The 56,581-nt window shown below is 61.7% G+C and carries 51 protein-coding genes and 1 pseudogene (1 of these 52 cut by a window edge); 30 read left to right on the top strand and 22 right to left on the bottom strand.

Annotated features, from left to right (window positions below; all coding sequences use genetic code 11):
* Together dnaA and rarD are read left to right on the top strand one after the other, a co-directional pair.
* Entirely contained in the window at positions 1-1,413 is a 1,413-nt protein-coding gene (gene dnaA / locus K3724_RS00005) for a chromosomal replication initiator protein DnaA (RefSeq protein WP_259988941.1), read from the top strand.
* A 194-nt stretch (positions 1,414-1,607) separates the two neighbouring features.
* The gene (rarD, locus tag K3724_RS00010) at positions 1,608-2,510 is read left to right on the top strand and encodes an EamA family transporter RarD (RefSeq protein ID WP_259988943.1); all 903 of its coding nucleotides are present in this window, start codon (positions 1,608-1,610) and stop codon (positions 2,508-2,510) included.
* Between the two features lie 5 nt (positions 2,511-2,515).
* Here rarD and K3724_RS00015 read toward each other — a convergent pair whose 3' ends face one another.
* Both K3724_RS00015 and rbfA read right to left on the bottom strand, forming a co-directional pair.
* The gene (locus K3724_RS00015) at positions 2,516-3,265 is read right to left on the bottom strand and encodes a phosphodiester glycosidase family protein (protein ID WP_259988946.1); all 750 of its coding nucleotides are present in this window, start codon (positions 3,263-3,265) and stop codon (positions 2,516-2,518) included.
* The gene (gene rbfA / locus K3724_RS00020) at positions 3,262-3,657 is read right to left on the bottom strand and encodes a 30S ribosome-binding factor RbfA (RefSeq protein WP_259988948.1); all 396 of its coding nucleotides are present in this window, start codon (positions 3,655-3,657) and stop codon (positions 3,262-3,264) included. The genes K3724_RS00015 and rbfA overlap by 4 nt, the downstream gene beginning before the upstream one ends.
* 95 nt (positions 3,658-3,752) lie before the next feature.
* Here rbfA and dapB point away from each other — a divergent pair, with 95 nt between their 5' ends.
* Positions 3,753-4,562 carry a 4-hydroxy-tetrahydrodipicolinate reductase gene (dapB, locus tag K3724_RS00025; RefSeq protein WP_259988950.1) on the top strand — a complete coding sequence of 270 codons (810 nt, stop codon included), beginning with the start codon at positions 3,753-3,755 and terminating at the stop codon, positions 4,560-4,562.
* 169 nt (positions 4,563-4,731) lie between these two features.
* Here the strand turns inward: dapB and K3724_RS00030 are convergent, their stop codons facing one another.
* Positions 4,732-4,923: a DUF1674 domain-containing protein gene (locus K3724_RS00030; protein ID WP_259988952.1), complete on the bottom strand. Its 192-nt coding sequence runs from the start codon at positions 4,921-4,923 to the stop codon at positions 4,732-4,734.
* A 77-nt stretch (positions 4,924-5,000) separates the two neighbouring features.
* Between K3724_RS00030 and K3724_RS00035 the strand changes: the two genes are divergently transcribed.
* From K3724_RS00035 to K3724_RS00080, 10 genes are all read left to right on the top strand, one after another.
* Positions 5,001-6,263 (top strand): RsmB/NOP family class I SAM-dependent RNA methyltransferase, encoded by a 1,263-nt coding sequence (locus K3724_RS00035; protein WP_259988954.1) that lies wholly within the window; start codon positions 5,001-5,003, stop codon positions 6,261-6,263.
* 100 nt (positions 6,264-6,363) lie between these two features.
* Positions 6,364-8,106 carry a heparinase II/III family protein gene (locus K3724_RS00040; protein ID WP_259988956.1) on the top strand — a complete coding sequence of 581 codons (1,743 nt, stop codon included), beginning with the start codon at positions 6,364-6,366 and terminating at the stop codon, positions 8,104-8,106.
* Between the two features lie 24 nt (positions 8,107-8,130).
* On the top strand, positions 8,131-9,720 hold the full coding sequence (gene purH / locus K3724_RS00045) for a bifunctional phosphoribosylaminoimidazolecarboxamide formyltransferase/IMP cyclohydrolase (RefSeq protein ID WP_259988959.1): 1,590 nt from the start codon (positions 8,131-8,133) through the stop codon (positions 9,718-9,720).
* Positions 9,721-9,738: 18 nt separating this feature from the next.
* The gene (lspA, locus tag K3724_RS00050) at positions 9,739-10,221 is read left to right on the top strand and encodes a signal peptidase II (RefSeq protein WP_259988961.1); all 483 of its coding nucleotides are present in this window, start codon (positions 9,739-9,741) and stop codon (positions 10,219-10,221) included.
* Between the two features lie 55 nt (positions 10,222-10,276).
* Entirely contained in the window at positions 10,277-10,798 is a 522-nt protein-coding gene (locus K3724_RS00055; protein ID WP_129369217.1) for a DUF3035 domain-containing protein, read from the top strand.
* Between the two features lie 165 nt (positions 10,799-10,963).
* A complete protein-coding gene (locus K3724_RS00060; RefSeq protein WP_259988963.1) occupies positions 10,964-12,307 on the top strand; it encodes a pitrilysin family protein in 1,344 nt (447 codons plus the stop codon).
* A complete protein-coding gene (locus tag K3724_RS00065; RefSeq protein WP_259988965.1) occupies positions 12,304-13,623 on the top strand; it encodes a pitrilysin family protein in 1,320 nt (439 codons plus the stop codon). Before K3724_RS00060 ends, K3724_RS00065 begins: the two co-directional genes overlap by 4 nt.
* A 245-nt stretch (positions 13,624-13,868) precedes the next feature.
* The gene (gene pnp / locus K3724_RS00070; RefSeq protein WP_259988967.1) at positions 13,869-16,013 is read left to right on the top strand and encodes a polyribonucleotide nucleotidyltransferase; all 2,145 of its coding nucleotides are present in this window, start codon (positions 13,869-13,871) and stop codon (positions 16,011-16,013) included.
* Between the two features lie 100 nt (positions 16,014-16,113).
* The gene (locus K3724_RS00075; protein WP_259988969.1) at positions 16,114-16,974 is read left to right on the top strand and encodes a glycosyltransferase family 2 protein; all 861 of its coding nucleotides are present in this window, start codon (positions 16,114-16,116) and stop codon (positions 16,972-16,974) included.
* A gap of 42 nt (positions 16,975-17,016) precedes the next feature.
* Positions 17,017-18,183, top strand: a complete 1,167-nt coding sequence (locus K3724_RS00080; protein WP_259988971.1) for a rhamnan synthesis F family protein — start codon at positions 17,017-17,019, stop codon at positions 18,181-18,183.
* Between the two features lie 64 nt (positions 18,184-18,247).
* Here K3724_RS00080 and K3724_RS00085 read toward each other — a convergent pair whose 3' ends face one another.
* Positions 18,248-18,901 carry a peroxiredoxin gene (locus K3724_RS00085; protein WP_134830944.1) on the bottom strand — a complete coding sequence of 218 codons (654 nt, stop codon included), beginning with the start codon at positions 18,899-18,901 and terminating at the stop codon, positions 18,248-18,250.
* A gap of 277 nt (positions 18,902-19,178) precedes the next feature.
* Here K3724_RS00085 and K3724_RS00090 point away from each other — a divergent pair, with 277 nt between their 5' ends.
* Positions 19,179-20,618 carry an aldehyde dehydrogenase family protein gene (locus tag K3724_RS00090; protein ID WP_259988975.1) on the top strand — a complete coding sequence of 480 codons (1,440 nt, stop codon included), beginning with the start codon at positions 19,179-19,181 and terminating at the stop codon, positions 20,616-20,618.
* Between the two features lie 178 nt (positions 20,619-20,796).
* Here the strand turns inward: K3724_RS00090 and K3724_RS00095 are convergent, their stop codons facing one another.
* Positions 20,797-21,093, bottom strand: a complete 297-nt coding sequence (locus K3724_RS00095) for an AzlD family protein (protein ID WP_259988977.1) — start codon at positions 21,091-21,093, stop codon at positions 20,797-20,799.
* Entirely contained in the window at positions 21,083-21,796 is a 714-nt protein-coding gene (locus tag K3724_RS00100; protein ID WP_259988979.1) for an AzlC family ABC transporter permease, read from the bottom strand. Before K3724_RS00100 ends, K3724_RS00095 begins: the two co-directional genes overlap by 11 nt.
* A 113-nt stretch (positions 21,797-21,909) precedes the next feature.
* On the opposite strand from K3724_RS00100, the gene K3724_RS00105 reads away from it, so the two are divergent.
* Positions 21,910-22,458 (top strand): helix-turn-helix domain-containing protein, encoded by a 549-nt coding sequence (locus tag K3724_RS00105; protein WP_164982656.1) that lies wholly within the window; start codon positions 21,910-21,912, stop codon positions 22,456-22,458.
* Between the two features lie 8 nt (positions 22,459-22,466).
* Here the strand turns inward: K3724_RS00105 and K3724_RS00110 are convergent, their stop codons facing one another.
* Positions 22,467-23,120 carry an RluA family pseudouridine synthase gene (locus K3724_RS00110; protein ID WP_259988982.1) on the bottom strand — a complete coding sequence of 218 codons (654 nt, stop codon included), beginning with the start codon at positions 23,118-23,120 and terminating at the stop codon, positions 22,467-22,469.
* Between the two features lie 164 nt (positions 23,121-23,284).
* Between K3724_RS00110 and truB the strand changes: the two genes are divergently transcribed.
* The gene (truB, locus tag K3724_RS00115) at positions 23,285-24,196 is read left to right on the top strand and encodes a tRNA pseudouridine(55) synthase TruB (protein ID WP_134830941.1); all 912 of its coding nucleotides are present in this window, start codon (positions 23,285-23,287) and stop codon (positions 24,194-24,196) included.
* Positions 24,197-24,288: 92 nt separating this feature from the next.
* A pseudogene (locus K3724_RS00120) lies at positions 24,289-25,063 on the top strand (IS5 family transposase).
* 9 nt (positions 25,064-25,072) lie between these two features.
* Here K3724_RS00120 and K3724_RS00125 read toward each other — a convergent pair.
* The 3 genes from K3724_RS00125 to mutL are packed head-to-tail and all read right to left on the bottom strand — an operon-like array spanning position 25,073 to position 29,729.
* Positions 25,073-26,383 carry an adenylate/guanylate cyclase domain-containing protein gene (locus tag K3724_RS00125; protein ID WP_259988985.1) on the bottom strand — a complete coding sequence of 437 codons (1,311 nt, stop codon included), beginning with the start codon at positions 26,381-26,383 and terminating at the stop codon, positions 25,073-25,075.
* Positions 26,384-27,766 (bottom strand): DNA recombination protein RmuC, encoded by a 1,383-nt coding sequence (rmuC, locus tag K3724_RS00130; protein ID WP_259988987.1) that lies wholly within the window; start codon positions 27,764-27,766, stop codon positions 26,384-26,386.
* A gap of 31 nt (positions 27,767-27,797) precedes the next feature.
* Positions 27,798-29,729, bottom strand: a complete 1,932-nt coding sequence (mutL, locus tag K3724_RS00135; protein ID WP_259988989.1) for a DNA mismatch repair endonuclease MutL — start codon at positions 29,727-29,729, stop codon at positions 27,798-27,800.
* Between the two features lie 246 nt (positions 29,730-29,975).
* Between mutL and deoC the strand changes: the two genes are divergently transcribed.
* Positions 29,976-30,965, top strand: a complete 990-nt coding sequence (deoC, locus tag K3724_RS00140) for a deoxyribose-phosphate aldolase (protein WP_259988992.1) — start codon at positions 29,976-29,978, stop codon at positions 30,963-30,965.
* 11 nt (positions 30,966-30,976) lie between these two features.
* Positions 30,977-33,313: an aldehyde dehydrogenase family protein gene (locus tag K3724_RS00145; RefSeq protein ID WP_259988994.1), complete on the top strand. Its 2,337-nt coding sequence runs from the start codon at positions 30,977-30,979 to the stop codon at positions 33,311-33,313.
* Positions 33,314-33,486: 173 nt separating this feature from the next.
* Here the strand turns inward: K3724_RS00145 and rpsO are convergent, their stop codons facing one another.
* From rpsO to K3724_RS00160, 3 genes are all read right to left on the bottom strand, one after another.
* Complete coding sequence (gene rpsO / locus K3724_RS00150; RefSeq protein ID WP_129369234.1) at positions 33,487-33,756, bottom strand: 30S ribosomal protein S15; 270 nt, start codon at positions 33,754-33,756, stop codon at positions 33,487-33,489.
* 161 nt (positions 33,757-33,917) lie between these two features.
* The gene (locus K3724_RS00155) at positions 33,918-34,901 is read right to left on the bottom strand and encodes a calcium-binding protein (RefSeq protein ID WP_259988997.1); all 984 of its coding nucleotides are present in this window, start codon (positions 34,899-34,901) and stop codon (positions 33,918-33,920) included.
* Between the two features lie 107 nt (positions 34,902-35,008).
* Positions 35,009-35,521: a DUF1643 domain-containing protein gene (locus K3724_RS00160; protein WP_259992719.1), complete on the bottom strand. Its 513-nt coding sequence runs from the start codon at positions 35,519-35,521 to the stop codon at positions 35,009-35,011.
* Positions 35,522-36,220: 699 nt separating this feature from the next.
* Between K3724_RS00160 and K3724_RS00170 the strand changes: the two genes are divergently transcribed.
* Positions 36,221-36,544, top strand: coding sequence for a DUF3775 domain-containing protein (locus K3724_RS00170; protein WP_027257190.1), 324 nt, complete (start codon positions 36,221-36,223; stop codon positions 36,542-36,544).
* A gap of 67 nt (positions 36,545-36,611) precedes the next feature.
* Here the strand turns inward: K3724_RS00170 and K3724_RS00175 are convergent, their stop codons facing one another.
* The 4 genes from K3724_RS00175 to K3724_RS00190 all read right to left on the bottom strand — a co-directional run bounded on the left by K3724_RS00175 (position 36,612) and on the right by K3724_RS00190 (position 40,252).
* The gene (locus K3724_RS00175) at positions 36,612-37,754 is read right to left on the bottom strand and encodes a saccharopine dehydrogenase family protein (RefSeq protein ID WP_259989001.1); all 1,143 of its coding nucleotides are present in this window, start codon (positions 37,752-37,754) and stop codon (positions 36,612-36,614) included.
* 145 nt (positions 37,755-37,899) lie between these two features.
* Entirely contained in the window at positions 37,900-38,952 is a 1,053-nt protein-coding gene (locus K3724_RS00180; RefSeq protein ID WP_259989003.1) for a saccharopine dehydrogenase, read from the bottom strand.
* 11 nt (positions 38,953-38,963) lie between these two features.
* Positions 38,964-39,578 carry a glutathione S-transferase family protein gene (locus tag K3724_RS00185; RefSeq protein ID WP_259989005.1) on the bottom strand — a complete coding sequence of 205 codons (615 nt, stop codon included), beginning with the start codon at positions 39,576-39,578 and terminating at the stop codon, positions 38,964-38,966.
* Positions 39,579-39,601: 23 nt separating this feature from the next.
* Positions 39,602-40,252 (bottom strand): histidine phosphatase family protein, encoded by a 651-nt coding sequence (locus tag K3724_RS00190; protein WP_259989007.1) that lies wholly within the window; start codon positions 40,250-40,252, stop codon positions 39,602-39,604.
* Positions 40,253-40,396: 144 nt separating this feature from the next.
* Here K3724_RS00190 and K3724_RS00195 point away from each other — a divergent pair, with 144 nt between their 5' ends.
* Positions 40,397-41,596 carry a hydantoinase/carbamoylase family amidase gene (locus tag K3724_RS00195; RefSeq protein WP_259989009.1) on the top strand — a complete coding sequence of 400 codons (1,200 nt, stop codon included), beginning with the start codon at positions 40,397-40,399 and terminating at the stop codon, positions 41,594-41,596.
* 86 nt (positions 41,597-41,682) lie between these two features.
* Here the strand turns inward: K3724_RS00195 and K3724_RS00200 are convergent, their stop codons facing one another.
* The 3 genes from K3724_RS00200 to K3724_RS00210 all read right to left on the bottom strand — a co-directional run bounded on the left by K3724_RS00200 (position 41,683) and on the right by K3724_RS00210 (position 44,732).
* Positions 41,683-41,910, bottom strand: coding sequence for a WGR domain-containing protein (locus tag K3724_RS00200; RefSeq protein ID WP_129369241.1), 228 nt, complete (start codon positions 41,908-41,910; stop codon positions 41,683-41,685).
* A 219-nt stretch (positions 41,911-42,129) separates the two neighbouring features.
* Positions 42,130-42,834, bottom strand: a complete 705-nt coding sequence (locus K3724_RS00205) for a response regulator transcription factor (RefSeq protein ID WP_259989011.1) — start codon at positions 42,832-42,834, stop codon at positions 42,130-42,132.
* Positions 42,831-44,732 carry a PAS-domain containing protein gene (locus tag K3724_RS00210; RefSeq protein ID WP_259989013.1) on the bottom strand — a complete coding sequence of 634 codons (1,902 nt, stop codon included), beginning with the start codon at positions 44,730-44,732 and terminating at the stop codon, positions 42,831-42,833. The genes K3724_RS00205 and K3724_RS00210 overlap by 4 nt, the downstream gene beginning before the upstream one ends.
* A gap of 447 nt (positions 44,733-45,179) precedes the next feature.
* On the opposite strand from K3724_RS00210, the gene K3724_RS00215 reads away from it, so the two are divergent.
* A complete protein-coding gene (locus K3724_RS00215) occupies positions 45,180-47,144 on the top strand; it encodes an AMP-binding protein (protein WP_259992720.1) in 1,965 nt (654 codons plus the stop codon).
* Positions 47,145-47,197: 53 nt separating this feature from the next.
* Here K3724_RS00215 and K3724_RS00220 read toward each other — a convergent pair whose 3' ends face one another.
* Positions 47,198-47,383: a hypothetical protein gene (locus K3724_RS00220; protein WP_027257200.1), complete on the bottom strand. Its 186-nt coding sequence runs from the start codon at positions 47,381-47,383 to the stop codon at positions 47,198-47,200.
* Between the two features lie 88 nt (positions 47,384-47,471).
* Here K3724_RS00220 and K3724_RS00225 point away from each other — a divergent pair, with 88 nt between their 5' ends.
* Both K3724_RS00225 and K3724_RS00230 read left to right on the top strand, forming a co-directional pair.
* Complete coding sequence (locus K3724_RS00225; protein WP_259989016.1) at positions 47,472-48,290, top strand: ABC transporter ATP-binding protein; 819 nt, start codon at positions 47,472-47,474, stop codon at positions 48,288-48,290.
* A gap of 102 nt (positions 48,291-48,392) precedes the next feature.
* Positions 48,393-49,379, top strand: a complete 987-nt coding sequence (locus K3724_RS00230) for a branched-chain amino acid ABC transporter permease (protein WP_027257202.1) — start codon at positions 48,393-48,395, stop codon at positions 49,377-49,379.
* A 27-nt stretch (positions 49,380-49,406) separates the two neighbouring features.
* Here the strand turns inward: K3724_RS00230 and K3724_RS00235 are convergent, their stop codons facing one another.
* Complete coding sequence (locus tag K3724_RS00235; protein WP_237455200.1) at positions 49,407-49,751, bottom strand: SHOCT domain-containing protein; 345 nt, start codon at positions 49,749-49,751, stop codon at positions 49,407-49,409.
* Positions 49,752-49,853: 102 nt separating this feature from the next.
* Here K3724_RS00235 and K3724_RS00240 point away from each other — a divergent pair, with 102 nt between their 5' ends.
* The 6 genes from K3724_RS00240 to K3724_RS00265 form a co-directional block, all read left to right on the top strand.
* Positions 49,854-50,117, top strand: coding sequence for a hypothetical protein (locus tag K3724_RS00240; RefSeq protein WP_129369245.1), 264 nt, complete (start codon positions 49,854-49,856; stop codon positions 50,115-50,117).
* A 74-nt stretch (positions 50,118-50,191) separates the two neighbouring features.
* Positions 50,192-51,268: a branched-chain amino acid ABC transporter permease gene (locus K3724_RS00245; RefSeq protein WP_129369246.1), complete on the top strand. Its 1,077-nt coding sequence runs from the start codon at positions 50,192-50,194 to the stop codon at positions 51,266-51,268.
* Between the two features lie 93 nt (positions 51,269-51,361).
* Positions 51,362-52,645: an ABC transporter substrate-binding protein gene (locus tag K3724_RS00250; protein WP_259989021.1), complete on the top strand. Its 1,284-nt coding sequence runs from the start codon at positions 51,362-51,364 to the stop codon at positions 52,643-52,645.
* Positions 52,646-52,762: 117 nt separating this feature from the next.
* The gene (locus tag K3724_RS00255) at positions 52,763-53,611 is read left to right on the top strand and encodes an ABC transporter ATP-binding protein (RefSeq protein WP_259989023.1); all 849 of its coding nucleotides are present in this window, start codon (positions 52,763-52,765) and stop codon (positions 53,609-53,611) included.
* 17 nt (positions 53,612-53,628) lie between these two features.
* Positions 53,629-54,846, top strand: coding sequence for a phenylacetate--CoA ligase family protein (locus K3724_RS00260; RefSeq protein WP_259989025.1), 1,218 nt, complete (start codon positions 53,629-53,631; stop codon positions 54,844-54,846).
* Positions 54,847-55,008: 162 nt separating this feature from the next.
* Positions 55,009-56,581, top strand: the 5' portion of a protein-coding gene (locus tag K3724_RS00265) for an iron ABC transporter permease (protein WP_259989027.1). Its footprint extends 107 nt past the window's final position; only the first 1,573 of its 1,680 coding nucleotides appear in the window; it begins with the start codon at positions 55,009-55,011; the stop codon falls past the right edge of the window.

The following is a 56,581-nucleotide window of genomic DNA, read 5'->3' on the forward strand; positions in this document are numbered from 1 at the left end:
ATGACAGAAGAAAAATGGGGACAGCTCAGAAACCGGCTGTTGAAGACGGTCGGCCAGAACAATTTCACAACTTGGATTGAGCCATTGGAGTTTGACACCGTGGACGGCGGCGTTGCCGTCTTCAAGGTGCCGACGAATTTCATGGGGAACTACGTCAGCCAGAACTTTGCGGATCTGATTCTGCATGAGCTGGCCATGTCCGGTGAGCCGGTCCAGCGCCTGGCCTTCCGGGTTGCTGCCAACAGCCCGGCACGTCCTGCAGACACCGCCGGAGCGGCTGATGCCTATGGCGGCGCACAGGGCGACGTGGCGGTGATGACAGCACCCGCTGCTGTTCCGACATCGGCAGGTGGCAAGGACACGCTTGAAGCGCTGCAGGCGGCTCCGCTGGACCCGCGCTTTACCTTCGACAGCTTTGTCGTGGGCAAGCCGAACGAACTGGCTCATGCTGCCGCGCGCCGCGTTGGCGAAGGCGGCCCGGTCACCTTCAACCCGCTGGTGCTTTATGGCGGAGTCGGTCTGGGTAAGACCCACCTGATGCACGCCATCGCCTGGGAGCTGAAGGAAAAGAACCCGTCGCTCAACGTGCTGTATCTGTCGGCGGAACAGTTCATGTACCGCTTTGTGCAAGCGCTGCGCGAGCGCAAGATGATGGACTTTAAACACTTGTTCCGCTCGGTTGACGTGCTGATGGTGGATGACGTGCAGTTCATCGCCGGCAAGGATTCCACCCAGGAGGAATTCTTCCACACCTTTAACGCGCTGGTGGATCAGAATAAGCAAATCATCATCTCTGCCGACCGCGCCCCGGGCGAGATCAAGGATCTGGAAGACCGGGTGAAATCCCGCCTGCAGTGCGGCCTGGTGGTGGATTTGCACCCGACCGACTATGAGCTGCGCCTGGGCATCTTGCAGACCAAGGTGGAGCACCAGCGCAAAACCTATCCGGACCTGAGCATCGCCGCTGGCGTGCTGGAATTCCTGGCACACCGCATCTCGACCAATGTGCGCGTGCTCGAAGGCGCTCTCACCCGCCTGTTCGCCTTTGCCTCGCTGGTAGGCCGCGAGATCGACATGGATCTGACCCAGGACTGCCTGGCCGACGTGCTGCGGGCCTCCGAGCGAAAGATCACTGTCGAAGAGATCCAGCGCAAGGTGTCCGAGTACTATAATATCCGCATGTCCGACATCATCGGCCCCAAGCGCCTGCGTTCTTACGCCCGCCCGCGTCAGGTGGCGATGTACCTGTGCAAGCAGCTGACCAGCCGCAGCTTGCCGGAAATCGGCCGTCGCTTTGGCGGACGCGACCACACCACTGTCATGCATGGTGTGAAGCGCATCGAGGAGCTGAAGACCACTGACGGCCAGATCGCAGAAGATGTGGAGATGCTGCGCCGGTCGCTTGAAGCCTGACGGGCGGTTTTAGCCCAAACTGCTTACCCCAATTTGCACTGCGGCCCCGGTTTCCGGGGCCGTTTTGTTGCGTAATGAGTCCGGAACGGCATGCCGGCAGACCCATAAATGCAGCGAATACCCGTTATCACGGAAAACAAAGTTTCAACCCGGTCAAAACCAGCCATAACAGTGTTCTGGACAGGAACTTCCGCATGACACAGCCGGCCTTCGAAATCACAGACACGCCCCGCGGGCTGGCTTTTGCAATTGCGGCCTACCTGATGTGGGGGTTTTTGCCGCATTACATGAAAGCGCTGTCGCATATTCCCGCAGCTGAGGTTGTTACCCACCGGGTGATCTGGTCAGTGCCCGTCGCAGGGGCGCTTCTGCTCATCCTGCGGCGGACAAGGGATCTGCAGGCGGCGCTGAAAAACCCCCGGATGCTGGGCATGACCTGTATCACTGCGGCGCTGATTTCGGTGAATTGGGGGATCTATGTGTGGTCGATTGCCTCTGGCCGGGCGTTGGACGCGGCATTGGGCTACTATATCAATCCGTTGTTCAGCATTGCCCTGGGCGCCTTTCTGCTGCGTGAGCCGCTCACCAAGGCTCAAATGGCCGCTGTTGCTTTGGCCGCTGCTGCAGTGGTGGTTCTGACGGTCGAAGCCGGCAGCGTGCCTTGGGTCTCGGTTGGGCTGACGCTGACTTGGGGGTTTTATGCGTTTTTCAAAAAATCGCTGCCGATCGGCCCCAATCAGGGTTTTCTGCTGGAGGTACTGATCCTGCTGTTCCCGGCGCTGGGCTATTTTGCCTATCTCGCGGCGACCGGCAGCAGCAGCTTTGGCACCTCTTTCAGCGACACCTCGCTGCTTCTGGGGTGCGGTGTTGTCACCGCGGTGCCGTTGATCATCTATGCCAACGGGGCCAAGCTGGTGCGGCTGTCGACCATGGGAATCCTGCAATACATCGCACCGACTATGATCATGCTGGCTGCGGTACTGCTGTTTGGCGAGGAATTCGGACGTGCCAGGATGATCGCCTTCCCGATGATCTGGGCGGCTTTGGTTATCTACTCGATTCCGATGGTGCGGCAGATGCGAAAACGCCCGGGTTAAGAGGGCTATTCGCCGGCAGCTGCGTCCTCGACCACGCCCACAACAGGCCCCATCATGAAGCCCGCATCGCTGCGGCCCAGCTCAGGCGCGTGCAGGCGCGAGATATTGCCGTCGAAATACAGCGCGTTTGGCAGCTTCAGGTAATCCCGGAACAGGCTTCCGAACTGGTGAAACGTCACCGCATTGCGCGAGATGGCAAAGACGACGCTGCGGCCATCGGCTGAGGTGCCGACCCCGTTCCTCACATAATAACTGTCCGAATCCGGTAGGAAGCGCGGATGCAGCTCTCCATCGATCACCAGCATCGGCCCGGATTGGGTGGCATAGGCGCAGGCGGGGGCGGCTTTGCCGAAAGCAAATGTTTCGAAAACATCAGCCCGGCCCTCGCGGATGCAGAAGACGCCATTGGGAAGCAGGCCGAAGTTGCCAGGGCCTGCATTGGTTACCAGCCGCATTTCCTCGGCGCCGTCTTCGACATAAAGACCCACGGGCGAGCGGTCGCGGTGATACATCCCGGCATTGGTGGCAAATACCAGCGCTTTGCCGTCTTCCGCCAGCGCCGTGTCCAGCGTGGAAAAATGCCCGTAGACTTGCCCGTCGCCATCGCGCAGGAACAGCCGCAGCTGCTCCCGTGATGCATCCACCTCGCAGATCGAATACCGGTTGCCTTCATAGGCCGCATCGCTGCATTCCACCGCGCCTGCGGCCGGGGCGGCCCAGAGCGCGGCCAGCAGCAAGGCGGCCTTGCGGATCACTCTTCCGTGTCGCGGCGCACCGCGTCCTGGGACAGCATCCGGCGGGTATCGTCCATCTGATCAAAGGTCTCATCCAGCCGGAAGCGCAGATCCGGGGCGAACTTCAACCCCAGCTTCTTGCCGACCGCGCGGCGCAGCTCACCCTTGTTCCGGGCGAGGAGCTTCAGCACGTCCTCCTGTCCCTTGCCGCCCAAAGGCAGCACAAAGGCAGTGGCGATTTTCAGATCCGGCGAGGTGCGCACCTCGCCTACGGTGATCGACATGCGGTTCAGGTCCGGGTCATGCACATCCCCGCGCGCCAGCACCTCAGAGAGAGATCGGCGGATCAGTTCGCCGACGCGAAGCTGGCGCTGGGAAGGGCCGGGGCCATCTTGGAATTTGTTCTTTGCCATATTTCCGATCTATGCCGGTTTGCGGGCTTTGCCAAGCGCTGCCCGGCAATGTAGGAAAAATCCAGCTTGAACCAGATTGAAAAAGGAATGGGCCAATGACCCGCAAACCAGGGATCGTGATTACCGGCGCATCAGGCCGCATGGGGCAGATGCTGATCAAGACGGTGCTGGAAAGCGATAAGGCCAGGCTGACCGGCGCGGTGGAGCGTGAAGGGCATGCCTGGGTTGGCCGCGATGCGGGCGAAGCAATGGGCGGGGCGCCCGTTGGTGTCACCGTCACGTCGGATGCGCTGGAGGCTTTTTCCAAAGCGCAGGCGGTGATTGATTTCACATCGCCGGAAGCGACGTTGAACTTTTCCAAGCTGGCAGCCCAAGCGCGCGCGGTGCATGTGATCGGCACCACCGGCATGACGAATGCGCAGATCGCCCAATTGGAGCCGGCCTCCCGGCACGCAGTGATCGTGCGCGCCGGCAACATGAGCCTTGGTGTGAATCTGCTGGTACAGCTGACCAAAAAGGTCGCCGCGGCGCTGGACGAGGATTTCGACATCGAAGTGATCGAGGCGCATCACCACCACAAGGTCGATGCTCCGTCTGGCACTGCATTGATGCTGGGCGAAGCCGCAGCCGAAGGCCGCGGCGTTCATCTGTCAGATGTGCGCGATTCCGGACGTGATGGCATCACCGGCGCCCGCAAGCGCGGCGACATCGGTTTCACCGCCATCCGCGGCGGTGACATCGTGGGCGAGCATGACGTGCTGTTTGCCGCCGCTGGCGAACGCATCGTGCTGCGCCATATGGCGACCGACCGCGCCATCTTTGCCCGCGGCGCGCTGAAGGCTGCGCTTTGGGGCCAGGACAAGGCGGCGGGACAATATGACATGGTGGATGTGCTGGGGCTCTGAGGTCTGAAATGCGGCCCCGAGTGGCCGCTCCTCGCCTCTCGGCGGCAAAGCCGCCTGCCGGCAGCGGGATGTGAGTATTTTTGAAAAGATGAAGGTCATTCACCTTTGGGAAAATACTCTGGGGGTGAGCAGGCAGCGCCTGCGAGGGGGCAAAGCCCCCGGCCGCGGCTCAAAAATCGACGGCGATGCCTTTTTTCTCCCAATCGCCATAGCGGGCTGGATCGGGTCCATCGCGTCCGCCCAGCTCCTTGGGGCGCGGCTCCTGCAGCGCAGCGGCCTTGCGGCGCTCTTCGGCTTCGGCCAATGCGCGCAGGGCGGCGGGAGGCAGGCCATTTGTACCAAGTGGAGTATCGTCGCTCATCGCGGGTTCCTTTATGCTTGGCCCATGATATACGCCCCTGTCCCGCGCAAACAAGCCGCGCCCTGAGGAGTTGCCAGATGTCAGACGCCAATCACGCCCGCCGCACCGCGGTACACCTGTTGGATCAGGTTATGGGAGAGGGGCGGCTGCTGGCGGAATGCTATGCCGCAGGTGCCCTGGAGAAGCTGGCGCCGGAAGACCGGGCACGGGCGCAGCGGCTGGCTGGGGAAACCCTGCGCAACCTGGAACGCGCTGACCGGGTGCTGAAGAAACATCTGAAGAAAACACCGCCAATAACTGTGCTGAATGTGTTGCGGCTGGGAACGGTGGAACTGTGTTCGGGCGGCGCGGCGCACGGTGTCGTGAATGCTATGGTGGCCATTGTCTCCAAGCACCGCCGCCACGGGCAGCTCAAGGGGCTGGTCAATGCGGTCTTGCGCAAGGTGGCAGAGGACGGCCCGGGGGAATGGGCCAAGCTGCGTGTGCCGCGCCTGCCGAACTGGTTGCGCAAACCATTGGTGCAGGCCTGGGGAGCGGAGGCGATGCTGGGCATGGAGGCCGCGCATTACGCCGGTGCCGCGCTGGATGTGACGGCTAAACCCAATTCGGACTTGAGCGCTTTGAACGGGGAAATCTTGCCCACCGGTTCTGTGCGGATCGCAAATGCCGGGCAGGTATCGGCGCTTTCGGGATATGAGACCGGCGACTGGTGGATCCAGGATGCTGCCGCCGCGTTGCCCGCCCGCATTCTGAATGTTCGCCCAGGTGAGAATGTGCTGGAACTTTGTGCAGCGCCGGGCGGTAAAACCATGCAGATGGCGGCCGCGGGTGCCAAGGTGACCGCAGTGGATGTCTCCCAAAACCGGATGTCCAGGCTCCAGGAAAACCTGACCCGCACTGGACTGCAAGCGGAGCTGGTTGTGGGCGATGCACTGGAACAGCAGGGCCAGTTCGATGCCGTGCTGCTGGATGCCCCCTGTTCGGCCACCGGCACAATCCGCCGCCACCCGGACTTGCCGCAGGCCAAAGATGGCAGTGACTTTGGCGCCCTGATCGAACTGCAGGCGCAGATGCTGGCCCACGCCTGGACCCTGGTGAAACCTGGCGGGCGGCTGATGTTCTGCACTTGCTCCCTGCTGCCGGATGAGGGCGAATGCCAGGTGGAGGAAGCGCTGGACATGTTCCCGGAGATGTCAGTCGACCGCGAAGGATTGCAGGTGCCCGGCGTGGTTCCGGACTGGATCAGCGAAGAGGGCGGCTTGCGCTTGCGCCCCGACTACTGGCCGGAACGCGGCGGTATGGACGGGTTCTACATGGCCCTTTTGCGCAAATCCGCGTGACCCTGGGGCGTCCCCGGTATTCGCCGGTGACTTGATCCGCCCCTCGCGTTATGCTCGCGCCAAAACGCCCTGGCAAAATCCGGCGTGAGGCAAAAAGAGCATGTCCACTTTTGACAGAATGGCCGGCCGCGGCACCCGGCTGCTGAACAGCTATTACGCTTGGCGGGCGCGCAGCCAGCCGGCTGCTACCGGCTTTGTCTCGCAGCCCGAGCCGCGCACCATCGGCAGCTTTGCCCGTGGCCGTCAGCTGGTGGCTGGCAACCTGCTGTTTGCCGGGTACCTGGTCGAATCGCCTGACACCGGATTGTGGGAGGTCGCCGCGCCGGATGCGGCTTTCGATGCGGAGCGGCACGGTTTTTCCTGGCTCGATGACCTGGCAGCGGTCGGGGATTTCAAGGCCCGCGCCAAAGCGCAGAAATGGGTCTGGGGCTGGATCCAACAGCACGGACGCAGCGGCGGGCTGGCCTGGCTGCCCGATCTGACCGGGCGGCGGGTGATCCGCTGGATCAACCACGCGCTGTTCCTGCTCAGCGGCAAGGAAAAAGACGAGACCGAAGCCTTTTATCATTCACTGGCACAGCAGACCTGGTTCCTGGCACAGCGCTGGCAGGGGGCCGCGCCGGGCCTGCCCCGGTTCGAGGCATTATGCGGCTTGATCTATGCCGGTCTTGCCCTGCAGGGGCGCGAAGAGCTGGCGGACCCGGCGGTCCGCGCGCTGGCCGCAGAATGCGAGGCGCAGATTGATGACCAGGGCGGGCTGCCAACCCGCAACCCTGAGGAACTGCTGGAGGTTTTCACCCTGCTGACCTGGGCTGCGGCTGCCCTGCATGAAGCCGGGCGCGCAGTGCCGCCTGCGCATATCAATGCGATCGAGCGGATCGCCCCCACTTTGCGCACCCTGCGCCACAGCGATGGCGGGCTGGCACGGTTTCATGGCGGCGGCCGCGGATTGGAGGGGCGGCTGGACCATGCCCTCGCGGCCAGCCATGTGGCTGAGCGCCATGCGGATGGGCTGGCAATGGGGTTTGCCCGGCTGTCTGCGCGGCGGACCTCGGTACTTGTCGATGCCTCGGCGCCGCCCAAGGGCAAGGCGTCGAACTATGGCCACGCCTCGACCCTGGCGTTTGAGCTGACATCAGGGCGGCGGCCTCTGATTGTGAATTGCGGATCGGGCGAAACTTTTGGCGTCGAATGGCGCCGGGCCGGGCGCGCCACGCCTTCGCATTCCACGCTGTGTATTGAGGGGCACTCCAGCGCCCGGCTGGCCGCGCCGCATAAAACCACCGGCCATGAGGAATTGATCGAAGCGCCTGATGAGGTGCCGCTGGAGGTCAGAGACCTGGCTGATGGCTGCCGTTTTCAGGGCGGGCACAATGGCTATACTTCTCATTTCGGGCTGACCCATGCGCGCACCCTGGATTTGGCGTTTGACGGGCGGGCCCTGAGCGGCGAAGACATGCTGGTGGCGCTGGACGATGCTGCCAAGCGTCAGTTCACCAAGGTGCGGGATTCCAACGCTGAGGGCGGCATCGGCTTTGACCTCCGCCTGCATCTGCACCCTGAGGTGGACGCGGCCCTTGACTTGGGCGGCACCGCGGTATCCATGGCGCTCAAGAGCGGGGAAATCTGGGTGTTCCGCCATGACGGAACCTGCCGGCTGCGGCTGGAGCCGAGCGTTTTCCTGGAAAAGACCCGCTTGAAGCCGCGTGCGGCAAAGCAGATCGTTTTATCCGGACGCGCGATGGGTTATGCGACGCGCATCCGGTGGACGCTCAGCAAAGCGCAGGAGACTGCCATTGCCGTGCGAGACCTGAACCGGGACGAACCCGAGACGTTTGACTGAGCCTTTGAAAAGGACCGCCCTGCCATGACCGACCTTCACCCCGTACGCCGTGCGCTGCTTTCCGTATCCGACAAGACCGGCCTGATCGAGCTGGGCAAGGCGCTGTCTGCGCGCGGTGTTGAGCTGCTGTCGACCGGCGGCTCTGCCAAGGCGCTGCGTGAAGCCGGCCTAACGGTCAAGGATGTCTCGGAAGTGACCGGTTTTCCGGAGATGATGGACGGACGGGTGAAGACCCTGCATCCGATGGTGCATGGCGGCCTGCTGGCGCTGCGCGACAATGATACCCATGTTGCCGCAATGAACGAACATGGCATAGGCGCCATCGACCTGCTGGTGGTGAACCTCTACCCGTTTGAAGCGGCGCTGGCGCGCGGTGCCGGTTATGACGAGATGATTGAGAACATCGACATCGGCGGCCCGGCAATGATCCGTGCGGCCTCCAAGAACCACCTGTTCGTGAACGTTGTGACCGACGTTCAGGACTATGAGGCACTGCTGGCAGAGCTGGACGCCAACGATGGCCAGACCTCCTACGCCTTCCGCCAGCGCCTGTCGCAGACTGCCTATGCCCGCACGGCTGCCTATGACGCGGCTGTGTCGAATTGGATGGCCACGGCAATCGAAGAAAAGACCCCGCGCCGCCGCGCCTTTGCCGGCGAGCTGAAGCAGACCTTGCGTTACGGTGAAAACAGCCACCAGGAAGCGGCCTTCTATACCGATGGTTCCAACCGTCCCGGCGTGGCCACCGCCGTGCAGCTGCAGGGTAAGGAACTGAGCTACAACAACATCAACGATACTGACGCAGCCTATGAGCTGGTGGCGGAGTTCGACCCCGCCGACAGCGCCGCCGTCGCGATCATCAAACACGCCAACCCCTGCGGCGTGGCCAAGGGCGCGACCCTGGCCGAGGCCTATCAAAAGGCTTTCGACTGTGACCGCACCTCCGCATTCGGCGGCATCGTCGCGCTGAACCAGCCGCTGGACGCCGAAACCGCCGCCAAGATCACCGAGATTTTCACCGAAGTGGTGATTGCGCCCGGTGCTTCGGAGGAGGCTAAGGCGGTCTTTGCCGCCAAAAAGAACCTGCGCTTGCTGTTGACGGATGGTCTGCCCGAGCCGCGCAAAGCCATCACCGCCTACAAACAGGTGGCCGGCGGTATGCTGGTACAGGACAAGGACGTGGGCTACGTCGGCATGGAGGACTTGAAGGTGGTGACCGAAAAGGCTCCGTCTGATGCCCAGATGCAGGACATGCTGTTTGCCTGGAAAGTTGCCAAACACGTCAAATCCAACGCCATCGTCTATGTGAAGGACAGCGCCACCGTTGGCGTCGGCGCCGGCCAGATGAGCCGCTTGGACAGCGCCAATGTGGCCGCCGCCAAGGCAGGCCGTATGGCCGCCGAACTGGGCCTGGAAGAAAGCCTCGCCAAGGGCTGCGCAGTCGCTTCGGATGCGTTCTTTCCCTTCGCGGACGGGTTGCTGGAAGCTGCAGCTGCAGGCGGGGCCTGCGTCATTCAGCCGGGCGGCTCGATGCGTGACGACGAGGTGATCAAGGCGGCCAACGAGGCGGGCCTGGCCATGGTCTTCACCGGCATGCGCCACTTCCGCCACTAAGCAGGCAGAGCTAAGACAATGGCAGCACGTTGGATGATCTGGGGCGCCGGCCTTTCGTTTCTGGCGGATCAGGCAAGTAAATACCTGGTAATCCACTGGATGGGGCTGGACCAGCGCCACCGGATCGACGTGCTGCCGCCGTTTATTAACTTCCGCTACGGAGAGAACACCGGCATCAACTTCGGCCTGTTCGGCGGCGGAGATGAGGCGTCACGCTGGATTCTGATCGGAATGTCACTGGCGATCTGCCTGGCCCTTGTGATCTGGATCGCCCGCGCGCAAAAGGCGTCGCGGGGCATGCAGCTCTCGGCCGGGCTGGTGATCGGCGGCGCGCTGGGCAATGTCGCAGACCGGCTGCTGTACGGATACGTGCTGGATTTCCTGAACACATCGTGCTGCGGCATCCAGAACCCGTTTGTGTTCAATGTCGCCGATATCTTCATCTTTGCAGGCGCAGCAGGGCTGATCTACTTTGATGGGCGGCGCAAAAAGCCTGCGTAGACCTCGCAGGGCAATTGCGCTAGAAGCGCTGAGAAACAGGCAGGAGTTTGGGGTAATGCGGATCCCGTTCGGAGTGATTGTTCTGGCAGGCGCGCTGGCGGTGGCCGGCTGCGGGCAAAAGGGGCTGCGCCTCATCCAGAAGCCCGGCACCGGTCCGGATGAATTCCTGGTTCTGCCCTCCAAGCCGCTAAGCACGCCGGAAAGCTACAGCAGCCTGCCGGCCCCGACGCCGGGCGGCGCCAATCTAACGGATCCCAATCCGCAGGCAGAAGCAGTTGCTGCCCTGGGCGGCAAACCTGGCGCATTGGTTCCTGGCAGCGGCATTCCGTCCAGCGATGCGGCCCTTGTGACAGCATCCAGCCGCTATGGTGTGGAACCGGGCGTGCGCGAAACGGTCGCCGAAGAGGACGCCAAGTTCCGCCACCGCAATCGCCGTGTGGGTAGGATCAAACTGTTGCCGGTGGATCGCTACGAGCAGCTTTACAAAAAGCAGACGCTGGACCCGCATGCCGCCAACGAACAATTCCGCCGTGCCGGGGCTGCTACCCCATCCGCACCGCCGGTTGACGGTTTCTGATCCTCACTTTTCTGCCAGCCAGTCTTGTAAGACGCCAGCAGCAGCGTAGGTTGACAGCAGTCTTTCTGCTGGCAATGGGTGGCGAATTGTGGCTGCATTAAATAAACGAGCAGTAACCGCACTGTGCCAGGCAAGGGCAAATGTGCAGAAATTGGAGGATGCCAGATGATCCAAAGGATCACATTGGCCGCCGCAGCGCTGACTGCTGCCCTGACTGGCCCGCTATGGGCAGAAGATGAGGCGGTGACCGCGTTCACCCTGGACAACGGCATGGAAGTGGTGGTGCTTGAGGACCATCGCGCGCCGGTGGTGCAGCAGATGGTCTGGTACCGGGCCGGCTCCGCGGATGAGCCGCCGGGCCAGTCCGGGGTTGCCCACTTCCTGGAGCATTTGCTGTTCAAGGGCACCGACAAGCTTGCCCCGGGTGAGCTGTCGGCCACCGTGCGCGCCAATGGCGGCCAGGACAACGCCTTTACCAGCTATGATTACACCGCCTATTTCCAGCGCGTCGCCGCCGACAGGCTGGAGCTGATGATGCAGATGGAAAGCGACCGGATGACCAATCTGCGGCTCGGCGAAGAAGATATCGCCACCGAGCGTGAGGTCATCCTGGAAGAGCGCAACCAGCGCACCGACAATGACCCGGTGGCCCTGTTTCGCGAACAGCTGCAGGCGGTGCAATATCTGAATCACCGTTACGGCCAGCCGGTGATCGGCTGGCGCCACGAGATGGAAAGCCTGGATATGGAGGACGCGCTGTCCTTTTACCGCACCTATTATGCGCCCAATAACGCCATCTTGGTGGTCTCCGGCGATGTGAAGCCGCAAGATGTTAAGGCGCTGGCTGAGCAGTATTATGGCGCGATCCCAGCCAACCCTGACTTGCCGGAACGCTTCCGCAGCCAGGAGCCGCCGCAGACGGCAGCCCGTCGCATCACCTTTCAGGATCCGCGGGTTGCCCAGCCCTATGTGCAACGCTCCTATCTGGCGCCTGAACGCGACAGCGGCGCCCAGCAAAAAGCTGCAGCACTTTACCTGCTGGCCGAACTCTTGGGCGGCGGCAGCACTTCTTACCTGGCCAATGCGCTGCAGTTCGACCAGCAGGTCGCCGTCTATTCCGGTGCCTTTTATTCGGGCAGCTCGCTGGATGATACGTCCTTCACCTTTCTTGTGGTTCCGGCTGAGGGTGTCAGCATGGATCAGGCCGAGCAGGCGCTGGATGCCACTATCGCCCGCTTTCTGGAAGCAGGAGTGGACGAAGCCCAGCTGGAGCGCATCAAGCTGCAGCTGCGCGCCGCTGAAATCTATGACCGCGACAACGTGAACGGAATTGCCAACCGCTATGGCCAGGCGCTCAGCATCGGGCTGACAGTGCAGGATGTGCAGGATTGGCCGAAGATCCTGCAATCGGTCACGGCGGATGAGATCATCGCCGCCGCCAATGAGGTTCTGCGGCCTGAAACGTCAGTCACCGGTTGGATGACGCGCGGCCAGGAGGTGACACAATGACCTTGCTGAAATTTATCGCTGCGTCTTTGCTGGCCTGCTGCTTGGCACTGCCTGCTATGGCCGGGATCAAGATCGAAGAAGTCACCTCACCCGGCGGTATCACCGCCTGGCTGGTCGAGGACCACGCGATTCCCTTCTCCGCTCTTGAGCTGCGCTTTCGCGGCGGCACCTCATTGGATGCCCCCGGCAAACGCGGGGCGGTGCACCTGATGACTGGACTGCTGGAGGAAGGCTCCGGTGATCTGCGGGCGCAGGATTATGCCCGCGCACTGGAATCTTTGGCGGCTGAGTTTTCCTATGATGCTGACAAGGATTCAGTGTCCATTTCCGCCCGCTTCCTGACCGAAAACCGCAAGGATGCAGTGGCCCTTTTGCGCCAGACCCTGTTTGAGCCGCGGATTGACCAGGATGCACTGGACCGGGTCCGGGCCCAGGTGCTGGCGGGTTTGCGGTCTGATGCCAAGAACCCGAACACAATCGCAGGCGAGGCCTTCTCCCGGATGGCTTTTGGCGACCACCCTTATGCCAGTGACGGCAAGGGAACTCAGGAGACCGTTTCCGCGCTTGGCCGGCAGGATATTTTTGATGCCTATGAGGCGGTTTTTGCCCGTGACAGACTGTACGTCAGTGCGGTGGGCGATATCACCGCCGAGGAGCTTGGTGTGCTCCTGGATGAGCTGCTGAGCGCCTTGCCGGCAGAGGGCGACCCGATTCCGGGCCCGGCTGAGGTCACTATCGCGGGCGGTGTCACTGTTGTGGATTTCGACACCCCGCAATCTGTGGCGCTGTTCGGCCAAAAGGGGATCAAGCGCGAGGATCCGGATTTCTTCACTGCCTATGTGATGAACCAGATCCTGGGCGGCGGCTCCTTTGAAACCCGGCTGATGACCGAGGTGCGGGAAAAGCGCGGGCTGACCTATGGGGTTTACTCCTATCTGGTGCCGCGTGATCTGGCGGCGGTCTATATGGGATCGGTGGCCTCGGCTAACGGCAAGATGGCCGAAGCGGTCGAGGTGATCCGCAATGAATGGCGCCGCATGGCCGAACAAGGCGTGACGGAGAAAGAGCTGAAGGATGCGCAGACCTATCTGACTGGCGCTTATCCGCTGCGCTTTGACGGCAATGGCCGTATTGCCTCAATCCTCGCGGGTATGCAGATGGACCATTTGCCGATCAGCTATGTGGAAACCCGCAACGACCGTATCAACGCGGTCACGCTGGAGGATGTGAACCGCTTTGCCGCGGATTTCATGGATCCAGACGGTTTGCATTTCGCCATTGCCGGACGCCCCGAGGGGCTGGAAACCACCAACTGACAGCTTTCAGGCGGGGCCGCGACGCCCCGCCAAGGAACCCGCACAGCACACTGCTGCCCAGGGTGGCTGACGCTTGCCGCTTTCCCTTTCAATTTACCCCAAACTCATGTATGCGCGGGCTTGTCTGAGACGATGTGCCAGGCCCCGGCACGCGAAAGCAAGATAGAGGGGGCCGGCGGCAATGGGGCCGCCACGCAAACGGGAGACCCGGAGGGCCGGGAGTGCTCCCAATTAGGATACGCTAGATGTTTAACGTTTCGAAAAAATCGATGCAGTGGGGCGAAGAGACGCTTACACTGGAAACCGGCAAGGTTGCCCGCCAGGCTGATGGCTCTGTGATTGCCACGCTGGGCGAAACCTCGGTCATGGCCAACGTGACCTTTGCCCGTCAGCAGAAGCCCGGCCAGGACTTCTTCCCGCTGACCGTGCATTACCAGGAAAAATACTATGCTGCGGGCAAAGTGCCCGGCGGCTTCTTCAAGCGCGAAGCGCGCCCGACCGAAAAAGAAACCCTGACCGCGCGTCTGATCGACCGTCCGATCCGCCCGCTGTTTGTCCCCGGCTTCAAGAACGAAGTGCTGGTGATGTGCACCGTGCTGTCGCACGACCTGGTCAACGACCCGGACATGGTTGCAATGATCGCCGCCTCCGCTGCGCTGACCCTTTCGGGCGCGCCGTTCATGGGCCCGATTGCCTGTGCCCGTGTTGGTTTCGAGGGTGGCGAATACATCCTGAACCCGACCGTTGACGACATGCAGGACCTGCGCCTGAACCCGGAACAGCGTCTGGACCTGGTTGTCGCCGGCACCAAAGACGCCGTGATGATGGTGGAATCGGAAGCTTACGAGCTGTCCGAAGCAGAAATGCTGGGTGCGGTGAAATTTGCCCACGAGCAGATCCAGCCGGTTATCGACCTGATCATCTCGCTGGCCGAAGAAGCCGCGAAAGAGCCGTTCGACTTCCAGGCGCCGGATTACTCCGAGCTGTACGAAGCTGTCAAAGCGGCTGGCGAAACCGAGATGCGCGCCGCCTTTGCGATCAGCGACAAGCAGGAGCGCACCGCCGCTGTTGCCGCCGCCCGTGAAACCATTAAGGGTGCTCTGTCCGAAGAGCAGCTGGGCGATGCAAACCTGGGTTCCGCGCTGAAAAAACTGGAAGCCGGCATTCTGCGCGGCGATGTTGTCAAAACCGGCAAGCGGATCGACGGACGTAAAACCGACGAGATCCGCGCGATTGAGTCCGAAACCGGCCTGCTGCCGCGGACCCATGGTTCGGCGCTGTTCACCCGTGGTGAAACCCAGGGTCTGGTTGTGACCACGCTGGGCACCGGCGACGACGAGCAGTTCATCGACGCGCTGCACGGCAACTTCAAGTCCAACTTCCTGCTGCATTACAACTTTCCGCCCTACTCGGTGGGTGAAGTTGGCCGTGTTGGCGGCCCCGGCCGCCGCGAAATCGGCCACGGCAAGCTGGCTTGGCGTGCGCTGCAGGCGGTTCTGCCCGCGGCAACCGACTTCCCCTACACCATCCGCCTGGTCTCCGAGATCACCGAATCGAACGGTTCGTCCTCGATGGCTTCTGTCTGCGGCGGCTCGCTGTCGATGATGGACGCAGGTGTGCCGCTGAAGGCACCGGTTGCCGGTGTTGCGATGGGCCTGATCCTGGAAGACGACGGTTCTTACGCGATCCTGTCGGACATCCTGGGTGACGAAGACCATCTGGGCGACATGGACTTCAAAGTGGCAGGCACCGAAAACGGCATCACCTCGCTGCAGATGGACATCAAGGTCGCAGGCATCACGCCCGAGATCATGGAGAAAGCCCTGGCCCAGGCCAAAGACGGCCGTATCCACATTCTGGGTGAGATGGCAAAAGCCCTGACCGAAGCGTCCGACTTCTCAGTCCACGCTCCGCGCATCGAGACCATGCAGATCCCGACCGACAAGATCCGTGAAGTGATCGGTTCCGGCGGCAAGGTGATCCGCGAGATCGTCGAAGTGTCCGGCGCCAAAGTCGACATCAACGACGATGGCATCATCAAGATCGCCAGCCCGAACGGCGAAGCCATCAAAAAGGCCTATGACATGATCTATTCGATCGTGGCAGAGCCGGAAGAAGGCCAAGTCTACACTGGTAAGGTTGTGAAGATCGTCGACTTCGGCGCCTTCGTGAACTTCTTCGGCAAGCGCGACGGCCTGGTGCATGTTTCCCAGATCGAAAACCGCCGCCTGAACCATCCTTCGGACGTTCTGAAGGAAGGCCAGGAAGTGAAGGTCAAGCTGCTGGGCTTTGATGATCGCGGCAAGGTCCGCCTATCGATGAAAATCGTCGATCAGGAAACCGGCGAAGAAATCGCGCCGGAAGCGAAAGAAAAAGCAGAGCAGGACTGATCCCCGTCTGACTGCACATAAACAACCCGGGGCGCGCGATCCGTGCCCCGGGTTTTCCATTTCCGCCGGGACGCTTATGGAACAGTCTTTGCCGCCCCGTGTGACCATCATTACGGTCACCTACAACTCCTCAGCCGTAGCTGAGAACCTGTTGCGCTCCATTCCAGCTTCGGTGCCTTGCATTCTGGTCGATAACGCCTCCCGGGATGCAGTAGACACCCGGGCGCTGGCCGCAGCGCATGGTGCCCGGTTCATTGAAAATCCGGAAAACACCGGCTTTGGTCCGGCCTGCAATCAGGGGGCTGCACAGGCAGGCACTGAGTTTCTGTTCTTTGTGAACCCCGATGCCGAACTGTTCGAGGACACGCTGGAGCGTCTATTAGAAGCCGCCGATGCACACCCCGAAGCATCCGCTTTCAACACCCGCATTGTCAAAGGCGACGGTTCGCTGTTCTTCAAGCGCCGCAGCAAGCTGATTGCGAAATCGCTGTGGTTGGGGCGGGATGCCGCGAAGCAGGACGGCGAGGTGCCGGTGCTTTCGGGCGGTGCCCTGCTGGTGCGGAAATCCGCTTTTGACCAGGTCGGTGGCTTTGACCCCAAAATATTCCTGTTCCACGAAGACGACGACCTCAGCCTGCGGCTGAAGGCGGAATGCGGGCCGCTGCGTTATGTTTACGCAGCGCAGGTCCGGCATCTGCTGGGCCATTCCACCGAGCGCTCCGCTAAAACCGCGGCATTGAAAGCCTGGTACATGGGCCAGTCGCGCGTCTATGGCGCCCGCAAGCACGGCTTGCCTTTTGGGTTTCTGCGGGCCTTGGGGGAGGCGTCGCTGCAATTGATCTCACCGCTGAACCTGTTGTCGGCGCGTAAACGGTCCAAGAACTGGTATTACTTCCGTGCGGTTCTTAGCAGTGCTGTCCAGCAATCCGCAGACCTCCCTCCGCCATGGCAGCAAGACTGACCGGGCTGGCCTTCCAACAGTTTAAAGTTACAGGTGTCCCGCATGAGACGGTCCCCGTTTTGGAAAATCACCCGCGAGCTGAAACGCCCGTTTCAGCAGATCACTCAGCTGCCCAGCCGCCTCGGCTCGCTGCTGCTGGGGCGCTGGTATTACGACGCGTTCCTGGCCCGCAATATCCGCTGCACCGAAGGCGCCATTCCGGCCGGTCCGCAGCCTGCGGTCTACTTGATTTTCCCCAGTCAGGGACTGCAAGCCTCGCATTTCATCGCTCTGCGGTACCTGATCGCCAGCGGCTACGCTCCGGTTGTGGTCTCCAACATCCCGCTTAGCGAGGAAGACCGGCAACGGCTGAGCGACGTCTGCTGGCTGTGCATAGAACGCCCGAATTTCGGATATGACTTTGGCGGTTACCGCGACGGGTTGCTGGCGGCACGCGCGCGGCTGGAACAGATTGACCGGCTGGTGCTGCTGAATGATTCCTCCTGGTTTCCGCTGCCAGGGGCAGGCGACTGGCTGACGGAAGCACAGGCGCTGGATGCGGATTTTGCGGCTGCCGCCTGCAACTACGGTCACCCGCGGGTGGATGCAGAAAATTTCCGCAGCATCAATTGGGGGTATTCCACCGCCAGCCGCAATTTCCAGTACTGCTCTTATGCGCTGATGCTGTCAGGGCGGTTGATGGAGGATCCGGGCTTCCTCAGGTTCTGGAGGCGCTTCCCGCTGACCAACAACAAGAAATTCATCGTCCGCCGCGGTGAAACCGGTCTTACCCAATGGGTTCTGGCACATGGGTTTTCGCATGGGGCCGTGCTGAAGACTGCAGATCTGGATCAGCGGCTGGCGCAGCTGCCACAGGAGGAGATCCGGTGTATCGCCAAGGAAACCGTCATCTTTGGCCGCCCCAGCCTGGCGGCGCTGAAGGCAAGGTTGCTGTCAGACGGCGCCCAGGCAGAGGATTACCTGGCTTTCATCCTGACAGCGGTCGCAACCCAGGGCGTCAGTTACACAATGCCAGCTTATCTGCATGCCGAGGCAGGGTTCACCTTCCTCAAGAAGTCGCCGTGCTGGTTGACCCGGGACGGGTCGGACATAACCCTGCGATTTGCTGCCGGACTGAAGGGCGAGGCCGGCCAAGCCATAGCGGCAGAGGCGCGGCAATTGCGTCAAAGCCGGGCACCGGATTTTCCACCGGCACCGGACGGGCATTAGTAAGTAAAGACAAAAAACAAGCCGCCCGAAAGCGGCTTGTAATCACTGCGATGGAAAGCGCCGGTTACTCAGGTGCTTTGGTCTTGCGCAGGTAGGGGAAGATGGTCTCGAATTCGCCGAACTTCGCCTTGGCGTCTTCGTTCGACACCGTCGGCGGAATGATCACATCCTCGCCGGGCATCCAGTTCGCAGGGGTGGCAACGCCCTTGCCCAGCGACATCTGCAAACCGTCCAGCGCCCGCAGGATCTCGGCAAAGTTGCGGCCCACTGTCATCGGATAGGTCATCGACAGTTTCAGCTGCTTGTCCGGGCCGATGATGAAAACCGACCGCACAGTGGCGCTGTCCGCCGGGGTGCGGCCATCGGGCAAATACGCCTCGGCGGGCAGCATGTCGAAAGCTTTGGAAACTGCCAAACCGTCGTCAGCGATGATCGGGAAGCCCGGCGCGGCCTTGCCGTATTCCTCGATGTCCTTTTTCCATTTCTTATGGTCCTCAACCCCGTCAACCGAAACGCCAAGGACCTTGGTGTTGCGCTTGCTCCATTCCTCGCTCAGCTGCGCCACGGCGGAAAATTCGGTGGTGCAGACCGGGGTGAAATCCTTGGGGTGCGAGAACAGAATCGCCCAGCTGTCGCCGATCCAATCATGGAAGGTGATGGTGCCCTGATCCGTTTCCGCAGTAAAATCCGGGACCGTGTCGTTAATGCGCAAACCCATGGCGGTATCTCCTTGTCAGATGTGTTTTGAGTCGTCTTGATTGCAACCTAAGTAGTCTAGCGCAACGATACAGCCCCCGTGCCGGGAAACCACGATAAATTGCTGCAAGCAGTCATGGCGAAAGATTGCAACCGGTCCAAACGGCCATTGACAGAGCCTGCAATAATTTGATCAAATTATGCGGCAAAGACCCTTGCCCCCTGTGAGGTGCAGTGACAGAGTGACCGCAAAACCGGCAAGCCGATACCGGAAATACGTCTGAATTGGGAGTTCCCAGATGATCGAGAAACGCGAATTTTACATCAACGGCCAGTGGGTCGCCCCCTCTGCCGCTAATGACTTCGAAGTGATTGACCCCTCGACCGAGGAACCCTGCGCGGTGATCTCGCTGGGGTCCGAGGCTGACACCAACGCCGCCGTTGCCGCGGCCAAGGCAGCGCTGCCGGGCTGGATGGCGACCCCGGTGGCAGAGCGCATTGCGCTGGTGGAAAAGCTGGTCGATGTCTATGAAGCCCGCGCCGAGGACCTGGCCCAGGCGATGTCTTTGGAAATGGGCGCGCCGATCGACATGTCGCGCAGCTCGCAAGTCGGTGCCGGCAGCTGGCACCTGCGCAACTTCATCGCTGCGGCCAAAGAGTTCGACTTTGACGCGCCGCTGAACGACCGCAGCCCCAACGATCGCATCATCCACGAGGCAGTGGGTGTGTGCGCGCTGATCACGCCGTGGAACTGGCCGATGAACCAGGTGACGCTCAAGGTCGGCGCAGCAGCGGTTGCCGGCTGCACCATGGTGCTGAAGCCCTCGGAACAAAGCCCGCTGAATGCGATGATCTTTGCCGAATTGATGGATGAGGCCGGCTTCCCTGCGGGTGTGTTCAACCTGGTGAACGGCGACGGCATGGGCGTTGGTTCGCAGCTGACCACCCATCCGGATGTGGATATGATTTCCTTCACTGGCTCCACCCGAGCGGGTATTGCAATTACTCAGGCTGCGGCGCCGACCCTGAAAAAGGTGGATCTGGAGCTGGGCGGCAAAGGCGCCAATGTGATCTTTGAGGATGCAGATGAGAAGGCCGTGAAGCGCGGTGTGCTGCACATGATGCAAAACACCGGTCAAAGCTGCAACGCGCCCAGCCGGATGCTGGTGCAGAACAGCATCTACGACCGCGTGGTTGCCGAAGCCGCAGAAGTGGCAGCCAAGATCGAGGTCGGCCCGGCCAGCCAGGAAGGCCGTCACATCGGCCCTGTGGTGAACGAGATGCAGTGGACCAAGATCCAGGATCTGATCCAGCAGGGCATCGATGAAGGCGCCAAGCTGATTGCCGGCGGCACCGGGCGCCCGGACGGTTTGAATAAGGGCTACTATGTAAAGCCCACGGTCTTTGCCGATGTGAACAACCAGATGACCATTGCGCGCGAAGAGATCTTTGGCCCGGTTCTGTCGATCATTCCCTTCGAGAATGAGGAAGATGCGATCGGGATCGCCAACGACACGCCTTATGGGTTGACCAATTATGTGCAGACTCAGGACGGGGCCCGCGCCAACCGCATGGCTCGCGCGCTGCGCTCTGGCATGGTCGAGATGAACGGCAAGTCGCGCTCGGCCGGTTCGCCCTTCGGCGGCATGAAGCAGTCCGGTAAAGGCCGTGAAGGCGGTAAATGGGGCATTGAGGACTTCCTGGAAGTGAAGGCCGTCGGCGGCTGGGCGGCTGAATAAGTCTGCAACCTACGAAGTCATGGAAAGCCGCCCGCCCGGGCGGCTTTCCTTTTTGCGGCGTTGTTTTTGGAGCACTGGCAGTGCTCCCGCGTCTTCAATCCCCCCGGCTGCGCCGGGCGGTCCTCAGCCTTGGGCGTGGCCCGTGCTGCGCACGGGCAGGGGGCCTGCGCGGGGTTGGTCAGAAATAGGCTCTAAGCAGGCAGATTGCAGCTATTCCGGCAGCCATGGTCAGGGGCAGGCTGCGGGTGGCAAGAGCCACTGCCAGGGCCACCGTTCCGGCTGCCCATTCCTGCGGGCCGCCCTGCATCAAGAGGTAGGTGACCAGCGACAGGATCAGGCAGCCCGGCAGCGCCTGCAGACCGCGCGCCCAAGGGCCGTGATCCGGCAGCCGTTGGCCTAGGAGATAACCGGACAGCCGTACCGCAAAAGTAGCCGCTGCCAGCCCGAAAATCAGGATCCATGTTTCAGTCATCATTCAGCACTCCGGCAAGGACCGCTCCGCCCAGACCACCCAGGATCAGTGTCCAGGTAGGGTCCAGCGGCGTTAACAGGCCGGTCAGCAAAACGATGGCCGCAGAACCGGCCCAGGGCAAAACCATGGTTGAGCCGCTCCACAGCGACCGGAGAATGGCGATGAAAGCTGCGGTGAAGGCAAAATCCATACCCAGGGCCTTGGGTTCTGGCACAGTGCCGGCAAAACCCGCGCCTGCCACTGTGGACAGCACCCAGACTGCAATCAGCCCGATGCCGCCGCCAACCAAGTACCAGTAACCAGCTTGATGGCCGCGCGCGCGCATCGCGTGCATCAGGGCCCAATTCTCGTCGGTGGCCAGATGCACCCCTAGCAGCACTTGCCACCAGGGCCGTCCGGAATACTCATCCCGCAGCGAGGCGGTGATCAGAAGCAGCCGCAGGTTCAGTGCCAGCCCGGCCAGAATGGCGGCACCCGCGCCGGTGCCGGCAACCAGCCGCTCCACTGCGATGATCTGTGAAGATCCGGCAAAGACGATGGTGCCCATTACTCCGGTCTGCAGCCCGTCCATGCTTGCCTGTGCTGCGAGCAGGCCGAATGCCAGCCCATAGACAGCAACGCCGGCAGCCAATGGCAGGATATCCCGCAGTCCGGAGGACAGTTGGCTGAAGGCGGGGGACCGGGCGGAGATGTTCTGGATTGCCATTGAGGGCAGTTCCTCTGGAAACGGGGCATGATTTCGCTTAAACCGAACGCGGGTTTTGTATACCGAACGACACGGTCGTTCGTCAAGTCGAACAAAAGGGTGAAATACCGAACATGTCAGCGCCCCATCAAATGATTGCTGCCGCCATCCAACGCGAGCGCAGCCGCGCGGGAATGTCGCTGTCGGGGCTGGCCGCACAGGCTGGAATTGCAAAATCAACCCTTTCGCAGCTGGAAGCCGGAAACGGGAATCCCAGTGTCGAGACGCTTTGGGCACTGGCCGCAGCGCTGGACGTACCGCTGAGTTTGCTGTTTGAAACAGAGGCACCCGCGACCAAGCTGATCCGCGCAAGCGAAGGTGAAGTGCTGGAGTCGGAGCAGTCAGACTTCGCTGCCGTATTATTGTCCCGCAGCCCACCGAATGTGCGCCGGGATGTCTACCGCGTGGTGATGCAGCCGGGAGAGATCCGCCGCGCCGCGCCGCACCCGCGCGGCACAGTAGAGCATATGCTGGTCTGTTCCGGGCAGATGCGGGCAGGGCTGGAAGGGCAGGAGGAGCTGCTGTGGCCGGGCGATTACTACAGCTTTCCCGGCGATCACCCGCATAGCTATGAGGCGACGCGGTCCGGCACATTGTTCCTGATGGTGATGGAGGCGCCCTGACCGGGGCCTCAGAACTCCGGCGTCACCCGGAATTTCAGCGACTCGCCGCTGTCCGGGTGTTTGATCCGCAGCTCCTGGGAATGCAGCATGAGCCTGGGATACTCCATTGCTGCACCGCTGGCATAAAGCGGGTCGCCCAGGATCGGGTGGCCCAGCGACAGCATATGCACCCGCAGCTGATGCGTGCGCCCGGTCTTCGGTGTCAGCCGCACCCGCGTCGCACCGTCCTCGTATTTCATGACCCGCCAGCCGGTGACGGCAGGCTTGCCGCTCTCATTGCAGACCATCTGCTTGGGCCGGTTCGGCCAATCCACAATCAGCGGCAGATCCACCGTGCCGCTGCGCGGCTCCAGCCTGCCAGCCACCCGCGCCACATAGGCCTTTTTCGCCGTGCGCTTTTCAAACTGCATTGACAGATGCCGCTGCGCATGCGGGGTGAGGCCGAACACCATCACACCTGACGTATCCCGGTCCAGCCGATGAACCAGCAGCGCCTCGGGGAATACGGCCTGAATGCGGGTGATCAGGCAATCGGCCAGATGCGCGCCACGGCCAGGTACCGACAACAGCCCGGCAGGCTTGTTTACTGCCAGCAGCTCGGCGTCGTGGTGCAGGATCTCCAGCGGGTTCTGCGGCGGGGTGTATTCGCTTGAAACGGCCATGACCGCCTGCCTAGCGCCACTGGCTGGCAGGGGCAAGCACTGGCCTGTACCGGTCCCCATCGGGCTTCTTTCCAGGCTTTCCTTCGGGACCGGGCATTTGCTAAATTGACACTGTCCCGGCGATCCGGTAACTGGCGCGCCTCACATACACATGGGGACTAGGCATGGCACGCAAACGCAAAGGGCGCGATATTTCCGGCTGGCTGGTGGTGGACAAGCCCGCGGGGCTGACCAGCACGGCAGTTGTGAACAAGGTGCGCTGGGCGCTGGATGCCAAGAAGGCAGGCCATGCGGGCACCCTGGACCCCGAGGCAACCGGTGTTCTGGCCGTGGCGCTGGGCGAGGCAACCAAGACTGTGCCCTATATAACCGACGCGTTGAAGGCCTATACCTTCACTGTGCGGCTGGGTTCTGCAACCAATACCGACGATGCCGAGGGCGAGGTGATTGCCGAAAGCGCCGAGCGCCCCACAGACGAACAGATCAAGGATGCACTGCTGCCGTTCCTGGGCGAGATCATGCAGGTGCCACCCAAGTTCTCTGCGGTGAAGATTGACGGCCAGCGTGCCTATAAACTGGCGCGTGACGGCGAAGAGGTAGAGCTTTCTGCCCGCCCGCTGTGGGTCGAAGAGCTGATCCTGCTGGACCGTCCCGACGAAGACCACGTGGTGCTGGAGATGACCTGCGGCAAAGGCGGATATGTGCGTTCTATCGCCCGCGATCTGGGCGCGGCGCTGGGCTGCCATGGCCATGTGAAACAGCTTCGGCGGACCTGGTCCGGTCCGTTTGATGCCGAAGACGGCGTCTCGCTGGAACTGGTGGATGAGTTGGCGAAATCCACTGATCTGGACCAATATCTGCGGCCCCTGGAAGAAGGGCTTGCCGACCTGCCCGAGCTGAAATGCACCCCGCAGGGTGCAGTGCGCTTGCGCAATGGCAACCCGGGCATGGTGATGGCCGCAGATGTGGAGTACGGCGATGAAGCTTGGGCTTCGCTGGACGGGCAGGCGGTGGCTGTGGGGATCTACAAGGCTGGTGAATTGCACCCGAGCCGGGTGTTTGTGCAGCCGGAATGACCTGCCTGCAACCGGTCCAGACCGCTAGGGTCAGGACCCATTGATTTCGATTGATCGTCATGATTCACCGGTCGAAAAATCGAGCGGTGAACCTGTCTGATCTCTTTTGGCTGACCGATACGCAGATGGCGCGACTGGAGCCTTATTACCCGAAGTCCCATAGAAAGCCATGTGTTGATGACCGGCGTGTCTTGAGTGGGATTATCTTTATAAACCGCAATGGCTTAAGGTGGCGGGATGCTGCCAGGGAATACGGCCCGCACAGTGAGGCGGGACCGTCGCCCCGGTGGGGCGGCGTAAGCCCGGTGAACGCTTTACAACCGTTGGAAACGCTGGAGCGACAAGGGTATTTTTGCGCAGATGATGGCCGGTTTGGCAGCCGGACACGGCGAAGAGAAGACCGTGATGCCCCGAGAGGGGCCGGACCAAAGATGGCATGAATACCAAGCTGCATGCCATCTGCGACAGCCAGGGCCGCCCGTCGAGCCTGTTCGTCACCGCTGGACAGGTCAGCGACTGCATCGGGGCACGGGCGCTGCTCAGCTGTTTGCCGGATGCCGACTGGATGCTTGGAGATCGCGGCTATGATGCCGATTGGTTCCGGGAAGCATTGAAAGACAAAGGGATACGCGCCTGCATCCCGGGCCGGAAGCAGCGCAAGACACCGGTCAGATACGAAAAAGGCCGCTACAAACGGCGCCACCGCCCCTCTCGTGACATTGCTGCGCAATGCACTGCCGGGCAGTGATCGAGATCATGTTTGGCAGGCTCAAAGATTGGAGGCGTGTGGCAACGCGATACGGCAGATGCCCGAAGGTCTTCCTCTCCGCTATCGCTCTCGCCGCAATCGTCATCGTTTTGCTATGAGGCCTGACCCTAGGCTTGCGCCTTTGCGAAAAGCGCGAGCCCGCTGCGGCGCCCGCGCAATTGCTCCGCCGGCAGCGCGGTCCAGCCGCCGCGCGCGGGCTCTGTGCCGGCTTCCTGCAGCAAGGTTGCAGACGCGATCAGCGCCATGCCATTTGTCTTGGTCAGCTGCTCCAGCCGCGCCGCTGTGTTCACCGTGTCTCCGAACACGGAATACTCCAGCCGTGCCGGTGTGCCGGTGACACCCGAAAACACCTCACCCCAATGCACACCGATCCCTGCGGCCAGACCGGCCTCTCCAGTAGCCTCCCGTTCCTGGCGCCAAGCCTCCATCTCCACAAGCAGCCCTTCGGCGCAATCCAGCGCCCGCGCTGCAGCCCGCTCACCCTCAAACAGGATCATCGCTGCGTCGCCGATGTATTTGTCGATCAGACCGCCAGTCCGGCCCGCCACCAATTCGACACGGGTGCGGAACTCGGTGATCAGTCTGCTGACATCTTGCGGCTCGCGGCCCTCGCACCAGCTGGTGAAGCCGCGGATATCAATGAATAGGATCGCCATTTTCTGCTGGCGGCCTTCCTGCAACGCCTCCAGCCCGCCGCCGGCAAGACGGCCCGCCATCTGGGCCGGCAGATAGCGGGTCAGATTGGCCTTCTGCCGCGTTTCTTCTATGGAGCGGTGCAGCAGTCCCCGCATCCGAAGCGCCGCAACCATCAGCACCAAACCAGCCAGCGCCACCATCAGCACCCGCATAAGATTGGGGGGTGTGGCCATGGCCAGATGCACCCGCTGCATGGCAGCGTCAGAGACGATCGCCGGTTCCCACAGAACCAGCCACAAAAGTCCGGCCGCAACCAGCAGCACTTGGTATCCCAGCAGCAGCGGGTTGAAACGCAACACGCCAAAAGCCAGGATCAGCGGTGCCATCCAGGCCGAAGGCATGGCAAAGACAACTTCGCCGGACAGCCCGGAATTCACCAAAGACAACCAGGAATTCAGGAAAAGAAAGACACCGTCAGCGGTCACTGCTGCCCAGATCATCCAGTGCCGGAACACGCCTTTGCGGATAGCCGCAAAACTCAAGACACCAACCGTAAGATAGGCAAGTAGGGTTGCCGCCGCCAGGCCGACTTGGTGCCAAAGGTAGTCCTGGCCCACCGTCTGCACTGCATCAACCGCAAGAACCAAGGCCGCCAGCAGCCCGGCAGACACGGCAATCCGCAACAGTGCCACAATGCGCTCGGCTTCTAATTCCGCCGCACGCAGCAGCACCGCCCCGCCGGGGTTGAAGTTGCTCGCGCCTGAAACCAGCGGCAACCGCATCTACTCCTCCGCCAGCAGCGCCACCTGGCGCGGCTCGACTTCCACCTGGCCAGGATCTTCCAGTTCCGCGCCGTTGGCCACCACGCCCATCGCCTCGAACCGGCGGGCCGAGGGCAGCACGCGGGCTTCCAGCGAGCCAACGGCCTTGTTGTAGTTGTTCACCGATGACGACAGTGACTTGCCGACGGAGGCGAGGTTCTTGGAAAACGTCGCCAGCCGGTCATAGAGTTCCTTGGCAGTCTTTTGCACTTCGATTGCGTTTTCTGCCATCTTCTCCTGCTGCCAGCCATAGGCTATGGACTTGACCAGCGCCATCAGGGTGGTCGGCGTGGCGATCAGAACCTTGTTTTCAAAGGCATATTCAATCAACCCTGGATCCGCCTCCACCGCCGCGGACACAAACGTCTCACCGGGGATGAACATCACCACAAAATCCGGTGTCTCTCCCAGCGCGCTTTGATAGGATTTCGAGGCAAGCTGACGCACATGGGTTTTCACATGGCCCGAATGGCGCAGCAGTGCCTGCTGCTGCTGATCGGGCGTCTCGGCCTCCAACGCGTCCAGATAACCCTCCAGCGGGGTCTTGGCGTCCACTACGATGCTCTTGCCGCCGGGGATGCGCACTATTGCATCGGGGCGGCGCAGACCGTCATCGGTGCCGACGCTTTTCTCCAGCTCATAGTCAACATGCTCGGCCATCCCGGCCATCTCAAAAACCTGGCGCAGCTGCATCTCACCCCAGCGGCCGCGGGTCTTGGGCGCGCGCAGCGCCTGCACCAGTTTGCGGGTCTCGCCGCCCAACGCCGCCTGGCCATCGGCCAAATGTTTCACCTGCGTCTGGATCGCGCCATAGGCCTCGTTGCGGGCCTTCTCGATTTCCTTGATCCGTTCACCAAACTGACCCAGCTTCTGATCCAGCGGCTTTACCAAGCCTTCAATCGCTGCATGGCGCTTGGCCAGATCCGCATCCGCGGTTTTGCTATGCGCCTGAAACCGTTCGCTGACCAGGCTCAGGAAGCTTTCCGAGTTCTGCTTCAGCACGCCCGAGGCCAGCGCCGCAAATTTGTGCTCCATCTGCGCATTCATCTGCTTGAGCTCTTCCAGCCGCGCTGCATGTTCTGCCTTCAGCGCTTGTACTTGTGCCTCAGCCTGATACCGGGCGGCACGTTCATTATCGCTGGTGCGGCGCAGGGTTGCCAGCTCATCGTTCAGCTCCGGCAGCCGCTTGACCTCCGCCCGAAGCCCGGCCGCCTCCTGGCTCAGACCTGCATTGGCCTGTTCCAACTGCCGGGCCGCGCCTCGCAGCCGCAGCCCAGCCAAGGCAATAACAGCGGCCAGACCGGCCAACGCGTAAATGGCCCATTGGGCTTGCTCCAGTGTCACTGCTCGTCCTCCCTTTACCGGGGGTTCTTGTTCAGGTGCGCCCGAAAAGGCGCTCGATATCTGCCAGTTGCAGTTCCACATAGGTGGGACGGCCGTGGTTGCACTGGCCGGAATGGGGCGTGGCCTCCATCTCGCGCAGCAGAGCATTCATTTCCTCGCCCCGCATCCGCCTTCCTGAGCGGATCGAGCCATGGCAGGCCACCCGGCTCAGGATCGCCTCGATCTTGGCTTGCACCAGCTGGGTTCCGCCCTGGTCGGACAGTTCGTCCAGAATATCCTTGATCATCGCTTCAGCGTTGACCTCGCCCAGGATCGCGGGGGTTTCCCGCACTGCAACAGCCGTGCCGCCAAAGGCCTCAATGCCAAGGCCGAATTTCGCAAGCTCATCAGCCACGCCCAGCAGGCAGGCACAGTCATTGTCGCTCAGCTCGACAATCTCCGGTATCAAGAGTGCCTGGGCCGCAACGCCATTCTCTGCCATCTGATGTTTCAGCTTTTCATAGACCAGCCGCTCATGTGCTGCGTGCTGGTCGACGATCACCATGCCGTCGGCAGTCTGGGCGATGATGTAATTCTCATGCACCTGGCCGCGCGCCGCCCCCAACGGCAGCTGCTCGGCCCCGGGGGCGGTGGCCCCGGACGCATCCGAGGCCTGACCCGGGGCCATTGGAGCCACTGGCACCTCTGTGACCCGCCCGCTGTAGGACCCCTGCAATTCGGCAAAACCTGGCGATGGCGGCGCATCGAAGGAAGACATTTGCGGCAACCCGGGGGCTTGCGCCGCGTAAGCGCTGCTGCGTGCGCCCATGGACGGCCGGTCCATCTGATAGATCCGCGGCGCACCGGTAGCTGTAGGTTGTTCCGGTTTCATTGCCCCCAGAGTGGCGCCCGCCACTGTGGTTGACGCGCGGTGTCCGGCCTCTGCCAGCGCATGGCGCAGGGCAGACACGATCAGCCCGCGTGCCAGTCCGGGGTCGCGGAACCGCACCTCGGATTTGGCAGGATGCACGTTCACATCCACCAGCTGCGGGTCGCAATCGATGAACAGCGCTGCGGCCGGATGCCGGTCGCGACTGAGGAAATCGAAATAGGCGGCCCGAAGCGCCCCGGTCAGCATCTTGTCCTTCACCGGGCGCGTGTTCACGAACAGGAACTGCGCCACCGCAGCGCCGCGCGAATAGGTCGGCAGCGCCGCATAGCCAAAGAGGCGGATCCCCTCGCGGGCGGCATCAATCTTCAACGCGTTCTCGGCAAAATCACGCCCCAGAACCGAAGCCAGCCGCCCGTGCAGCGCATCAAACAAATCGCCCGGCAAAGGATCGGCGCGGAAGGTCACCCGACCCTCACCGCCGCCCGATACATCGCGCAGCGTGAATCCTACCGAAGGCTCTGCCATTGCCAGCCGTTTCACCGTGTCGGAAATCGCCTGGCTCTCGGCCCGATCGGTGCGCATGAACTTGAGCCGCGCCGGTGTGGCAAAAAACAGATCGCGCAACTCGACTATGGTGCCTGCCCGCAAAGCGGCGGGTTTCACCAGCTCCAGCCTGCCGCCGGAGACCCGGATCTGCGCCGCCTCATGCCCTGCAGCGCGGCTGGTGATTGTCAGCCGCCCAACAGCCCCCAAAGAAGGCAGCGCCTCGCCGCGGAACCCGAAGGTATGGATGTTCAGTAAGTCCGAGCCGTCAATCTTGGACGTCGCGTGGCGGGACAATGCCAACGGCAAGTCCTCCGGCGTCATGCCGCAGCCGTCATCACTCACCCGGATCAGCGTCTTGCCGCCATCGGCGATTTCTACGGTGATGCGGGCGGCGCCGGCATCAATGGCATTCTCCACGAGCTCTTTGACCGCTGAAGCGGGGCGTTCCACCACCTCGCCAGCGGCAATCCGGTTGATGGCGCTGTCATCCAGCTGGCGGATGATTGGTCGCGTTTTATCGCTGATATGGGGTTCTGCACTGCTCATACCGCTAAATTTAGCATGCGGAGCTGATTCTGCCACTGGAATGCGCGGAGCTTTGGCAGGAGGCGCGTAAAAGAAGATTTTCGCACCAAACTGCCTGTATCCACCCGGTTTTCAGAGCGCCATTGCAGCCCGCGCACCAATATTTTGTCCAATCAGTCAAAAAAGCCGCCTGCAATCCTTGGCCTTGCTTGCCAATATGCCGCACCCGTGCGAATTTCGCACGGAACTCTGCTGAGGACTCCCCGAATGGAAAGCCAAATCGCTGAACGAAGCGCGCAGCTGCCGCAGCTAGCCGAGCCGCGCAATCCGGGCATGGCGCTGGACCTGGACTGGGTCGCCGCCGTGCAGGCCAATACGTCGGCCATCGAACGCCGCTGCGCCACCCTGCCGGGCCGCCGCAGTGTAAAGAAAGATCATCAGGCCGCCTGGCTTTTGAAAGCCATCAGCCTCATTGACCTCACCACGCTGTCCGGTGACGACACCGAGGGCCGTGTCCGCCGCTTGTGCGCCAAAGCCCGGCAGCCGGTCAGCGCCGGTGTTCTGCGCACATTGGGCATGGAAGGCCTCACTACCGGGGCGGTCTGCGTCTATCACGACATGATCCCCACGGCTGTTGCCGCATTGCAGGGCACTGGCATTCCGGTTGCCGCGGTCTCCACTGGCTTTCCGGCCGGCCTGTCGCCCTTCCACCTGCGGTTGGCGGAGATTGAGGAAAGCGTCAAGGCAGGCGCCGGGGAAATCGACATCGTGATCTCGCGCCGCCATGTTCTGACCGGCAATTGGCAGGCGCTTTATGACGAGATGAAGGCCTTCCGCCAGGCGTGCGGCGACGCCCATGTGAAGGCGATCCTGGCGACCGGCGAATTGGGCAGCTTGCGAAACGTCGCCCGTGCCTCGCTGATCTGCATGATGGCAGGGGCCGATTTCATCAAGACCTCCACCGGCAAGGAAAGCGTCAACGCTACTCTGCCTGTCAGCCTGGTGATGATCCGCGCAATCCGCGACTATTATGACCGTACGGGCCACCGCGTCGGCTATAAGCCAGCGGGCGGCATTTCCAAGGCCAAGGATGCACTCGTCTATCTGGCGCTGATGAAGGACGAACTGGGCGACCGCTGGCTGCAGCCTGATCTGTTCCGCTTTGGCGCCTCGTCACTGCTGGGCGATATCGAGCGTCAGCTGGAACACCATGTCACCGGGGCATACTCCGCCGGCTACCGCCATTCCATGGGCTGAGGGCTGAACACATGACCATCAAAGAGATTTTCGACACCATGGAATACGGCCCAGCCCCCGAAAGCGCTGCCGAGGCACTGGCCTGGCTGGTCGATCAGGGCAGCCGGTTCGGCCATTTCATCAACGGTGAGTTCACCGCCCCTGGCGAAGGATTTGACAGTAAAAACCCAGCCACCGGTGAAGTTTTGGCGACCCTGACCCAAGCCACGCAAGCAGACGTCGACAGCGCCGTTGAAGCAGCCCGCAAGGCGCAGGGCCGTTGGGCCGGTCTTGGCGGGCCCGGCCGCGCCAAGTATCTCTATGCCATTGCCCGGCTGCTGCAAAAACATTCCCGCCTGTTTGCAGTGCTGGAAACGCTCGATAACGGCAAGCCGATCCGCGAATCCCGCGACATCGATATCCCGCTGGCCCAGCGGCATTTCTACTATCACGCAGGCATGGCCCAGCTGATGGAAAGCGAACTGCCGGATGCCGAGGCCCTGGGCGTCTGCGGCCAGATCATCCCGTGGAATTTCCCCCTGCTGATGCTGGCCTGGAAGATCGCGCCTGCAATCGCCATGGGCAACACGGTGGTGCTGAAACCTGCTGAGTACACCTCTCTCACCGCGCTGCTGTTTGCCGACATCTGCCATCAGGCGGGCCTGCCCAAGGGCGTTGTCAACATCGTCACCGGCGACGGTGCCGTGGGCGAAATGATCACTGCGGCAGATGTGGATAAGGTCGCCTTCACCGGTTCCACCTCCGTTGGCCGCCGGATCCGCGAGGCCACCGCAGGCAGCGGCAAAGCGCTGACGCTGGAGCTGGGCGGCAAGTCCCCCTATATCGTGTTTGACGACGCCGATATTGATTCAGCTATCGAAGGGCTGGTCGATGCGATCTGGTTCAACCAGGGCCAGGTTTGCTGTGCCGGCTCGCGTCTGCTGGTGCAGGAAGGCATCGCTGAACGCTTCCACACCAAGCTGCGCGCCCGGATGGACGGGTTGCGTATCGGCAACCCGCTGGATAAATGCATCGACGTCGGCGCCGTCGTCGACCCGGTGCAGCTGGATACCATCAGCAGCATGGTCGCGGCCAATACCGCCGGCACCATGCACCAGGCCCAGGTGAAAATGCCAGAAGGCGGCTGTTTCTACCCGCCAACGCTGATTGAAGGCCTGTCGCCTGCCGATCCGCTGATGCAGGAGGAGATCTTTGGCCCTGTGCTGGTCTCCTGCACCTTCCGCACTCTCGAAGAGGCGGCGGAGCTGGCCAACAACACCCGCTACGGCCTTGCTGCGACGCTTTGGACCGAGAACGTGAACCTGGCCCTGGATATGGCGCCGAAACTGGCGGCCGGCGTTGTTTGGATCAACGGCACCAATATGTTCGACGCCGCTGCGGGTTTTGGCGGTGTGCGTGAGAGCGGCTTTGGACGCGAGGGCGGCTGGGAGGGCCTGACCGCCTATACCCGCCCCAAGACCGCAGCCAAACCGCTGGCCAGGGTGGAGCCGTTTGAGGGCGTTGGCGCCCCGGCAGACCCGCTGGACCGTACCGCCAAGATGTATGTCGGCGGCAAGCAGACCCGCCCGGACAGCGGTTATTCCCAGGCGGTCTATGGCAAATCCGGCGCGCTGCTGGGCCACGTCGGCCTCGGCAGCCGCAAGGATGTCCGCAACGCGGTTGAAGCCGCCGCCGGCGCCGGAAAATGGTCCAAGACCACCGGCCATCTTCGGGCACAGATCCTGTACTATATTGGCGAGAACCTCTCGGCCCGAGCCGCGGAGTTTGCCGCCCGCATTGACGCAATGACCGGCAAGAAGACCGGCGCCGCTGAGGTTGAGGCCTCGATCCAGCGCCTGTTCACTGCGGCTGCCTGGGCCGACAAATATGACGGTCAGGTCCACGGCGTACCGATCCGCGGCGTGGCGCTGGCAATGAAGGAACCCGCCGGTGTGATTGGCGTGCTCTGCGCCGATGAGGCACCGCTGCTGGGTCTGGTTTCGGCAATGGCGCCTGCCATTGCCATGGGCAACCGGGTGGTGCTGGCGTCCTCCGAACCCTTCCCGCTGGCGGCTACCGATTTTTACCAGGTTTTGGAAACATCAGACGTGCCCGCAGGCGTGGTCAACATCCTGACCGGCAGCCACGCCGAGCTGGCAAAACCGCTGGCGTCGCATTTGAACGTGGATGCTGTTTGGAGCTTTTCCTCCACCGATCTGTCGGCGGTGATCGAAGCCGCATCGGCGGGCAATCTGAAACGGACTTGGGTCAACAACGCCACCGCGATGGACTGGACGCAGGACCACAGCAAGCGTTTCCTGCAAGAAGCCACCGAGATCAAAAATATCTGGGTGCCCTACGGCGAGTGAAACAGGTCCCCAGGGCTTTCCCGCTTCTGGTCAAAATATACAGCGCCGCTCCATCCGGGGCGGCGTTTTCTTTTTGGCCCTGCCGGCGTCCCAGGCCCAAGACGGGACTTGCAAGCAAAAGAAAACGCCCGCTCCTTTCGGAACGGGCGTAAAAAATCCGGGATAAGCGCGGATTAGCGGCGGATACCCAGGCGCTTGATCAGGTCCTGGTAACGGGACACGTCCTTGCCTTTGGTGTAGTCCAGCAGCTTGCGGCGCTGAGCAACCATCTTCAGAAGGCCACGGCGGCCGTGGTTGTCCTTCTTGTGGGTTTTGAAGTGCTCAGTCAGGGTGTTGATGCGCGAGGTCAGGATTGCAACCTGGACTTCCGGCGAACCGGTGTCGCCGTCCTTGGTTGCGAATTCTTTCATCAGGCGGGTTTTTTCTTCTGCAGTGATCGACATCGGGGTCTCCTTAAAAGGTTAGAGTGGATGGCTCAGGCCGGGATGTCGTCCAGCACAGGCCCATGGAGATATCTGCCGCAGAATCGCAGCAGATGCGGGCGTATATGATGTTTTCATGTTAAAGGCAAAGATTAACTGCCAGAGGGTGGATCCGCGCGGGCCTACTGCGGCAGCAACCCGGTCGCTGCGGCCGAAGCTGTGTCGATCAGTACCAGATCCGCCGCCGTCAGCCCGCTGGCTCCGGTGACCCGCAAGGCAGGCTCACCGTCGACAAGGATAACCTGCTCGTCACCTGCCTCGGGGTTTTGTTGCAACTCTATAGAAGGCTCTTCGCCGTCCTCAAAATCCCAAACCAGAACCAGCTTATCTTCATCCGTATCGAAATCCATCAGTTGCACCGCCTCTGCGGTCCCGGTCCAGTTGCCAGCCATGAACTGATCCTCGCCTGCACCGCCGGTCAGCACATCCCCCGCCCCGGCAATCAGTGTATCCTCACCGGCACCGCCATTAAGATAGTCCTGATCCGTGCCGTCCCCGGCGCCGGACACCACATCATTTCCATAACCGCCAAACAGCGCGTCGGCGCCGTCGCCGCCCACTAGGCTGTCATCGCCGTCATTGCCATGCAGTGTGTCATGTCCCTTGCCGCCTTCCAGCCAATCTTCGCCCTGACCGCCGTGCAGCAAGTCCGCACCGCCGCCGCCCTGAAGCGTGTCATCCCCGAAATGCCCAAAGAGACTGTCCTCTCCGGCGGCGCCCTGCAGCACGTCATCACCGTCTTCGCCGTGCAGCAGGTCCTGGCCTGTGCCGCCGGACAGGCTGTCATCTCCGCTACCGCCATGCAGAACATCGCTGCCCTGGCCCCCGTCTATCCAGTCATGACCGCTGTACCCGCCAAGCTGATCATCGCCATCGCCGCCGCTAAGGCTGTCAGCCGCCCCGGTTCCCGCGATGATGTCATTTTCATCGGTGCCGGTTACGGTGCTGCCGCCCGGCTCGATAAACCCGCCATCCAGCCCATCCCCGCCAGTGTCCGCCTCCGGATCGGGGCCGGAGGCCGGATTCGCCTCATCCGGGGAATCTGTATCAACCAGGACTGCGCTGCCTACCGCAACAAGGCCCAGAACACTTGCCAGCCACAACATTGCCCGCTCAACCTCAACAAAACATACACCCACCTGAACGGTCACACGCCTGGATTGAAAAGGCAAAACAAATGGGGAACATGAGTTAACAGGCGTTGAAGAACCCGCTAACGCTGCTGCCAAAGCGCCGGTTGCTGGGAGTAGGCGATGTAAAGCGGATGCTTCGGATGGCCGGCCTTGCTGAGGCCAAGGTGGTGCAGCGGCTTTCCAGTTGCGCGCAGCGCCGCGGCAACCCGGGCCCCTTGCCCGCGGTGCTCACCATGGGTGCCCCAGGCGCAGATTACCATGTCAGCCCAATCAACACCGTTTAAAATGGCCGCCATGTTGCCCGGGCCTTCCGGCTCTGCCAGCTGCCGCATCCCGCGCGGATCGGTGACCCGGCAGGCAAAGATGTTGGTGGCCCGGAAACCGCCGAACCCCAATGCCCGTGCGCGGCGCTCGCAGCGTTCAATGGTCGGATCATTCTGCACTTCGGTTGCGGTTGACGGATTCAGCATCACAAACATCACCCGCGGCCCGGCAGGATCCCAGACCCGGGTCAGGCTGTAGCGATAGGTTTCGCAATCGGAATAGACGGCGGTTGAGGGCGCATCGCCCTTGGTGTGGCTGCGGGTGATCATCAGCCGCTTGTAGCAGGGCTTGTTCGACTGCCCAAGCTTGCGGTCCAAGTTTCAAGATCACCCCAAGAAGCGCCCTTTATGTGCATAGCCGGGCACCACGACACATTGCAGCTGTTGGCGTTGTATTTCTTTCGGACAGGTTTTGCATGGAATTGTTGCTGCTCACCAAAGTGTTCAGTCCCGGCTTCTGGTGGATCGTATCCACAAGGAAACTGTCTGGCTCTGAAGTCCGGATCTTGTAGATGTATCTGTACGGCGCGCGTCCACTGAGTGTTTTGAGAGGGCGGGTGCAAAGGCCGTCGTCCAGCGGTCGTAGAGAAGGGCACCAGAAAGCAACGATCATGGCTTCATCTTCTTCACTAGGGACGATTGAGCGGGACTCATTGGAACGGGTCTTCTGATCCTTAGCAGCCCGCCGCTTCGCAACCGGCTTCGGGTGATGCCAGGTTCCTGGTTCAGCTCCGCGATTGAAGCCCGCACTTCTCGAGACATTGCTGCGCAATGCGCTGCCGGGTGACAGGACCGACGCAGAGGTGGCATGTCTGTCCCATAAGGCGTCCTTCCATTCCAATGAATGGATCGCACTATCAACCTCTGGAAACAAACAGCTATGCAGCGCTTCATTTGCCACAGATCAAAGACTTAGGCGTTTGGCCTGCTGTTTGCTATGCTGAGGCAGCGAACAGAAGGATTGGAGCAATGCTGGAGATTTCAGCCCGTAAGGTGGCACAAGTGGCGATGATGGCCCGTGAACTGGGCCGGGCTGAAGGGGAATTGCGCGCCTTCATCGACCGGATGGGGGAAGATCAGCAGTCGGAATTGGTTGGTATCATGTGGGTCGGCCGCGGCAGTTTTGAGCCGGAAGAACTGGGGGAAGCGATCTATACCGCCCGGCAGGAAGCGACCACGCCGACCGTCGATTACTTGCTTGGAACGCCGCATCTGGCTGACAATCTGGAGGCTGGCATGGAAGCGCTGGGCATTGATGTGAACGATGTTGAGGACGATGTGATCGGCCGCTAGGGGCCGCATCGGTTTGGAATGCAAAAGGGCGCCGCAATCCGGCGCCCCTTGTTGTTTCCAGCAGTCCTCAGGCCTTGCTGTCGACGACCTCAAGGTGCTGGGCCAGCTTGCCGATCCCGCCCATCCACTTTTCGACCAGGCCCAGGTCGCTGGGCGCGGCATGTACACCGGTGGCGATCTTGCCGTTCATGGCCGCCTCGATTGCGAAGGACACCGGATAGGAGACCAGGCGGGCCATTGCGGTGCCGCGGTCGTCGCCCCAGGCGTCCATCACATAGGTCTTATGCCAGGCTTCGGTGCCGTCTTTTTCCGCCTTCAGGCCAACGCAGAGCACCACCCGGTCCGGCTCGCCCTCGTCATAGGCGTTCTCGGTCCAGAACTGGTCCGACATTTCCTTAAGCCGGGCGTCGCCTTCGGGACCGCTGAGGGTTTCGACCTCCTTGAAGACATCCGCCCAGGCATCAGCCCAGCCGTTGAGGCGCAGGGTGCCGCGGACGAATTCCTTCACTTTCCAGTCCTCGCCGAACTCATACTGCGCCATGAACGGGATCGAGTCGCGGTTCGGGTAGACTTCGAAGCTTTCAGGGGTTGGCAGCGGCGCCTCGTAGGAGGAGATCGCATCCCAGGGGCGGGCGACGTCCAGTTCCTTGAAATCGCGGATCGACTTGGAGGGGGAGCGCAGCGCTTTCAGCACGCCCAGCGGCGACCAGCTGAACTTGTAGCGGAACGGGTTCGGGGTCTTGGGGATGCCGCCGCAGTAGGAGATGAAGCTTATTTCGTTTTCCCCGTCAAAGGCATCCGACGCCTTGTAATCCGCCACCAGCGCATGCGCCATCAGGTGGTCGATGCCGGGATCCAGGCCCACCTCGTTGATCAGGCAGACGTCTGCATCCTTGGCTTTTTGGTCCAGCGCGCGCATTTCCGGCGCGATGTAGGAGGAGGAGACGAAATGCGCGCCGTGCTCTATCGCCAGCTCGGCCAGCGGCACGTGCCAGTCGCCAGGCAGCATGGAGACGATAACGTCCTTTGGGCTGAGCATCCGGCCCAGGTTGGCGATGCTGAAGGCATGGATGTTAGTGGTCAGATCGCCGACGGCCTCATGCGCCTTGTCGGTGGTCCGGTTCCAGACCGCCACGTCATGGCCCGCTTCGAGCAGGCGGCGGAGGCCGGGGATAGCGGAGAGGCCGGTGCCGCACCAGTGAATTGTCATGAGAGTTCTCCCTTGCGATTATTGCGGGGGCAGAAGAAACCTCTTGCCCGGCCGAAAGCCGGGCAGCGCCCGTCCGCCCCCATGGGCGGGCGCTTTGCTTCCGCCCGCGGACGGGCGCTGCCCTCTCCGTGAACGGACAAACCTGTCATTTGGGCAGATGCTCCAGGAAGGTGGCCTTGGCCCGGCCCCAGACGCCGCTGTCCAGATCGGTGAGGCTCAGCAGCGATGGCAGCAGCTGAGCTGCGTAATCCTCGGAGCTTTCCACCGGCAGCATGGAGGGCAGGTTGTCGATTGCCATCACATCCAGCACCGGGTGTTCGGCGACGCGCAGAGCAGGTTGCTCCCATGATGTCGCGCGGTCATAGACCGGCACCGGATTGTAGTCACTGTCAGGGTCGCAAGCGACATCGCCGATGGCGGTCAGCTTGCGGTCCGCGGTCAGCGCTTCGCGCGGGACAAAGACCGGTGTGCCGGGCCGGGCGAAGATACAGTTGAGAAATAGGTCATGGTCCAGGATCTCCGGAAAAGGGCCGCCGCTTGCGGTTTCGTCCATGTCCCATTTGGTGACTTTGACCCCCATTGCTTCGCAGAGATCAGCCGCACCCGTGCCGACGCGGCCAAGCGCGCCGATCACGATAGCAGAGGGGCGGTCATTGTTCAGGGCATCAAGTTCCGCGCCCAGATCCGTCAGCAGCGCATCCTTGCCGCCATAGACGCCAACCGGGCCGCAGATTCCGCCGCGCTGCTGGGCGGTCCAGGATTTCAGTGTTACCGCGGCGCCGGCATAGCCCGCCCAATACCCAAAGGCAGCAACCCGGCGGGCGCTTTCATCCACCAGATATTCCAGATCATAAAGGGTGCCGCCGCCGGCCTTGAACCGCTCCAGCAGTGCCTTGCCGGAATGCTGACCCTTGAAGGCATGGCCGAACATGATGTGACGGTGGGGCAGCGGGGTGCCGTCCTCGGGCAGTTCCTTGAGGCCAAAGATGATCGCGTCCGCGGGGGCCTGGGGCCAGGAGTTTTCCGGTGCAATGCCGCAGCCTGCATCAATGTAACCCTGCAGCGGCAGCGCCCTGACCGAGCTTTCCTCAACCGTGACCCTGATGCCGCCTGACAGCAGTGCCTTGGCGCCTTCGGGGGTCAGGCCGACCCGCTCCTCATTCGGGCGCTGTTCGGCCCGTACCCACAGATGCGTCATCGTCATGTCCTTCAAAGCATTCCCTTGGCATAGACTGCGCGGATCGACTCGCGCTGCTCCATTGCCGTCATGAAAGTCTGGATTTTGGGGAACCCGTCCACCTTCACCCCGTCACCCGCCAGCCAGGTGCAGATCACATAGAGGTAGCAATCGGCGAGGCTGACCGTATCGCCCAGCACAAAAGGTCCGCGCAGGCCGGCCTGGCTGATGTACTCGCAGGAGGCCGTCATCGTCTGCGGCACCTTGACCTGCATATCCTTGTAGCTGGAGGTCTTGCTGGCCCAGCGGGCGCCGCGCCGCATATGAGCATGGTTCACATGCATGGTTGAAGCGAGGTAGAACATCACCTCGCGCATCCGCGCCTGCAATACCGGGTCCTGAGGGCGCAAGCCGGCCTCGGGCGCCATATCAGCGATGTATTCCAGCAGCGCGCCGGTCTCGGTCAGGATGCCGCCCTCAACCGCCAGTGCGGGCACCCGGCCCTTGGGGTTGATCTGGGCATAGGCCGGGCCGGTTTGTTCCTTGGCGGCAAAGTCGATCTTCACCGCCTCGTACTCCATCCCGGTTTCTTCCAGCGCGATGGCCACAGCCACGGAGATCGTGTTGGGGGCGTAATAAAGCTGCATGTCTTTTCCTCCCTCTCGGTCGTTCAAAGATGTGTCTGGGCAAAATGCCGGTCCGGCGCTTCCAGATGCGGCACTGCGTTGAACAAAACCGGGCTCAGGTGGCCGCCGATGGGGAACAGACGATGCATCGAGGTGTTCATGATCGCCAGCGTAACCCGGGCCATGGCGGCGGAGTCCAGCCCCATCGCTTGCCGCATGGCCATCGAGATCAGCCCGCCGGAGGTGACAACCATTGCGGGGCCGTCGCCTGCGGCGATTTCCTCCAGACAGGCCTGGGTGCGGGTTTCGAAACTGGCCCAGCTTTCGTAGGGATCGGCGATTTCGTCTTTGGCCCAAGCGGCGAAAACCTTGGGTAAATGATCGACAAAGCCCTCGCGCTCTTCCGGGATTGGCAGGCCGTGCTGATCGCGCATCGCCTCGGCGAGGGTGAAATACTCCATCTCGTTCAACCGCGCGTCCTGCGCCGGATCGGCAAAGCCCATAGAGGCCGCGGTTTCGATATGCCGCCTGAGGGTCCCGCAGTAGACGCGCGGGTGGTGGCTGCCGGTGCTGCGCAAATGGTCCCCCAGCCAGGCCGCCTGCTGATGACCCAGATCGCTGAGACGGTCATAGCTGGCCTCGTCCCGGGCGCCGGTGTTGGCTTGGCCGTGGCGGATCAGCGTTATGTGGGACATGGGCGGCGGCTCCGTTGTTACCGGGGAAGTCTTAGGGGAGGTTCAGGGCAGAGGGAAGACCAGGCCGGGTGCAGGTTTGATCAATTTGATTGAGGGCAGGGGCAAATCTGGAGCAATGTGCATCTGTCAATTGGGAGATATGCGATGCCCCTTAACCCTCAGCGTTTTCTGGATGACCTTCATAAACTGCGCAGCTTTGGTGCCTCGGGTGCAGGCAAGGGAGTGGTGCGGCAGGCGTTTTCAGAAGCAGATATCGCGGCGCGGAAATGGCTGGCCGAACGGATGAAAGAATGCGGGTTAGAGCCGCATTTTGACCCCCTGGGCAACTTGTTCGGGCTGGCCGGAGAGAACAGCCTGCTGGTGGGCTCGCACAGTGACAGCCAGCCCGAGGGCGGCTGGCTGGACGGGGCGCTGGGTGTGGTGGCCGGGCTGGAGATTGCCCGCGCGGCCAAAGAAGCCGGAGGGCCGCCTGTCTCCTGCGTCAGCTTTCAGGATGAGGAGGGGCGGTTCGGGGTGCTGACCGGCTCGGATGTCTGGACCGGCAAGCTGGCGCTGGAGGATGCGGACGGCCTCACCGACACCGCCGGCAGCACGCTTGCGGACATGCGGGCGCGGATGGCGGATCTGGCCGGGGATTTCCTGCCGCACGGCCGGTTCACCGGGTTTCTGGAGATGCATATCGAACAGGGGCCCTATCTGGAGGAGACCGGACTTGGGCTTGGCGTCGTGACGGATATCGTCGGCATCCGCGACATGCGGATCACGTTCGAAGGGCGGCAGAACCATGCGGGCACCACGCCGATGCACCTGCGCCGGGATGCGTTCCAGGCGCTATCGGCCTTTAATACAGAGCTGAACAGCCGGTTTGCCGGTGTGGTCACGGCTGCCACGGTCTGGACCATCGGCCATGTGGCGCTGCATCCCAATGCGTCCTCAGTTGTGCCCGGGCGCGTGGAGTTTTCGATGCAGTGGCGCGATGCGGATGCCGGCCGGCTGGCACGGATGGAAACGCTCATCAAGGAGACGGCGCAGGACGTTTCTGCGGGGCACGGCGTCACAGCCCTGCTTGGCCCGGTGATGGGCATAGAACCGGTGGCGATGGATGCGCGGTTTCAGGCGGAGTTGGGGGCCGCTGCAGAGGCGTTGGCACCACGAAAGTGGCAAAAGATGCCGTCGGGTGCTTTGCATGATGCGGCCAATCTTGCGACGGTGATGCCTGCGGCAATGCTGTTTGTGCCCTCGATCGGCGGTATAAGCCATGCCTTTGACGAAGATACAGCGGAAGCAGATCTGGTGCTGGGACTGCAGGTGCTGGACTGCGCGGCCCGGGCGCTGGCGGGATGAATTGCAGGCGGGTTCTCCCGCCTGTTCCCGGACATCCTGCAGGATGCCCTCTCACAGTTGGGCCGGGCGCCGCTGGCGCGGCGGGGTCAGCCCCGTCCGTAGCCGCGTTTGAGCATCCGGTTGCGGTGCCTGTCGGCAGCCAGGGAAGCCTCGCGCAGATTACCGTAGATGTTGATGACGCTTTGCCCGTTGCCGCCGGCTATGCCCCATTCGCGCAGCACGGAGACCTCGGAAAACAGGTTCATCGCCAGCTCAATCCGGTAGAACCGGGACGGGCGCGAAGGGGCTTGGCGGTAGAGCAGACAGGTGGCCATGGATTGATTCTATGCCAAGCGATTCGCCGCGGCAAGAATCTCTATGCTGCGCTGACAAAAGTGAGACCTCAGAGCGTGGAAGACAGCGCCGCCGCGGCGAACACCAGCTGAGCCAGAATGGACAAGGCCGGCAAAATACTGCAGCTGCGGTTTCTTTCGCTCTTCTTGTCTGGAAGAAAGAGCGTCCTGCGGGAAAATTGGTTTTGTCCCGGAACAGGGTCAGCCCCAGTCGACATCGCCCAAGAAGATGTAGCCCGCGCCATAGATCGTCTTGATCAGACGTGGATTCTTGGGGTCTTCGCGCAACTTAGTGCGCAGGCGGGAGACGCGCACATCCATTGCCCGGTCAAAGCTCTCTCCAGCCGCACCGCCAAGCGCCTCTTGCATCTGGGCGCGGGAGATCAGCCGCTTGGGGCTGTCGAGGAACAACCGCAGAACTTCGCCCTCGGCATGGGAAAACGGGGTTTCGCTGCCTGTTTCATCTTCCAGCAAATAGCGGTCGAAATGCGCGGTCCAGCCGGAGAACCGGGCGGTATCGCTGGCAGGGGCCGCTGTGCGGGGGGCGCTGCGCAGGCGGGCGCGGACCCGGGCGACAACTTCGGCCGGATCAAACGGTTTGGTGATGTAATCATCAGCTCCCAGCTCCAGCCCCGTCACCCGGTCCTGCACCTGGGCACGGCCGGAGATGATGATGACCGCCGCGCCTTGTTCCAGTGCAAGCCGGTGCACCAACGCCAGCCCGTCAGTATCGGGCAGCGACAGATCAACCAGGCAGACATCGGGTGCCATCCGGTTCAGAGCCGCCTCGAATTCGCGCGCGCGCGCGAAGCTTTGGGTGCGGAAGCCTGCGTCCTCCAGTGTGCTGGTCAGGATCCGGCGGATTTCCGGCTCGTCATCCAGGATGGTGACCAAGGGCGATGTCATGCGGCGGGCTCCGGTTTGATCAGCGCGGACAGTTGATGCGTGGTGAATGGTTTGCGCAAAACCGGCCCGCATTTCAAGGCCTTGCGGAACAACGGGTCGCTGACGGGAAGGGACGTCATCAGGATGCAAGGCAGGTTTGAGCCGTCAAGCCGGGTGGCCAAGTCGATGCCGGTGGCAGTCCCCTCCAGTTTGATGTCGGAGAGCACCAGCGCGATGTCTGGCAAGTCGGCGGTGAGCGCACTGGCTTCGTCCACGCTGGCCGCTTCGATCACCGAGTAGCCAAGATCAATCAGCATATCGCGAAAAGCAGCGCGCAGTTCTTGGCTGTCCTCGACCAGCAGGGCCATGCCGCCCTTGGCATCAGGTGCCAGCCGGTAGGGCAGCCGCAGGGTCACCGAAGCGCCGGTTTGGGTGTTGCTGATCCGCATGTCGCCGCCGGCCAGCTTGGCCATGTCGTAAACCATTGGCAGGCCAAGACCGGAGCCTTCGCTGCCTTTGGTGGTGAAGAAAGGGTTCAACGCCTTGTCCAGCGCTTCGGGGGAGAAACCGGGGCCGCTGTCGGTCACCGTGATTTCCACCCAGGTCTGCCCGACCGCATGGGCGCTGACAGTTATCTGGCCCGAAGTTCCGCAAGCGTCGCGGGCGTTCAGGATCAGGTTCAAAAGCGCATCCTGCAGCTTGCCGCTGTCCAAAAGCAGCACCTCGTCCGGCATGTTATCAAGGATGCTTAGCCCAATTCCCTGCGGCAGAGAGGGAGAGGCGAGGATCTTCAATTCACCCAGCAGCGCATGCATGTCGGCCGCCTGCGGGCGCAAGGTGCGCTGGCCTGTCATTTCAGCTATCCGGTTTAGCAGCCGGCCGCCGCGCTTGGCGGCCGAAAGCGTGCCTTGGACCAGTTCGGTTGCCTCGCTGCTCAGCCCCATTTTCTCCAGCTTGCTTTGCATGCCGAGTATTATGGTCAAGAGATTTGAGAAATCATGTGCCAGGCCGCTGGTCATCTGCGCCGCCATCTCGCGGCGGCGGGCCTGCTGCAGGGCAACCCGGGCCTGGGTTTCCTCAGTCACATCCATTGACAGGATATAGACGCCGCCGTGCTGGTCAGGGGTAAAGGCCACCCGGATGCGGCGGCTGCCGTGGCTTTCAGTGAACTCGAATACCGGGCTGCTGCCCTTGTAGGCCGCCAGCAAATGCGGCTCAATCCGGTCAAAGGCAGTCTCTCCCAACGCGTCCGCAATATGCATGCCGAGGATATCGGAGGGGCGGCTGGGAAACACCGAGCTGAGGCGGCGGTTGGTATAGGTGTAATAGCCGTCCGCATCGACGTGGGCGATATGGGCGGGCATCATCTCGGTCGTCAGCCGGGTACGGCCTTCGATCTCGGTCAGCTGGCGCTTGGTCTCTTCCAGGGCTGTATTTGTGGCTTCCAGCTGGCGGTTGGCGGCGGATAATTCCTCGGTATGGGTGATCAGCTTTTCTGACAGTTCCGCAGACCGCGCGCGCAACAGCTGTTCTGCCTGTTTGGCACGGGTGATGTCGGTGTAGACAGTGACCCAGCCACCCTGCGGCAATGGCGAGCCTTCGATCGAAATCATCTGCCCGTTGGGCCGTTCACGCTCCAGGTAATGCGGCACAAAATCCAGTGCCTGAGCAACCCGGCTTTGCACGATGTCCTTGGCATCTGTTTCCGGCGCGTATTCACCGGCCTCCGCAAGAAAGCGGATAGTGTCGGCAAAGGACGCCCCCGGCTGCACCAGATGATCAGGCAGTGAGAACATCTCTTGGAAACGCCTGTTGCAGACCGCCAGGCGCAGATCGTTGTCATAGATCGACAGCGCCTGGGCGATCAGGTTCAGCCCGGCGGTGGTCATGGCGGCGTGCGGCTTGCTTATTCGGTTCATGGTTCTCCCCGCTTCATGGCTAGCATCGCGGCGGGTGCGGGGCAAATCGCCATTCAGCCGCGGGAGAAGGCCATGCCGTGGCGTCAGACCGGCGATCTCCTTAGGGTTGCCGGACGCGGTGAGCGGAAGATGGTGCAAGTGATGCGAAACTTGAAACGACTGCCCGCTGCGTTTGATTCGAATTCCGGCCAGTTCGTGCGCATCCCGCGCGCTTTGCCCCGGTGTCGTTGCAAAGGCTGCAGGATTTTGTGTGCCCGGTGGCTCGGCAGCTTGCGTAACAGCCCGTAAAACAAGGGGAACAGCTTTGTTACAATTCGTAAGATTTGGGAAAACATCAGGAAAAAGTTGACGGGCTATTCTTTGCACGTCCCTACTCGGGGCCAGAACCGCGGGCAGCGGTCAGGTCCGGCAGCAACGCCGGAAAGGGAGGAAAGAAAGTTGGCTCAGATGCAGATGGGCGCCGAAGGGATGTTATCCCTGCCGGCGCTGCTTCAACGCAATGCGGTGCAATTCGCTAATGCACCGGCCTACCGGGAAAAGGAATTCGGCATTTGGCAATGCTGGACCTGGGCCGAGGCGGCAAAGGAAATCGAGGCGCTGGCGCTGGGCCTCATCAACCTTGGCGTGAATGAGGGCGATTTTGTCGCTATTATCGGCCGCAACCGTCCTTATCTCTACTGGTCGATGGTTGCTGCACAGGCGGTGGGTGCCGTGCCAGTACCGCTCTATCAGGACGCGGTGGCCGAAGAGATGGCCTATGTGCTGGGCCATTGCGGCGCACGCTTTGTGATCGTGGGCGATCAGGAGCAGGCCGACAAGGTGATCGAGATCCAGGATCAGCTGCATCAGTTTGAGCATATGATCTATCTCGACCCGCGCGGGATGCGGAAATACGAACATACCCAGCTGCACCAGTTCAGCCATATCCAGGATCAGGGCCGCGCGGCGCGCGACGAACTGACCGGTGAGCTGCAGGCGCGCCAGGCCAAGCTGACCTACGACAGCACCTGCGTAATGCTTTATACCTCCGGCACCACCGGCAAGCCCAAGGGCGTGGTGCTGTCGAACCGGAATGTGATCCAGAGCGCAAAGAACTCGGCTGAGTTCGACCATTTGACTTTGGGTGAGAACATCCTGTCCTACCTGCCGATGGCATGGGTGGGCGACTTTATCTTCTCAATCGGTCAGGCCTACTGGTGCGGTTTCTGCGTGAACTGCCCGGAAAGCGCCGATACCATGATGACCGACCTGCGAGAGATCGGTCCGACTTACTTCTTTGCACCGCCGCGGGTGTTTGAGGGCCAGCTGACCAATGTGATGATCCGGATGGAGGACGCGGGCGCCCTGAAGCGCAAGATGTTCCACCATTTTCTGGCCCATGCCAAGAAAGTCGGAGGCGACATTCTGGACGGCAAGCCGGTGGGTCTGATGGACCGGCTGAAATACGCATTGGGCAATGTGCTGGTTTACGGCCCGCTCAAGGATACGCTTGGCTATGGCCGCATCCGTGTGGGGTATACCGCGGGGGAGGCAATCGGGCCGGAGATCTTTGATTTCTACCGCTCTCTGGGTATCAACCTGAAACAGCTTTACGGCCAGACCGAAGCCACCGTGTTCATCACCGTGCAGCCGGATGGCGAGGTTCGCGCCGATACCGTGGGTGTTCCTGCACCGGAGGTGGAGATCAAGATCGGCGACAACGGTGAAATCTACTACCGCTCGCCGGGCACGTTTGTGGAGTATTTCAACAATCCGGAGTCCACGGCCTCGACCAAGGACGCAGAGGGCTGGGTGGCCACTGGCGATGCCGGTTTCTTTGAGGAAGGCTCCGGCCACTTGCGGATCATCGACCGTGCCAAGGACGTGGGCAAGATGGCTGATGGTGCGATGTTTGCGCCCAAATATGTAGAAAACAAGCTGAAATTCTACCCGGACATTCTGGAAGCAGTGTTGTTTGGCAATGGCAAGGACCGCTGTGTGGCCTTCATCAATATTGACCTGACGGCTGTAGGAAACTGGGCAGAACGCAACAATATCGCCTATGCATCCTATCAGGAACTGGCCGGACATCCGCAGGTTCTGGAGTCACTCCGCGGGCATGTGTCGGCGGTGAATCGATCGGTAGCGGAAGACCCGATGCTGTCGGGCTGCCAGGTCCACCGCTTTGTGGTGCTGCACAAGGAACTGGACGCCGATGACGGCGAAATGACCCGCACCCGCAAAGTGCGCCGCCGCATCGTTGAGGAGAAGTTCGACGACATCATTACCGCGCTGTACGACGGTTCGGAGCAGGTCTCGACCGTAACGGAAGTGACCTATGAAGACGGCCGCAAAGGGTCCATCAGCGCGACGCTGACTATTGTCGATGCGGACGTGAAACCGGCTGCGGTTCACAAGGTGGCCGCGGAATGATGCACGTATTTCCGGAAAAAAATCTGCCCCGTGCCGGGCAGGCCGGGCGGATCTCAGATCAAGTCGGGATTGAGGCCGGGATTGAAGGCCGTGTTGACCACCTGCTGGATCTTGAAGGGAGAGCTGAACCCGTGTGTCTGCTCGATGATCGAGGTCAGGCTTTCGGATTGGCTGAGGCCCATCTGCTTGCATTCTACGGCCATCTTCAGAAGGCAGGAATGTTCAAGTTCGCCAAACATTGTTTTGGTCTCCTTGCTGCTCGTTTTTTTCAAGTATCGCATGGAAACCTTAAAATTTCTATGTGGCAGAATAATGGAGGCCGTTGTTATGCTTGACAATTCCTTAAGCTTTGTGACTGACGACGGCCGCACCATCGGCGGTGTGGTGATGGAGATGAAGAACATCACCCTGCGGTTCGGCGGTGTGGTGGCGATCAAGGATATCTCCTTTGACATCCGCGAGGGCGAGATCCGCGCGATCATCGGCCCCAACGGGGCTGGCAAATCCTCGATGCTGAACGTGATCTCAGGCTTCTATGTGCCGCAGGAAGGCGAAGTGCTGTTTCACGGCAAGAAGCGCCCGCAGATGCGCCCCTATGAGGTGGCCCGCCAAGGCATCGCCCGCACATTCCAGAACATCGCGCTGTTCGAAGGCATGAGCGTGTTGGACAACGTCATGACCGGCCGTCTCAACTATATGAAAACAGGCTTGTTTTCGCAGGCTCTGTGGAAGGGCAAGGCGGAAAAGGAAGAGACAGAGAACCGCGAGGTTGTGGAGCGGATCATCGACTTTCTGGAGATCCAGCACATCCGCAAGACCCCGGTGTCCCGGCTGCCTTATGGCCTGAAGAAACGGGTTGAATTGGCACGTGCCCTGGCTGCCGAACCAAAGCTATTGCTGCTGGACGAACCGATGGCCGGCATGAACGTCGAGGAGAAGGAGGACATGTCCCGCTTTATCCTGGATGTGAACGATGAATTCGGCACCACCATCGCCCTGATCGAGCACGACATGGGCGTGGTGATGGATCTGTCGGACCGCGTCGTGGTGATGGATTACGGCAAGAAAATCGGTGACGGCACCCCGGATGAGGTGCGCAACAACCAGGATGTGATCGACGCATATCTGGGGGTCAGCCATGACTGAGTTGCAATGCAGCAACACCCAGCCCCGGCGGGGTGACACCCGTACATCCCCTGTACAGCCCCTGAGCACCGCCGCAGTGCAGAATTCCGTGGAGAGCCTCTAATGCCCGAACAACTCGTCTTTGCGATGGAAGTGACGCTGAACGGCCTGATGGCAGGCGTTCTGTATGCGCTGGTCGCGCTGGGCTTTGTGCTGATTTATAAGGCTTCCGGCATTTTCAACTATGCCCAAGGCGTGATGGCGCTGTTTGCCGCAATGACGCTGGTGGGGATCATGCAGGGGCAGGTTCCCTTTGCGCATATCATAAATGCGGTCTTTGGCGGCCATATCACCCATTTCGGCTGGAACGTTCCAGGCGTGCTGGCAATTGCCCTGACTGTCGGGGTGATGGTGCTGCTGGCCTGGCTGGTGCAGGTGCTGGTGATGAAACATCTGGTAGGGCAGGAGCCGATCATCCTGTTCATGGCCACTATTGGTCTTGCCTATTTCCTGGAAGGCGTTGCCGACCTGATGTGGGGGTCCGAGATCAAGACGCTGGATGTGGGCCTGCCGCAGGGCATCAACCTGTGGATCGACGAGACCACCTTTAACATCTTCGGCTACGGCTTCTTTATCGACAATCTGGATATTGTGGCGACGGTGATTGCGGCGCTGCTGGTGGCCGGGCTGGTCTGCTTTGCCCAATACACCAAGCAGGGCCGGGCGATGCGCGCGGTGGCGGATGACCATCAGGCGGCGCTGTCGGTCGGCATCTCGCTGAACTTCATCTGGGTGCTGGTCTGGTCTGTCGCAGGGTTTGTGGCGCTGGTCGCGGGCATCGTCTGGGGCACCAAGTCCGGTGTGCAGTTCTCGCTGTCGCTGATCGCGCTGAAGGCGCTGCCGGTGCTGATGCTGGGCGGCTTCACCTCGATCCCCGGCGCCATTGTCGGCGGGCTGATCATCGGTGTGGGCGAGAAACTGTTCGAGTTTGCCATCGGTCCGATGGTTGGCGGCGCCACCGAGAACTGGTTTGCTTATGTGCTGGCACTGCTGTTCCTGGTGTTCCGTCCGCAGGGTCTGTTCGGGGAGAAGATCATTGAACGGGTCTGACGCTCATATGACCTGCTCCCGGCCTGTTCAGCTTTCCAGCTTGCGGAATGCGGCGATGACAATGGCGGCGAATACCGTGGCGACCAGCGTGAAGGCTATGGTCAGATCGCCGATCAGCTGCCCGGCTAGGAGCGTTAGCAGCCCGGCCCCGGCAAGCCCCATCAGCATCAGCCCCCAAGGGCCGGGTGCGGTCCCGCAGGTTTCCCTGCGTGCCTCCCGGCGCGGCGGCTCGAATTCGAACGGCGGCAGCACTGTTGCGTCTTCCACCGTTGCCAGCAGGCGGCCCTTGGCCTCTGCAAATTCGGCTGCTGAAATGTCACCCTTCTTCCGCGCGGCCTCCAGCCGCCGGATTTCCTCAAAAATCGCGGTCATTGATCCCACTCACTTTACCCAAGAACAGGGTGGCAGAAAGAAATGGGCAAAATGTGGCCATGCACGGATTTCTGACAAATTGGTTAACGCCGGCGGTGCGGCATGACCAAGGCGATTGCCGTCATCAACGTGATTGCCTGGGCGGGCTTTTGGGCGTTCGGCTATCTGGCGCTGACCGCGGAAGGGTTCACCGAAACCCAGATTGTCACCGCGTCGCTGCTGGCAGCCTCAGGACTGATTACCGGCATCATTGCATATCTGCGTCTGGTGCGCGGCAGCGAGCGCAGCGGCTATGCCAAACCGTCAAACCGGATAACCCGCGCGCAGCGCGACGCGGCACAGGCGCAATGGGGGCAGATCGAATGATTGCCGCTGCTGAAACATTCAAGACAAACACCCGGACCGGGCCCTGTTTGCAACAGAAAGGGAGCATCTGAGACATGTTCTACCGTGAAGCCGGAGACTTCAAAACCTCCTATGCCGATGACAGCCAGACCTTCCCGATCAAGTTCGACCGCGTCCGCTATTATGTGGTACTGGCGGTGGCCTTTGGCATCATCCCCTTCCTGGTTAACGATTACTGGGCCAATGCGATCCTGCTGCCGTTCCTGATCTATTCAATTGCGGCGATCGGGCTGAACATTCTTGTCGGATACTGCGGGCAGGTGTCCCTGGGCACCGGCGGGTTCATGGCGGTGGGGGCCTATGCCTGCTACAAACTGATGACGGCCTTTCCCGAGGTCAGCATGTTCATCCATGTGATCCTGGCGGGCGGCATCACCGCGGTGGTCTGCATGGCCTTCGGCCTGCCCTCGCTGCGCATCAAGGGCTTCTATCTGGCGGTGGCGACGCTGGCGGCGCAGTTCTTCCTGGTGTGGCTGTTCAACCGGGTGCCGTGGTTCTACAACTATTCGGCTTCGGGCCAGATCAACGCACCGGAGCGCGATACCTTTGGCATCCTGATCACCGGCCCCAATGCGCCGGCCTGGGCCACCTATCTGTTCTGCCTGATTTTCCTGACGTTCTGCGCGCTGGTGGCCCGCAACCTGACCCGCGGTACCGTGGGCCGCAGCTGGATGGCGATCCGCGACATGGATATCGCGGCTGAAATCATCGGGGTGAACCCGCTCAAGGCCAAACTCACAGCATTTGCCGTGTCCGGCTTTTTCATCGGGATTTCCGGCGCGCTGTTCTTTGCGGTCTACCTGGGTGCGGTCGAGGTCGGCGAGGCCTTTGGCATCAACAAGTCGTTCCTGGTGCTGTTCATGGTGATCCTGGGCGGGCTGGGGTCGATCTTCGGCTCCTTTGCCGGCGCGGCCTTTCTGGTGCTCTTGCCGGTGGTGCTGAAAGTGGTGGGCGTCGATCTTCTGGGCTGGCCGACTGACATCGTGGCGCATTTCCAGCTGGTGATCGTGGGGGCGCTGATTGTGGTGTTCCTGATCGCCGAGCCGCACGGCATGGCGCAGCTGTGGCGCGTCGCCAAGGAAAAACTGAGACTGTGGCCCTTCCCGCACTGATGCGGGCACGGCCTGGAAACCGGCGGGGAGAAAAGCAAGACCACCCCCGTTTTAAGAAACAATCGGATAAGACCATAGGGAGGATTTAAGCCGATGAAAAAGACACTGACCACACTGGCGCTGGGCGCCGCGATGGCAGCCGGGCCGGCAATGGCGGACCTGGTATTCCCGGACCTCAGCTACCGCACCGGGCCTTATGCGGCCGGCGGCATTCCGTTCTCGGACGGCTATAACGACTATTTCACCCTGCTGAACGAGCGCGATGGCGGCATCGGCGGTGTTCCGGCCAAGGTGATCGAATGCGAGACCGGCTATAACACCGAGAAAGGTGTGGAATGCTACGAGTCGACCAAGGGTCAGGGCGCGCTGATCTATCAGCCGTTGTCCACCGGCATCACCTATCAGCTGATCCCCAAGGTGACCGCAGATAACATCCCGCTGCACACCATGGGCTATGGCCGCACCTCGGCGGCGAACGGCGAAGTGTTCAGCCATGTGTTCAACTATCCGGCCAACTACTGGAACGGTGCCTCGGGCGTTGTGAACTACCTGCTCGAAGCCAACGGCGGCGACATCAACGGCAAGAAGATCGCGCTGATCTATCATAACTCTGCCTATGGCAAGGAGCCGATCCGCACCCTGGAGGAGCTGTCCAAGAAACACGGTTTCGAGCTGATCGCCCTGCCGGTGGACCATCCGGGCCAGGAGCAGAAGTCGCAGTGGCTGCAGATCCGCCGCGAGCGTCCCGACAATGTCGTGATGTGGGGCTGGGGCGTGATGAACCAGGTGGCAATTCAGGAAGCTGCCAACATCCGTTTCCCGATGGAGAACTTCATCGGTGTGTGGTGGTCTGGTGCCGAACATGACGTGATGCCGGCAGGTGACAAGGCGGACGGCTACAAGGCGGTGACCTTCCACAACGTCGGCCGTGACTTCCCGGTGTTTGACGATATCCAGAAGTATGTCGTGGACGCGGGCAAGGCCGCAGGTGCCGGCGATCAGGTGGGCAATGTGCTGTATAACCGCGGCATGTACGCGGCGATGCTGGCAGCCGAGGCCGCTAAAACCGCGCAGGAGATCCACGGCACCGGGGATATCGACGCTGCGATGATGCGGGACGGCATGGAAGCGCTGGTTATCGACGAAGCCAAAATGGCTGCACTGGGGATGCCGAACTTTGGCCCGAGCTTCAATGTTTCCTGCGACAACCACGGCGGCCCTGGCCTGGTGGGTGTGACCCAGTGGGATGCAGAGAGCAAAACCTGGTCGCTGATTTCGGACTTCAAACCGTCCGATACCGAAGTGATCGGTAAGCTGATCGAAGAAGATTCGGGCGCCTATGCTGCTGAAAACAACATTGAGTCCCGCTGCAAGTAAGGGCTTTGGCCGGCCCCTGCCTTGGCGGGGCCGGAAACAACCGGCGCGGCAGAGAGCTGCCGCGCCACTCAACAGGGTTCCGGTTCAGGTCCGGGACAGTCATGAGGACACGCTTTGATGCTGGATGCAGCGAATACCGCCGCCGACACCTCTGATGTGCAGGCCGAGACCCTGCTGGAGGTCAACAATATCGAGGTGATCTACAATCACGTGATCCTCGTTCTGAAGGGCGTCAGCCTGAATGTCCCCAAGGGCGGCATAACCGCGCTGCTGGGCGGCAACGGGGCTGGCAAGACCACCACGCTGAAGGCGATCTCGAACCTGCTGCATTCGGAACGCGGCGAGGTCACCAAAGGCTCGATCAAGTACCGCGGCGCGCATGTCCATGAGCAGGACCCGGCCGAGCTGGTGAAGAAGGGCGTCATTCAGGTGATGGAAGGCCGCCATTGTTTTGAGCATTTGACGGTGGAGGAAAACCTGCTGACCGGTGCGTATACCCGTTCGGACAGCAGTGCCAAGATTCAGGACGATCTGGAGATGGTCTATCACTATTTCCCGCGTCTGAAGGAGCGCCGCAAAAGCCAGGCCGGCTATACCTCGGGCGGCGAGCAGCAGATGGTGGCGATGGGCCGTGCGCTGATGTCCCGGCCAGAGACGATCCTGCTGGACGAGCCCTCGATGGGGCTGGCGCCGCAGCTGGTGGAGCAGATTTTCGAGATCGTGAAGTCGATCAACGAGAAGGAAGGGGTGACCTTCCTTTTGGCCGAGCAGAACACCAACGTGGCCCTGCGCTATGCACATTACGGTTATATCCTGGAGTCGGGCCGTGTGGTGATGGACGGGCCTGCGGCTGAGCTGCGGGAGAACCCGGATGTAAAGGAATTCTACCTCGGGATGTCCGATGAAGGGCGCAAGAGCTTTCGCGACGTGCGGTCTTACCGGCGCCGCAAGAGGTGGCTGAGCTGATGCGGGGAGATGACGTGATGACCTATTTTGACACGCTTGAGACCCGCAGCGCCGATGAACGCGCCGCAGATCTTGCCAAGGCCTTGCCGGAGCAGATCGCCCGTGCACAGTCTGCCTCCGGATATGCGGAATTGCTGGACGGTGTGGATCCGGCGGCGGTGGTCTCGGCGGAGGCCTTGGCGGCGCTGCCGGTGCTGCGTAAGTCGGAGCTGAGCCGGGCGCAGGCCGGGAACCCGCCCTTTGGCGGTTTCACCGTGAAGCCTGCGACCGGCTTTGCCCATGTTTTCCAAAGCCCCGGCCCGATCTATGAGCCGGGCGGGGTGGATGGCGACTGGTGGCGGATGGGGCGGTTTCTGAACGCTGCCGGGATCGGCCGGGGCGATGTGGTGCAGAACTGTTTCGGCTACCATCTGACACCTGCGGGCATGATCTTTGAAAACGGTGCGCGGGCGGTGGGCGCGGCGGTGTTGCCTGCCGGCACCGGCCAGACAGAGCTGCAGGTGACGGCTGCGCGTGATGTCGGTGCCACCTCTTATGCCGGCACGCCGGATTACCTGAAGGTGATCCTGGACAAGGCCGGCGCCATGGGTGTGGAGCTGGCCTTTACCAAGGCGGCGGTGGGCGGCGGCGCGCTGTTTCCTTCCCTGCGTCAGGAGTATGCCGATCGCGGGATTTCCTGCCTGCAGTGCTACGCCACCGCTGATCTGGGCAATATCGCCTATGAAAGCCCGGCTATGGAAGGGATGATCGTCGACGAGCATGTGATCGTCGAGATTGTCACCCCCGGCACCGGCAATCCGGTGGCACCAGGTGAGGTGGGTGAGGTTGTGGTGACAACGCTGAACCCGGATTATCCGCTGATCCGTTTTGCCACCGGCGATCTGTCGGCAGTGATGCCGGGCGTTTCGCCCTGCGGCCGCACCAATTTGCGGATCAAGGGCTGGATGGGCCGGGCGGATCAGACCACCAAGATCAAAGGCATGTTTGTGCGGCCCGAGCAGGTGGCGGCGCTGGTCGACAAACATGACGAGATCGTCAAGGCGCGTGTGGTTGCCAGCCGCGATGGCGAGATGGATGCAATGACCGTGCAGATTGAGGCGCAGGGCGGCGACGAGGCAGCCTATGCCCGCTCGGTGATCGAGGTGCTGAAGCTCAAGGGCAAGGTCGAGGTTGTGGCACCGGACGCATTGCCCAAGGATGGGCTGGTGATCGAGGATCAGCGGACTTACGACTGATTTCTTCGCTGGATCCAAGAGGCACGGGCGCCGGCAACAGGCGCCCGTTTTCTGTTCAGCAGGCAGGCAGAGCGCAAGCAGTGCTTTCTGGCTGGAATTTCTGACTGGAATAGTCGTAATAGGGCAACGCGAAACATCAGCCGGACCTGTGACTGCCGTAAAATGACTGCCGCGAATGACCCTATAAAGTATGCCCTCAACGGGCGCCGCAGCGGTGGAAGGAGCCGCGGTGGTGTTTTTGCCGTTCTGGCCTGGGCAGTGGCCCTGTCTTGCGTGCTGCCGATGCTGGCGGTGGCGCTGGCAGCGGCATTCGGCGGGACGGAGACGATCAGCCATCTGGCGGCCACGGTGCTGCCAGGATATTCGCTGACGACACTGGCACTGGTCGCGCTGGTCGCGCTTGGCACATTTGCAATCGGCACCGGTGCTGCCTGGCTGGTGACCATGACGCGCTTTCCCGGCGCACGGTTTCTGGAAATCGCTCTGGTCCTGCCGCTGGCGTTTCCGGCCTATGTTCTGGCCTATGCCTATACCCATATTCTGGACCACCCCGGTTTCGTGCAGGCCACGCTGCGGGATGTGACCGGCTGGGGGCCGCGGGACTACTGGTTCCCTGAGATCCGCTCTACAGGCGGGGCAGCGGCGATGCTGGTTCTGGTGCTTTACCCTTATGTTTACCTGCTGGCGCGGGCGGCGTTTCTGCAGCAGAGCGCGGGCGCTTTTCTGGCGGCACGGGCGTTGGGCAAGAACGCCTGGCAGGCATTCTGGATGGTCAGCCTGCCGATGGCGCGGCCGGCAATCGCCTCGGGCGTGCTGCTGGCGGTGATGGAGACCATCGCGGATTTCGGCACGGTCTCCTATTTTGGCGTGCAGACATTTGCCACCGGGATTTACACCAGCTGGTTTTCGCTGGGCGACCGGGGCGGCGCGGCGCAGCTGGCTCTGTGCCTGTTGGGCTTTGCTCTGACGCTCGCCGTAGCGGAGCGGGCGACACGGGGGCGGGCGAAGTATCATCACGCGGGCAAGCATCATAACCAGATGCCGCCGGCCGAGCTGAAGGGGCTCCAGGCAGCGGTCGCGGCCTTCTTCTGCGCGGTGCCGGTGGTGCTGGGATTTTTGCTGCCTGTGGCGGTGCTGTTCCTGATGAGTTTTGAGTCTGAGCAGAACCTGTTCAGCCGGCGCTATATCGATTTTACTGCCAACTCGATCACTTTGGCGGCAATTGCTGCAGTTCTGACCGTGGCAGCCGCAGTGTGCCTTGGCTTTTACCAGCGGCTGCGGCCAGGGCAGGTGTCCTCAACCGCGGCCTATTTTGCGCGGCTGGGCTATGCGGTGCCAGGCGGGGTGATCGCGGTGGGGCTGATCGTGCCATTTGCCGCCTTTGACAACGCGCTGGATGCTTGGATGCGGGAGAGTTTCGGCATCCGCACCGGGCTGCTGGTGACAGGATCGATCTGGCTGCTGGTCGCGGCTTACGGCGTGCGGTTCATGGCCGCCGCGCTTGGCGCTTATGAGGGCGGTCAGGCCACTATGCATTCCAACATGGATGCGGCGGCGCGCTCCTTGGGGCAGGGGCCGCTTGGGATGCTGCGCCGGGTGCATCTGCCGATCCTGACGCCCAGCCTGCTGACTGCGCTGCTGATTGTGTTTGTCGATGTGATGAAAGAGCTGCCCGCGACGCTGATAATGCGGCCGTTCAATTTCGACACGCTGGCGGTGCAGGCGCACCGGCTGG

Origin of the sequence: Leisingera sp. M658 (assembly GCF_025144145.1) — a bacterium.
GTDB lineage: Bacteria > Pseudomonadota > Alphaproteobacteria > Rhodobacterales > Rhodobacteraceae > Leisingera.

Coding starts and splice junctions, on each gene's coding strand:
- dnaA (WP_259988941.1), top strand. CDS start 1: ATGACAGAAGAAAAATGGGGACAGCTCAGAAACCGGCTGTTGAAGACG.
- rarD (WP_259988943.1), top strand. CDS start 1,608: ATGACACAGCCGGCCTTCGAAATCACAGACACGCCCCGCGGGCTGGCT.
- rbfA (WP_259988948.1), bottom strand. CDS start 3,657: ATGGCAAAGAACAAATTCCAAGATGGCCCCGGCCCTTCCCAGCGCCAG.
- dapB (WP_259988950.1), top strand. CDS start 3,753: ATGACCCGCAAACCAGGGATCGTGATTACCGGCGCATCAGGCCGCATG.
- K3724_RS00030 (WP_259988952.1), bottom strand. CDS start 4,923: ATGAGCGACGATACTCCACTTGGTACAAATGGCCTGCCTCCCGCCGCC.
- K3724_RS00035 (WP_259988954.1), top strand. CDS start 5,001: ATGTCAGACGCCAATCACGCCCGCCGCACCGCGGTACACCTGTTGGAT.
- K3724_RS00040 (WP_259988956.1), top strand. CDS start 6,364: ATGTCCACTTTTGACAGAATGGCCGGCCGCGGCACCCGGCTGCTGAAC.
- purH (WP_259988959.1), top strand. CDS start 8,131: ATGACCGACCTTCACCCCGTACGCCGTGCGCTGCTTTCCGTATCCGAC.
- lspA (WP_259988961.1), top strand. CDS start 9,739: ATGGCAGCACGTTGGATGATCTGGGGCGCCGGCCTTTCGTTTCTGGCG.
- K3724_RS00055 (WP_129369217.1), top strand. CDS start 10,277: ATGCGGATCCCGTTCGGAGTGATTGTTCTGGCAGGCGCGCTGGCGGTG.
- K3724_RS00060 (WP_259988963.1), top strand. CDS start 10,964: ATGATCCAAAGGATCACATTGGCCGCCGCAGCGCTGACTGCTGCCCTG.
- K3724_RS00065 (WP_259988965.1), top strand. CDS start 12,304: ATGACCTTGCTGAAATTTATCGCTGCGTCTTTGCTGGCCTGCTGCTTG.
- pnp (WP_259988967.1), top strand. CDS start 13,869: ATGTTTAACGTTTCGAAAAAATCGATGCAGTGGGGCGAAGAGACGCTT.
- K3724_RS00080 (WP_259988971.1), top strand. CDS start 17,017: ATGAGACGGTCCCCGTTTTGGAAAATCACCCGCGAGCTGAAACGCCCG.
- K3724_RS00085 (WP_134830944.1), bottom strand. CDS start 18,901: ATGGGTTTGCGCATTAACGACACGGTCCCGGATTTTACTGCGGAAACG.
- K3724_RS00090 (WP_259988975.1), top strand. CDS start 19,179: ATGATCGAGAAACGCGAATTTTACATCAACGGCCAGTGGGTCGCCCCC.
- K3724_RS00095 (WP_259988977.1), bottom strand. CDS start 21,093: ATGATGACTGAAACATGGATCCTGATTTTCGGGCTGGCAGCGGCTACT.
- K3724_RS00100 (WP_259988979.1), bottom strand. CDS start 21,796: ATGGCAATCCAGAACATCTCCGCCCGGTCCCCCGCCTTCAGCCAACTG.
- K3724_RS00105 (WP_164982656.1), top strand. CDS start 21,910: ATGTCAGCGCCCCATCAAATGATTGCTGCCGCCATCCAACGCGAGCGC.
- K3724_RS00110 (WP_259988982.1), bottom strand. CDS start 23,120: ATGGCCGTTTCAAGCGAATACACCCCGCCGCAGAACCCGCTGGAGATC.
- truB (WP_134830941.1), top strand. CDS start 23,285: ATGGCACGCAAACGCAAAGGGCGCGATATTTCCGGCTGGCTGGTGGTG.
- K3724_RS00125 (WP_259988985.1), bottom strand. CDS start 26,383: ATGCGGTTGCCGCTGGTTTCAGGCGCGAGCAACTTCAACCCCGGCGGG.
- mutL (WP_259988989.1), bottom strand. CDS start 29,729: ATGAGCAGTGCAGAACCCCATATCAGCGATAAAACGCGACCAATCATC.
- deoC (WP_259988992.1), top strand. CDS start 29,976: ATGGAAAGCCAAATCGCTGAACGAAGCGCGCAGCTGCCGCAGCTAGCC.
- K3724_RS00145 (WP_259988994.1), top strand. CDS start 30,977: ATGACCATCAAAGAGATTTTCGACACCATGGAATACGGCCCAGCCCCC.
- rpsO (WP_129369234.1), bottom strand. CDS start 33,756: ATGTCGATCACTGCAGAAGAAAAAACCCGCCTGATGAAAGAATTCGCA.
- K3724_RS00155 (WP_259988997.1), bottom strand. CDS start 34,901: ATGTTGTGGCTGGCAAGTGTTCTGGGCCTTGTTGCGGTAGGCAGCGCA.
- K3724_RS00160 (WP_259992719.1), bottom strand. CDS start 35,521: ATGATCACCCGCAGCCACACCAAGGGCGATGCGCCCTCAACCGCCGTC.
- K3724_RS00170 (WP_027257190.1), top strand. CDS start 36,221: ATGCTGGAGATTTCAGCCCGTAAGGTGGCACAAGTGGCGATGATGGCC.
- K3724_RS00175 (WP_259989001.1), bottom strand. CDS start 37,754: ATGACAATTCACTGGTGCGGCACCGGCCTCTCCGCTATCCCCGGCCTC.
- K3724_RS00180 (WP_259989003.1), bottom strand. CDS start 38,952: ATGACGCATCTGTGGGTACGGGCCGAACAGCGCCCGAATGAGGAGCGG.
- K3724_RS00185 (WP_259989005.1), bottom strand. CDS start 39,578: ATGCAGCTTTATTACGCCCCCAACACGATCTCCGTGGCTGTGGCCATC.
- K3724_RS00190 (WP_259989007.1), bottom strand. CDS start 40,252: ATGTCCCACATAACGCTGATCCGCCACGGCCAAGCCAACACCGGCGCC.
- K3724_RS00195 (WP_259989009.1), top strand. CDS start 40,397: ATGCCCCTTAACCCTCAGCGTTTTCTGGATGACCTTCATAAACTGCGC.
- K3724_RS00200 (WP_129369241.1), bottom strand. CDS start 41,910: ATGGCCACCTGTCTGCTCTACCGCCAAGCCCCTTCGCGCCCGTCCCGG.
- K3724_RS00205 (WP_259989011.1), bottom strand. CDS start 42,834: ATGACATCGCCCTTGGTCACCATCCTGGATGACGAGCCGGAAATCCGC.
- K3724_RS00210 (WP_259989013.1), bottom strand. CDS start 44,732: ATGAACCGAATAAGCAAGCCGCACGCCGCCATGACCACCGCCGGGCTG.
- K3724_RS00215 (WP_259992720.1), top strand. CDS start 45,180: ATGCAGATGGGCGCCGAAGGGATGTTATCCCTGCCGGCGCTGCTTCAA.
- K3724_RS00220 (WP_027257200.1), bottom strand. CDS start 47,383: ATGTTTGGCGAACTTGAACATTCCTGCCTTCTGAAGATGGCCGTAGAA.
- K3724_RS00225 (WP_259989016.1), top strand. CDS start 47,472: ATGCTTGACAATTCCTTAAGCTTTGTGACTGACGACGGCCGCACCATC.
- K3724_RS00230 (WP_027257202.1), top strand. CDS start 48,393: ATGCCCGAACAACTCGTCTTTGCGATGGAAGTGACGCTGAACGGCCTG.
- K3724_RS00235 (WP_237455200.1), bottom strand. CDS start 49,751: ATGACCGCGATTTTTGAGGAAATCCGGCGGCTGGAGGCCGCGCGGAAG.
- K3724_RS00240 (WP_129369245.1), top strand. CDS start 49,854: ATGACCAAGGCGATTGCCGTCATCAACGTGATTGCCTGGGCGGGCTTT.
- K3724_RS00245 (WP_129369246.1), top strand. CDS start 50,192: ATGTTCTACCGTGAAGCCGGAGACTTCAAAACCTCCTATGCCGATGAC.
- K3724_RS00250 (WP_259989021.1), top strand. CDS start 51,362: ATGAAAAAGACACTGACCACACTGGCGCTGGGCGCCGCGATGGCAGCC.
- K3724_RS00255 (WP_259989023.1), top strand. CDS start 52,763: ATGCTGGATGCAGCGAATACCGCCGCCGACACCTCTGATGTGCAGGCC.
- K3724_RS00260 (WP_259989025.1), top strand. CDS start 53,629: ATGACCTATTTTGACACGCTTGAGACCCGCAGCGCCGATGAACGCGCC.